The organism is Tepidisphaeraceae bacterium, assembly GCA_035998445.1.
Taxonomy (GTDB): Bacteria; Planctomycetota; Phycisphaerae; order Tepidisphaerales; family Tepidisphaeraceae; genus DASYHQ01.
Genome location: DASYHQ010000018.1, coordinates 228,386 through 282,649 on the forward strand (window position 1 = coordinate 228,386; position 54,264 = coordinate 282,649).

At 63.5% G+C, this 54,264-nt stretch carries 71 protein-coding genes and 1 pseudogene (1 of these 72 running past the window's edge); 41 read left to right on the forward strand and 31 right to left on the reverse strand.

Annotated features, from left to right (window positions below; all coding sequences use genetic code 11):
- The 4 genes from VGN72_07525 to VGN72_07540 form a co-directional block, all read left to right on the forward strand.
- Nucleotides 1-325, forward strand: the final stretch of a protein-coding gene (locus tag VGN72_07525; GenBank protein HEV7299198.1) for a site-specific integrase. It extends 995 nt beyond the left edge of the window; 325 of the gene's 1,320 nt are visible here — the last part of the coding sequence; the start codon falls outside the window, past its left edge; it ends in the stop codon at nt 323-325.
- Nucleotides 326-391: 66 nt separating this feature from the next.
- Nucleotides 392-589 (forward strand): hypothetical protein, encoded by a 198-nt coding sequence (locus tag VGN72_07530; protein HEV7299199.1) that lies wholly within the window; start codon nt 392-394, stop codon nt 587-589.
- 236 nt (nt 590-825) lie between these two features.
- The gene (locus VGN72_07535; protein HEV7299200.1) at nt 826-1,101 is read left to right on the forward strand and encodes a hypothetical protein; all 276 of its coding nucleotides are present in this window, start codon (nt 826-828) and stop codon (nt 1,099-1,101) included.
- Nucleotides 1,091-2,371, forward strand: a complete 1,281-nt coding sequence (locus VGN72_07540; protein HEV7299201.1) for a prepilin-type N-terminal cleavage/methylation domain-containing protein — start codon at nt 1,091-1,093, stop codon at nt 2,369-2,371. The genes VGN72_07535 and VGN72_07540 overlap by 11 nt, the downstream gene beginning before the upstream one ends.
- On the opposite strand, the gene VGN72_07545 is transcribed toward VGN72_07540, so the two are convergent.
- The 22 genes and pseudogenes from VGN72_07545 to VGN72_07650 form a co-directional block, all read right to left on the reverse strand.
- Nucleotides 2,358-2,648 (reverse strand): hypothetical protein, encoded by a 291-nt coding sequence (locus tag VGN72_07545; GenBank protein ID HEV7299202.1) that lies wholly within the window; start codon nt 2,646-2,648, stop codon nt 2,358-2,360. The two genes, VGN72_07540 and VGN72_07545, sit on opposite strands and share 14 nt — an antisense overlap.
- The gene (locus tag VGN72_07550) at nt 2,645-3,544 is read right to left on the reverse strand and encodes a hypothetical protein (protein ID HEV7299203.1); all 900 of its coding nucleotides are present in this window, start codon (nt 3,542-3,544) and stop codon (nt 2,645-2,647) included. The genes VGN72_07545 and VGN72_07550 overlap by 4 nt, the downstream gene beginning before the upstream one ends.
- A gap of 1 nt (nt 3,545) precedes the next feature.
- Nucleotides 3,546-4,175 (reverse strand): hypothetical protein, encoded by a 630-nt coding sequence (locus VGN72_07555; protein HEV7299204.1) that lies wholly within the window; start codon nt 4,173-4,175, stop codon nt 3,546-3,548.
- A 15-nt stretch (nt 4,176-4,190) separates the two neighbouring features.
- Entirely contained in the window at nt 4,191-5,093 is a 903-nt protein-coding gene (locus tag VGN72_07560) for a hypothetical protein (protein ID HEV7299205.1), read from the reverse strand.
- Between the two features lie 14 nt (nt 5,094-5,107).
- Nucleotides 5,108-7,873 (reverse strand): tape measure protein, encoded by a 2,766-nt coding sequence (locus VGN72_07565; GenBank protein HEV7299206.1) that lies wholly within the window; start codon nt 7,871-7,873, stop codon nt 5,108-5,110.
- Entirely contained in the window at nt 7,866-8,141 is a 276-nt protein-coding gene (locus tag VGN72_07570) for a hypothetical protein (GenBank protein HEV7299207.1), read from the reverse strand. The genes VGN72_07565 and VGN72_07570 overlap by 8 nt, the downstream gene beginning before the upstream one ends.
- A gap of 89 nt (nt 8,142-8,230) precedes the next feature.
- On the reverse strand, nt 8,231-8,617 hold the full coding sequence (locus tag VGN72_07575; GenBank protein ID HEV7299208.1) for a hypothetical protein: 387 nt from the start codon (nt 8,615-8,617) through the stop codon (nt 8,231-8,233).
- A gap of 94 nt (nt 8,618-8,711) precedes the next feature.
- Nucleotides 8,712-9,137: a phage tail tube protein gene (locus tag VGN72_07580; protein ID HEV7299209.1), complete on the reverse strand. Its 426-nt coding sequence runs from the start codon at nt 9,135-9,137 to the stop codon at nt 8,712-8,714.
- A gap of 31 nt (nt 9,138-9,168) precedes the next feature.
- Nucleotides 9,169-9,549, reverse strand: coding sequence for a DUF3168 domain-containing protein (locus VGN72_07585; GenBank protein HEV7299210.1), 381 nt, complete (start codon nt 9,547-9,549; stop codon nt 9,169-9,171).
- Between the two features lie 17 nt (nt 9,550-9,566).
- A complete protein-coding gene (locus VGN72_07590; protein HEV7299211.1) occupies nt 9,567-10,043 on the reverse strand; it encodes an HK97 gp10 family phage protein in 477 nt (158 codons plus the stop codon).
- The gene (locus VGN72_07595; GenBank protein ID HEV7299212.1) at nt 10,036-10,371 is read right to left on the reverse strand and encodes a phage head closure protein; all 336 of its coding nucleotides are present in this window, start codon (nt 10,369-10,371) and stop codon (nt 10,036-10,038) included. Before VGN72_07595 ends, VGN72_07590 begins: the two co-directional genes overlap by 8 nt.
- Nucleotides 10,368-10,922 carry a head-tail connector protein gene (locus tag VGN72_07600; protein ID HEV7299213.1) on the reverse strand — a complete coding sequence of 185 codons (555 nt, stop codon included), beginning with the start codon at nt 10,920-10,922 and terminating at the stop codon, nt 10,368-10,370. Before VGN72_07600 ends, VGN72_07595 begins: the two co-directional genes overlap by 4 nt.
- Nucleotides 10,923-11,010: 88 nt before the next feature.
- Nucleotides 11,011-11,430, reverse strand: a complete 420-nt coding sequence (locus tag VGN72_07605; GenBank protein HEV7299214.1) for a hypothetical protein — start codon at nt 11,428-11,430, stop codon at nt 11,011-11,013.
- An 81-nt stretch (nt 11,431-11,511) separates the two neighbouring features.
- Nucleotides 11,512-12,957, reverse strand: coding sequence for a phage major capsid protein (locus tag VGN72_07610; GenBank protein ID HEV7299215.1), 1,446 nt, complete (start codon nt 12,955-12,957; stop codon nt 11,512-11,514).
- A 67-nt stretch (nt 12,958-13,024) separates the two neighbouring features.
- A complete protein-coding gene (locus tag VGN72_07615; protein HEV7299216.1) occupies nt 13,025-13,609 on the reverse strand; it encodes an HK97 family phage prohead protease in 585 nt (194 codons plus the stop codon).
- On the reverse strand, nt 13,606-14,772 hold the full coding sequence (locus VGN72_07620; GenBank protein HEV7299217.1) for a phage portal protein: 1,167 nt from the start codon (nt 14,770-14,772) through the stop codon (nt 13,606-13,608). Before VGN72_07620 ends, VGN72_07615 begins: the two co-directional genes overlap by 4 nt.
- Nucleotides 14,769-16,370: a terminase TerL endonuclease subunit gene (locus VGN72_07625; GenBank protein ID HEV7299218.1), complete on the reverse strand. Its 1,602-nt coding sequence runs from the start codon at nt 16,368-16,370 to the stop codon at nt 14,769-14,771. Before VGN72_07625 ends, VGN72_07620 begins: the two co-directional genes overlap by 4 nt.
- Nucleotides 16,354-16,503 (reverse strand): annotated as a pseudogene (locus VGN72_07630) (HNH endonuclease). The gene VGN72_07625 and the pseudogene VGN72_07630 overlap by 17 nt, the downstream one beginning before the upstream one ends.
- Nucleotides 16,504-16,529: 26 nt before the next feature.
- On the reverse strand, nt 16,530-17,225 hold the full coding sequence (locus VGN72_07635) for an AP2 domain-containing protein (protein HEV7299219.1): 696 nt from the start codon (nt 17,223-17,225) through the stop codon (nt 16,530-16,532).
- Complete coding sequence (locus VGN72_07640; protein HEV7299220.1) at nt 17,225-17,590, reverse strand: phage terminase small subunit P27 family; 366 nt, start codon at nt 17,588-17,590, stop codon at nt 17,225-17,227. Before VGN72_07640 ends, VGN72_07635 begins: the two co-directional genes overlap by 1 nt.
- Nucleotides 17,547-18,308, reverse strand: coding sequence for a hypothetical protein (locus VGN72_07645; protein ID HEV7299221.1), 762 nt, complete (start codon nt 18,306-18,308; stop codon nt 17,547-17,549). The genes VGN72_07640 and VGN72_07645 overlap by 44 nt, the downstream gene beginning before the upstream one ends.
- Before the next feature lie 358 nt (nt 18,309-18,666).
- Nucleotides 18,667-19,425: a hypothetical protein gene (locus tag VGN72_07650; protein HEV7299222.1), complete on the reverse strand. Its 759-nt coding sequence runs from the start codon at nt 19,423-19,425 to the stop codon at nt 18,667-18,669.
- Nucleotides 19,426-19,551: 126 nt separating this feature from the next.
- Between VGN72_07650 and VGN72_07655 the strand changes: the two genes are divergently transcribed.
- Nucleotides 19,552-19,737, forward strand: a complete 186-nt coding sequence (locus VGN72_07655) for a hypothetical protein (GenBank protein HEV7299223.1) — start codon at nt 19,552-19,554, stop codon at nt 19,735-19,737.
- Here the strand turns inward: VGN72_07655 and VGN72_07660 are convergent.
- The 7 genes from VGN72_07660 to VGN72_07690 form a co-directional block, all read right to left on the reverse strand.
- Nucleotides 19,730-20,023 carry a hypothetical protein gene (locus VGN72_07660; GenBank protein HEV7299224.1) on the reverse strand — a complete coding sequence of 98 codons (294 nt, stop codon included), beginning with the start codon at nt 20,021-20,023 and terminating at the stop codon, nt 19,730-19,732. The two genes, VGN72_07655 and VGN72_07660, sit on opposite strands and share 8 nt — an antisense overlap.
- A 27-nt stretch (nt 20,024-20,050) precedes the next feature.
- On the reverse strand, nt 20,051-20,845 hold the full coding sequence (locus VGN72_07665; protein ID HEV7299225.1) for an ATP-binding protein: 795 nt from the start codon (nt 20,843-20,845) through the stop codon (nt 20,051-20,053).
- Nucleotides 20,823-21,749 (reverse strand): helix-turn-helix domain-containing protein, encoded by a 927-nt coding sequence (locus VGN72_07670; protein ID HEV7299226.1) that lies wholly within the window; start codon nt 21,747-21,749, stop codon nt 20,823-20,825. The genes VGN72_07665 and VGN72_07670 overlap by 23 nt, the downstream gene beginning before the upstream one ends.
- 55 nt (nt 21,750-21,804) lie before the next feature.
- Complete coding sequence (locus VGN72_07675; protein ID HEV7299227.1) at nt 21,805-22,122, reverse strand: DUF1580 domain-containing protein; 318 nt, start codon at nt 22,120-22,122, stop codon at nt 21,805-21,807.
- A 340-nt stretch (nt 22,123-22,462) separates the two neighbouring features.
- Nucleotides 22,463-23,350 carry a winged helix-turn-helix domain-containing protein gene (locus VGN72_07680; GenBank protein ID HEV7299228.1) on the reverse strand — a complete coding sequence of 296 codons (888 nt, stop codon included), beginning with the start codon at nt 23,348-23,350 and terminating at the stop codon, nt 22,463-22,465.
- Between the two features lie 229 nt (nt 23,351-23,579).
- Entirely contained in the window at nt 23,580-24,044 is a 465-nt protein-coding gene (locus VGN72_07685) for a hypothetical protein (GenBank protein HEV7299229.1), read from the reverse strand.
- Nucleotides 24,041-24,610, reverse strand: a complete 570-nt coding sequence (locus VGN72_07690) for a hypothetical protein (protein HEV7299230.1) — start codon at nt 24,608-24,610, stop codon at nt 24,041-24,043. The genes VGN72_07685 and VGN72_07690 overlap by 4 nt, the downstream gene beginning before the upstream one ends.
- A 170-nt stretch (nt 24,611-24,780) precedes the next feature.
- Here VGN72_07690 and VGN72_07695 point away from each other — a divergent pair, with 170 nt between their 5' ends.
- The 33 genes from VGN72_07695 (at nt 24,781) to VGN72_07855 (ending at nt 50,575) form a co-directional block, all read left to right on the forward strand.
- Nucleotides 24,781-24,981: a helix-turn-helix transcriptional regulator gene (locus VGN72_07695; protein ID HEV7299231.1), complete on the forward strand. Its 201-nt coding sequence runs from the start codon at nt 24,781-24,783 to the stop codon at nt 24,979-24,981.
- A gap of 328 nt (nt 24,982-25,309) precedes the next feature.
- Nucleotides 25,310-26,614 carry a hypothetical protein gene (locus VGN72_07700; GenBank protein ID HEV7299232.1) on the forward strand — a complete coding sequence of 435 codons (1,305 nt, stop codon included), beginning with the start codon at nt 25,310-25,312 and terminating at the stop codon, nt 26,612-26,614.
- Between the two features lie 111 nt (nt 26,615-26,725).
- Complete coding sequence (locus tag VGN72_07705; protein ID HEV7299233.1) at nt 26,726-27,586, forward strand: hypothetical protein; 861 nt, start codon at nt 26,726-26,728, stop codon at nt 27,584-27,586.
- An 89-nt stretch (nt 27,587-27,675) separates the two neighbouring features.
- Entirely contained in the window at nt 27,676-27,981 is a 306-nt protein-coding gene (locus tag VGN72_07710) for a DUF1580 domain-containing protein (GenBank protein HEV7299234.1), read from the forward strand.
- A 174-nt stretch (nt 27,982-28,155) separates the two neighbouring features.
- Nucleotides 28,156-29,535: a ParB/RepB/Spo0J family partition protein gene (locus tag VGN72_07715; GenBank protein HEV7299235.1), complete on the forward strand. Its 1,380-nt coding sequence runs from the start codon at nt 28,156-28,158 to the stop codon at nt 29,533-29,535.
- A 920-nt stretch (nt 29,536-30,455) separates the two neighbouring features.
- Nucleotides 30,456-31,772 carry a hypothetical protein gene (locus VGN72_07720; protein ID HEV7299236.1) on the forward strand — a complete coding sequence of 439 codons (1,317 nt, stop codon included), beginning with the start codon at nt 30,456-30,458 and terminating at the stop codon, nt 31,770-31,772.
- Nucleotides 31,773-32,038: 266 nt separating this feature from the next.
- Nucleotides 32,039-32,635, forward strand: coding sequence for an AP2 domain-containing protein (locus VGN72_07725; protein HEV7299237.1), 597 nt, complete (start codon nt 32,039-32,041; stop codon nt 32,633-32,635).
- A complete protein-coding gene (locus VGN72_07730) occupies nt 32,632-33,249 on the forward strand; it encodes a hypothetical protein (protein ID HEV7299238.1) in 618 nt (205 codons plus the stop codon). Before VGN72_07725 ends, VGN72_07730 begins: the two co-directional genes overlap by 4 nt.
- Nucleotides 33,207-33,545, forward strand: coding sequence for a hypothetical protein (locus tag VGN72_07735; protein HEV7299239.1), 339 nt, complete (start codon nt 33,207-33,209; stop codon nt 33,543-33,545). Before VGN72_07730 ends, VGN72_07735 begins: the two co-directional genes overlap by 43 nt.
- Nucleotides 33,546-33,738: 193 nt before the next feature.
- Entirely contained in the window at nt 33,739-34,191 is a 453-nt protein-coding gene (locus VGN72_07740) for a hypothetical protein (protein HEV7299240.1), read from the forward strand.
- Between the two features lie 98 nt (nt 34,192-34,289).
- Entirely contained in the window at nt 34,290-34,658 is a 369-nt protein-coding gene (locus tag VGN72_07745) for a hypothetical protein (protein HEV7299241.1), read from the forward strand.
- A 131-nt stretch (nt 34,659-34,789) separates the two neighbouring features.
- Nucleotides 34,790-35,512, forward strand: coding sequence for a hypothetical protein (locus VGN72_07750; protein ID HEV7299242.1), 723 nt, complete (start codon nt 34,790-34,792; stop codon nt 35,510-35,512).
- Nucleotides 35,505-35,870, forward strand: a complete 366-nt coding sequence (locus VGN72_07755) for a phage terminase small subunit P27 family (protein ID HEV7299243.1) — start codon at nt 35,505-35,507, stop codon at nt 35,868-35,870. Before VGN72_07750 ends, VGN72_07755 begins: the two co-directional genes overlap by 8 nt.
- Before the next feature lie 8 nt (nt 35,871-35,878).
- Nucleotides 35,879-36,253 (forward strand): hypothetical protein, encoded by a 375-nt coding sequence (locus VGN72_07760; protein ID HEV7299244.1) that lies wholly within the window; start codon nt 35,879-35,881, stop codon nt 36,251-36,253.
- Nucleotides 36,250-36,615 (forward strand): HNH endonuclease signature motif containing protein, encoded by a 366-nt coding sequence (locus VGN72_07765; GenBank protein HEV7299245.1) that lies wholly within the window; start codon nt 36,250-36,252, stop codon nt 36,613-36,615. The genes VGN72_07760 and VGN72_07765 overlap by 4 nt, the downstream gene beginning before the upstream one ends.
- Complete coding sequence (locus VGN72_07770) at nt 36,537-38,213, forward strand: terminase large subunit (GenBank protein HEV7299246.1); 1,677 nt, start codon at nt 36,537-36,539, stop codon at nt 38,211-38,213. The genes VGN72_07765 and VGN72_07770 overlap by 79 nt, the downstream gene beginning before the upstream one ends.
- Nucleotides 38,210-39,412, forward strand: a complete 1,203-nt coding sequence (locus VGN72_07775) for a phage portal protein (protein HEV7299247.1) — start codon at nt 38,210-38,212, stop codon at nt 39,410-39,412. Before VGN72_07770 ends, VGN72_07775 begins: the two co-directional genes overlap by 4 nt.
- 36 nt (nt 39,413-39,448) lie before the next feature.
- Nucleotides 39,449-40,042, forward strand: coding sequence for an HK97 family phage prohead protease (locus VGN72_07780; protein ID HEV7299248.1), 594 nt, complete (start codon nt 39,449-39,451; stop codon nt 40,040-40,042).
- A gap of 38 nt (nt 40,043-40,080) precedes the next feature.
- On the forward strand, nt 40,081-41,304 hold the full coding sequence (locus VGN72_07785) for a phage major capsid protein (protein HEV7299249.1): 1,224 nt from the start codon (nt 40,081-40,083) through the stop codon (nt 41,302-41,304).
- Between the two features lie 74 nt (nt 41,305-41,378).
- The gene (locus VGN72_07790) at nt 41,379-41,645 is read left to right on the forward strand and encodes a hypothetical protein (GenBank protein ID HEV7299250.1); all 267 of its coding nucleotides are present in this window, start codon (nt 41,379-41,381) and stop codon (nt 41,643-41,645) included.
- The gene (locus VGN72_07795) at nt 41,645-42,268 is read left to right on the forward strand and encodes a hypothetical protein (GenBank protein ID HEV7299251.1); all 624 of its coding nucleotides are present in this window, start codon (nt 41,645-41,647) and stop codon (nt 42,266-42,268) included. The genes VGN72_07790 and VGN72_07795 overlap by 1 nt, the downstream gene beginning before the upstream one ends.
- Nucleotides 42,268-42,867, forward strand: coding sequence for a head-tail connector protein (locus tag VGN72_07800; GenBank protein ID HEV7299252.1), 600 nt, complete (start codon nt 42,268-42,270; stop codon nt 42,865-42,867). Before VGN72_07795 ends, VGN72_07800 begins: the two co-directional genes overlap by 1 nt.
- Nucleotides 42,864-43,199: a phage head closure protein gene (locus VGN72_07805; protein HEV7299253.1), complete on the forward strand. Its 336-nt coding sequence runs from the start codon at nt 42,864-42,866 to the stop codon at nt 43,197-43,199. Before VGN72_07800 ends, VGN72_07805 begins: the two co-directional genes overlap by 4 nt.
- A complete protein-coding gene (locus tag VGN72_07810) occupies nt 43,192-43,629 on the forward strand; it encodes an HK97 gp10 family phage protein (protein ID HEV7299254.1) in 438 nt (145 codons plus the stop codon). The genes VGN72_07805 and VGN72_07810 overlap by 8 nt, the downstream gene beginning before the upstream one ends.
- The gene (locus VGN72_07815; protein HEV7299255.1) at nt 43,629-44,030 is read left to right on the forward strand and encodes a DUF3168 domain-containing protein; all 402 of its coding nucleotides are present in this window, start codon (nt 43,629-43,631) and stop codon (nt 44,028-44,030) included. The genes VGN72_07810 and VGN72_07815 overlap by 1 nt, the downstream gene beginning before the upstream one ends.
- 28 nt (nt 44,031-44,058) lie before the next feature.
- Entirely contained in the window at nt 44,059-44,478 is a 420-nt protein-coding gene (locus VGN72_07820) for a phage tail tube protein (protein ID HEV7299256.1), read from the forward strand.
- 91 nt (nt 44,479-44,569) lie between these two features.
- Entirely contained in the window at nt 44,570-44,785 is a 216-nt protein-coding gene (locus VGN72_07825) for a hypothetical protein (GenBank protein ID HEV7299257.1), read from the forward strand.
- Nucleotides 44,782-44,925 carry a hypothetical protein gene (locus tag VGN72_07830; protein ID HEV7299258.1) on the forward strand — a complete coding sequence of 48 codons (144 nt, stop codon included), beginning with the start codon at nt 44,782-44,784 and terminating at the stop codon, nt 44,923-44,925. Before VGN72_07825 ends, VGN72_07830 begins: the two co-directional genes overlap by 4 nt.
- A 26-nt stretch (nt 44,926-44,951) precedes the next feature.
- Nucleotides 44,952-45,257: a hypothetical protein gene (locus VGN72_07835; protein ID HEV7299259.1), complete on the forward strand. Its 306-nt coding sequence runs from the start codon at nt 44,952-44,954 to the stop codon at nt 45,255-45,257.
- Complete coding sequence (locus VGN72_07840; protein ID HEV7299260.1) at nt 45,258-47,513, forward strand: tape measure protein; 2,256 nt, start codon at nt 45,258-45,260, stop codon at nt 47,511-47,513. It begins immediately after the preceding gene.
- A 12-nt stretch (nt 47,514-47,525) separates the two neighbouring features.
- Nucleotides 47,526-48,425 (forward strand): hypothetical protein, encoded by a 900-nt coding sequence (locus VGN72_07845; GenBank protein HEV7299261.1) that lies wholly within the window; start codon nt 47,526-47,528, stop codon nt 48,423-48,425.
- A gap of 18 nt (nt 48,426-48,443) precedes the next feature.
- Nucleotides 48,444-49,040: a hypothetical protein gene (locus VGN72_07850; protein HEV7299262.1), complete on the forward strand. Its 597-nt coding sequence runs from the start codon at nt 48,444-48,446 to the stop codon at nt 49,038-49,040.
- Nucleotides 49,037-50,575, forward strand: coding sequence for a hypothetical protein (locus tag VGN72_07855; protein HEV7299263.1), 1,539 nt, complete (start codon nt 49,037-49,039; stop codon nt 50,573-50,575). Before VGN72_07850 ends, VGN72_07855 begins: the two co-directional genes overlap by 4 nt.
- Here the strand turns inward: VGN72_07855 and VGN72_07860 are convergent, their stop codons facing one another.
- Together VGN72_07860 and VGN72_07865 are read right to left on the reverse strand one after the other, a co-directional pair.
- Complete coding sequence (locus tag VGN72_07860; protein HEV7299264.1) at nt 50,576-51,469, reverse strand: type II secretion system protein; 894 nt, start codon at nt 51,467-51,469, stop codon at nt 50,576-50,578. It lies immediately after the preceding gene.
- 280 nt (nt 51,470-51,749) lie between these two features.
- Nucleotides 51,750-52,157, reverse strand: coding sequence for a helix-turn-helix transcriptional regulator (locus VGN72_07865; GenBank protein ID HEV7299265.1), 408 nt, complete (start codon nt 52,155-52,157; stop codon nt 51,750-51,752).
- A 126-nt stretch (nt 52,158-52,283) separates the two neighbouring features.
- On the opposite strand from VGN72_07865, the gene VGN72_07870 reads away from it, so the two are divergent.
- The 3 genes from VGN72_07870 (at nt 52,284) to VGN72_07880 (ending at nt 53,998) form a co-directional block, all read left to right on the forward strand.
- Nucleotides 52,284-52,484: a hypothetical protein gene (locus VGN72_07870; protein ID HEV7299266.1), complete on the forward strand. Its 201-nt coding sequence runs from the start codon at nt 52,284-52,286 to the stop codon at nt 52,482-52,484.
- 127 nt (nt 52,485-52,611) lie between these two features.
- Complete coding sequence (locus VGN72_07875; protein ID HEV7299267.1) at nt 52,612-52,920, forward strand: hypothetical protein; 309 nt, start codon at nt 52,612-52,614, stop codon at nt 52,918-52,920.
- Nucleotides 52,921-53,143: 223 nt separating this feature from the next.
- Entirely contained in the window at nt 53,144-53,998 is an 855-nt protein-coding gene (locus VGN72_07880) for a hypothetical protein (protein HEV7299268.1), read from the forward strand.
- Nucleotides 53,999-54,264: the final 266 nt, after the last annotated feature.

A 54,264-nucleotide genomic window follows, 5' to 3' on the forward strand; every position in this document is an offset into this window, starting at 1 on the left:
GGCCAGCTATCGCCGAGCGATCGACCGAGCCTGCATGCGGGCGTTCCGGATGCCGGCGGAGCTGAAGGAGCCGACGACGGCCGCGGCGATCGCAGCCGACACGCCAGCAGCGCAGATCGCCCGGCGCGAGGCTCGGGCGGCGTGGCGTGCGGAGCACGTCTGGACGCCGAACCAACTCCGCCACAACGCGGCCACGGCCGTTCGCCGGCAGTACGGTTTGGAGGCGGCCAGCGTCATCCTGGGCCACAGTTCAACGAAGACGACGGAGATCTACGCGGAGATCGACACCGCGAAGGCTGACTTGATCATGTTCGAGGTGGGATAACGCATACCCTCTCCCGGGGTACCGGGAGACGGACGATATCGGGAACTTCGGGATATACTGGCCTCTGTGCAGTCAAGTCATTCGCCACCGGTCGGGAAGGATCCGCCTATCAACACCGAGGCGCAGTGGGCGCACGTCAAGTGCGACCTGTCGCCGCTCGACTACGTGCGGCTGAAGCAGCTCAAGCGCATGCGCGGGTGTCGCTACCTCACGGACGCGATCCGCCTGGCGATCAACTCGGGGTTGAAAGCCGAGGGGTTATGAGGTTCACAAGCCAGCTGACGTCGGTCGGATCCTTTGAACCGGGGTCGACACCTAGGGGCGCTATCCCAAAGGTTGCCCCCGCCAGCCGAACTTGTGGTAGACTTCGCCTGGCGAATCACGTCGCAAAAGGGGAAACCCAGGTCGATTTACGCTTGAGGGCGGATTGTTGGCCGTTTTGCGTCCTGTGGCCCTAGCGGCGGCCTGTGGACATCGCGAATAGTGAAGGGTGGCGGGTTATGGAATGGGATGATGAGGATATGACTTTGCCCCGTGTGGTGAACGCGATTGTGGTTTTCGCTGCCACGATCCTTTTCGGGGTGATGATCGTCTGGTTTGGCAACGCCACCAACCAGCCAGATCAGCGGCGGTACCTAGGGGTTGCTGCCGTTTGTACCGTCGTGGCGATCGTCGGCGCCGGTGCGGACTACTACCTGAAGCACCGGAAAGCGGCGACCGAACGGCAGCGGGGATTCCCGATCGTCATCCCGATGGAGAAACACAATGAAACGTAGCGCCTTCACCCTTGTCGAGCTGCTGATCTCGGTCGCGATCGCGCTGATTCTGATCGTCGGCATTGCGACCGTGTTCAACCTGACCGGCCAGACGATCGGGGCCGGCATGGCGCTATCCGCCGTCACGCGCGACCAGCGAGCCGCGCAGACGGTTTTCAGCTCGGACTTTGAAGGGCTCGCCAGCACCAATCCCGGCCTCGTCATCTGGAGCGGCACGACGGCTGGGTATCTCGACGCAGCGGCGCGAGATCAGGATCCGACGCGAGATGCAGCCATGACAGGCCGGACGCTCTACCGCACGGATCGCCTGGGCATGTTCGTCACCGGCGAATTCCGCCGGCAGAGCGGCAACGATAACTACCTGACGGCTGACGTGACGGCCGAACAAGCGTATGTGTGGTACGGCCACCTGATGCTTCCGGACAACAGCGGTGCGTTCGTCTACAACAACGATCCGAACGACTGGATCACGATCGGCTCGATCAACCCGAACGCTGGCTCCACGTTCGCGACCAACCCAAACAATTACTTCGCGCGACAGTGGACGCTAGGTCGCGTTGCGCTGTTGATGAAGTCGAAGAATGCGAGCACCGGCGAGATTTTGGACAAGGCGAACACCCCTCAATACTTCATCGACGACGACAACAGCGGCAACGATATGCGACCGTTCATGTACAACTCCCCCGACAACAACACCGCTGCAGCGGCGGCGGCTCGGGCGCGTGTCCAGCAGTCGCGATATGACCTGGTGGGGTTGAACGGCGATCCGTTCGTCCGCGTGGCGTCTAAGCTGGTGGGCACATGGTGGGATGAACTCAACTACCCGTTCCAAGCCGATCCGTACCCGTCCCGCCCGCTAACGTCTGCTGGCGCAGCGAAGACGGCCCCGCTATTTCTCCCTGGGGTGACTGAGTTCCGGGTTGAGTTCGCGGGCGATTATGCGGCACCGGTCGGGATCGACAGGGTAGACGTGGATCCGGACGGCGGAGGCGGGCTGCCTGCCGTTTCGCAGATTCGTTGGTACGGGCTAGCTCGCGACGTTAACGAGGACGGCGACCTTCTCGATCCCGAAGACGTAACGTGGCCGTACGGTACAGGCACCACCAGTGCCGCGCAGAACGTCGTCGGCGGCACGCCCACCGTCTTCGCATGGGGGCCGACAACGACGACTCCCTGGCCGTCGCTGATCCGCATCACCTACACGATGCAGGACGCGCAGGGGCGGCTGAACAACCCGCAGCCGGTCGAGATGATCTTCAAGGTTCAGTAGACGGCCATCGCGGAATCGGCAGCGGGCATTGCTCCGATGCCAGCCTCGTCTTGGCGGCTAGGAAGCAGTTGCAGATGGTGCAGCGGCTCAAGTTGGTCAGTCCCTTCGTGGCGGCGTGCTTCGGATCGTGGTTTCGAGTGGCGAACTCGCACGCCCGGCACTGGTCGCGCCTGGCCTGCACCACATCGTCGCGAGCCTGATCGACGGCGACGCCCACAGCTTGCAGTCCGGCCTTGGCCAATCCGACGACGCCCTTCGTGCAATCGGAGCAGTTCATATCCCCACCTCCACGTAAGGCGTCACCGTGGCGGTGCCGCCGGTGGCGATCGTGGTCACGGCTTCGAACGGGTCGCCGGTCGGGCACACGTTACTGTTGACGCCCGAGTATGAACCAAGGCAGTCGAAGGACGCCGTTGCAATCATTGCATCAAAAAGTGACAGGCGCGAGTACCCGGGGACCGGAATGTTGTCGAGCCTCATCGCCAGGCTCCAGAAACCACTGGAAAGGTTGCGGTTCAGTATAACTGTGACAGGAACCTCAACCTCGGCATCGGTGCATCCTCCGGGGTCTGGCTGTCCGGCATAGACCGTCGTCTGGTGACCGCGCACCAGATCGGTATGGGGATTGGTCCAAGCGGAGGCATTGAATCGCCGCAGGCAGAACCGGTTGTTGGGATTACCGCTCCACCTCGCGTAGAAGTAATCGCCGAATGACCCGTTGCGCTTAACGCATCCGCAGTTGTTCACAATTCCCGAGAACTCCACCTCGATAAAGTCTGGGGAGGAACCACAGCCCGTTACGGCGGTGGTCCTCAATGACACCGTGATGGTGCCGGTGGCGGGGGTCGTAAGCGTGTTGCTGACAGAGTACGTAACGGTGGTTGCGCTCGCGACCGTCCCTGATCCGTTGGTGAAGTTGTACCCGCTGGGGGTCGCACCGCTTACGGTGAAATTCGGCGGGAATGAAGGGTTGAACAGGTGAGGTTCAGGAAACGTGATCGTGGCAACGGTGCCGGACCGCGTGATCGTCACGCCCGTCCATGACTTCGGCAGGTTGTTGCACGGTCCGCCACAGCAGCAATCGTCGCCGTTACCATCCGACAGAATCACGTTGCCGCTGTCGTCTAGGATGACGTTACCGCTTGCGTCGAGTAGTCGGTCACCATTTGCCATATCAGCATCCTCCCGATCCAGGCGTCTCGCCCGCGTCCCAGAGAACCAGCGCCCCCGTCTGATTGTAGAACGCCAGGCCGTAGCCCGTGCCGAACGCCATGGCGCCAAGTGGGCGAGGGCGGCCGACGGCGACAGCGGTTCCAATCTCAATGTCCCCGATCGTGCTGACCGTGTACGTCCAGGATGCCGCGGTTGTCTTTGAACCACCGGCACCACCCGTTTTCGTCACCTTCACCGGGAAGATCTGCCCGGTGCCGGCGAACAGATAGACCGGGTCGCCGCTGGCGTTGTAGCCATGCGTGCGTGCACGATAACGCTGCGGCAAGTTGGTGGCGGCGCTATACAGCCCGCTGCTCTGGTTCTGCTCGCGCGCGTTCGTCGTGCCCGTCACGGCCGGATCCACGTCGGCCCAGGCGTTGGTGACGGGGTTGAAGTAGACCAGCTTCCAGCTGTACCAGCCGGCCAGCGTACCCGTGCCCTCGGCGGTCAACTGAATCCAGAACTCATCTGACGGCACCGGCCTGCCTGGCGTCTGGCGGGTCGACCTGTAGTCGGGGTGGCGCTCGTAGTGTCGCGTGGCGGCGACGACGCGCGACGCCCCCGCTCGGTCAAGCCTCAGCTCTTCGGCCATCTGCGGATCCTCCTGTTATGCGAGCGGCAAGCTTGTGTGCGCTACCGAAGCGTAGGGCTTGAACGTCAGCTCTGCCGGCGTGTCCGAAATGTTGGTTTTCTTCGCGCCCGCTCCGTCCAACGGCCACGCGGTCTCGACCGGCGTCGGATCCTTGTCGCCCTTCACGATCGTCTTCAGCTTGCCGGTGGTGCCGTCCTTCTCATTGAAGCCGCGATCCTCGACGACGTGGTCCCAGCTTGAGCGGAACTGATAGAGGACCTTGGACTGTCGGTAGGTCACCGCCACGCCGTTCACCGTCTCGGTCTGCACGCCGCCGACGGTCCAGCTCTTCAGCTTGGCCTTGCCCGCGGGCACGGGCACGCCGTCGACCGTGATGCTGCCCGCGTTGACCGTGTCCTTCAGGTCCAGAGCCGCCACGACGCTGTACGACCCGGCACCGCTGGTCGGAATGTTCTTGGTGATCGTGGCGGTCAGACTGCCGGTCTCGCGTTCCAGGAACTGCTCGAATCGCTCCTTTGCACTGTTCACCACGGGCTTGGGCGTGCTGCTCTTGTCGATGAAATACGGCTCGGTTGAGTCGTCGAAATCCCACGTCACGTCGGCCGTCCGGTTGAGCGGGTTGGGCTCGACCGTCACGACGTTGATCTTGTCGCTGTACCCGACCTCGACCGTGAAGACCTTGCGCTTGCCGTCCTTCTCGGTCGACGCGCTGATGGAGGTGACCTTGCGCGTCGCGTCGTGCGGGTGGCCGGCCCCCCGGGCGGGGATCGACGCAGCGCCCACGGTAGCGGTCTCGGCCGCCACGGTCGTCGTCGGCGTGTCGGAGATCGCGACGAAAACCCGCTTGGCGGTCTTCTCGTCGTTCGTCTGCTCGCTCTCCGACAGGTGGCCCTGCTCGCTGACCTGTATCCATGCCATTGGGTTTCGGCTCCTTAAAACGTGATGAGCGACACCGTGTTCTTGTGCACCGCGTCGTCGATGCTCTTCAGGTGGGTAGTCTGCTTCGTCATCTCGACCAGCTGCTTCTGAATCAGCTCGCTGGCCGTCTCGCGCATCCCGCTACTGGTCGATACCGATAGCGGCGCCGGCTGCGACAGCCCCGCCAGCGTTCCAGACTGCGGGATCCGCGGACCGCCGCCGGCGATACTCGCCGCGTCCGGAACCATCGTCGACAGCACCGGGGTGATGAACCGCATCGCCTGGGCCTCTGCGCTGCCCGCCATGGTGAGGCTCGCTCGCTTCAGTTCGGGCGGCTGCAGTTTCGCGGCCGCAGCGGCCGTGGCCTTGTCGAAGACGGCCTGGGTGATCAGCCCCTGGTCGAGCATCGTCTGCAGGTTCGCCAGCTCGTCGTTGTACTTCTCCAGCGGCGACTTGACCGATTCGGTGATGCTCCGCGCGTCGGCGGCGAGCTTGTCGGTCATCGTCTTGCGCGACTCGTCGCGCACCGCGGCGAATTGCTCGGCCGTCAGCTTGCCGGTCGCCCAGAGTTGCTGCAGGGCCTCCATCTGGGCCGCGTACGTCTGGAGCGGGTTGCCGGCGTCGATGTCCTTCAACGACTGCAGCTGCGTCTTGAGGTTCAGCAGACCCGTCGCCTCCGCCAGGTCGCCCTGCTCGGCGCCCGCGGCCCGCAGCTCCGCCAGCTCCTTCTGGACGTCCGACAGCCCGAACGACGCGACGTCGGCCTTCAGCTTCTCCATCGCGTCGCGGACCTTCTGATTCGGCCCCTTCACCGCCTGCTCGACGGCCATCGCGGTCTGCTGGGTCTTCGTGCCGACGTCTGCGGCCGCGGCGGCGGCCGTCGCGGCGCTGGTTCGGACGCCGTCGAAGAACTGGCCGACCTTCGATGCGCTGTCGGCCGTCATGAACTGGTTGAACGACGCGCCCGCGTCGTCCTTCATTCGCCTGGCGTCGGCGATAAGGCCATCGGCGAGATCTCCGGTGAACGTGGTCCACTGCACGCTGACGCCGGGCATGAGGTTGAGCAGGCTCACCAGGCCAGCCCCCACCAGGTCGACCGCCTTGACGACCCCGAACACGGCGAACGTCGCGCCGGCCTGCAGCATCTTGAAGCCCGCAACGAGCAGGTTGCTGTAGTCGATCGCGTAGGCGAAGCCCTTGGCGATCATTTCCGCGCCGCTGAGCACCAGGTTGCCCGCGTTCTGGCCGACGCTGCCGCTGGCGGCGAGCCCGCCGATGAACGACTCGAGGATCGGCATCGCGGCGTCCGCCAGCACGCTCAACGAGCCGGTGACGCCGGCGATTGCCCCGCGCAGGTCCAGTTTCTCGGTGATCGTCTCGCCGATCTTTGTGAGGCTCATCGTCACCGTGTCCTGCAGGGTGCTGTAAAGCCCCGCCATGGTCAGGCTCTGCGCCCCCATCATGTTGTGGAACTTCCCGCCCTCGCCCGTCAGGCTGATCATCGCCTGCTGCAGCTGGGGAAAGCCGATCTTCCCCTGCTCGACCATCTTCCGGACCTCGCCGTCGGTAACGCCGAACTGCTTGGCAAATTCCTGAATGACGGGGATGCCGCGGCCGGTGAGCTGGTTGACGTCCTCCATGTACAGCCGGCCCTGCACGCGGGCCTTGCCGTAGATCTCCGACAGCTCGCCAAGCGGGATGTTCAGGCCGGCCGACACGTCGCCCAGCGCCCGCATCGTCGGGATGATCTGGTCTTGCGCCACGCCGAACGACAGCAGCGCCTTGGCGGCACCGACCAGCTCGGGCGTCTGGAACGGTGTGGCGGCGGCGAACGCATTGATCTCGCCCTGCAGCTGCCTCGCCTTGTCGGCCGAGCCCAGCATGGTCGTAAACGCGACGCGCGACGTCTCGGCTTCGGCCGCCAGCTTGATCGAGTAGGCGGCAAGCCCGCCGACGCCGGCGATCGCCGCACCGGCACCGACGGCCGCGACCCGGGCCATCCCACCACCGATCCGCCCCATCGTGCCCATGACCGACGAGGCGACGCCCTTGGCGTGGCTGGCCAGGCCGCTCAGGAGCGCACGGGCCTTCGTGACGGCGACGGCAACCCCGTAATGCGTTGCCCGCAGCGCTACGATGACGCCCTTGCCGGCCAGACGGCTCAGCGGCGCCAGCGCCTGCAACGCGCCGGCGGCGGGGAGTTTGGCGGCATTCACCGCTGCGATCACGATGCGCACGGCGCGGTACTGCTTCAGCGCGTCGATGCGAGCCCGAGCGGCGGCGACCTGGGCGCTCAGACGGTCGCCCGCCAGCCACACGCGGAACTGGATCGGCTCAGCCATGCGCATGAGCCGGGCCCGCTGCGTCCGCATGAACGCCTGCGCCTCAGCGGCCTTGCCGGCGACAATCGACGCAGCGACCTGCACGCGGCTTGCGGCGACGATCCCCTGCAGGATCGGACGTGCCCGCAGCCAGGCCTCCGCCAGCTTCTCGCGCCCGATCTCCATGCCGATCTGTACGTCGCGGTTTCGCGCGAACGTACGCATGGCGGACTGCGCGAACGCCATCGTGGTCTGCAGGGAGGCGATCGTGTCGGCGCCGGCCAGCTTCAGCTCACCAGCGCTCTTGCTCATCCTGGAGTAGGCGGCCGTGGAATTCGTCAGCCGGTTGAACGCGGCCGACGCGATCGACACCGACCCGGCCGCCGCGGCGAACGTCGCGGCCAGGCCGTTGGCGGTGCCGGTGATGCCCACCGACATGGTGCTGATGCGTTTAGCCATTGGGGAGCGCCTTCTGCTGTTGGGCGGCGTTGTTCATCCGCTGGGCGATGACCGCATAATGGGCCATCGCCTTTTCCTTGTACTTCTCCGGGCTCAGCGGTTCGGGCTCGATGAACTCGAACAGGAAATCGGACTCGCTGTGCCGGCGCTTCGAGTGCGGCATCAGGATCGTTCGGCAGAGGCGGGCCATGCGAAGGTCGGCCCGCTCGTCCCCCCACGGCGCGACCGCGAATGCCGTCATCCAGTCGTCGAAAGACGGAACGCTCATATCCTCGAGCATTTGGTCTGGGTGGACCCACCGCCCGTTGCCGAGCGTGCGGCAGAGGAAAAACGCGAACTGGCGCCGCCGGTCCTGCGCTAGCTCGCGGCGGGCTTTTTTGACGGGTCCTCGGAATCCTCGGCCCCGGCTGCGGCCGGCACTTGAATGCCGCTGAACGGCGTCGCCTCGTCGACGATCTTGTTCAGAACGGCGATCGACAGCCCGGTGCGCATCTTCGCGGCGTCGTCGTCGGTGAAGATCTGCTTGTCGTCCTCGTCGAGCATCACGCGGACGGCCACCCAAATGGCCACGTCGATGAACGGCGTCCCCTCCGGCGTGCCGGCGGTCTGGATCTTCTTCAGGTAATCGTCGACTTCGGCAGCGCTGAGCTGGCGGATCTTGACGTCGCCGCAGTCGTCGGGCAGGGTTACGGTCTTGCGCTTCAGGGCTGCGCGGGAAAAGAAGCGGGCTTTGGAATCGCTCACGGTGGTGTCCTTGGTAAGGTTAAATGCGGAACGGAAAGCACGCCGCGGCGGAGTAACCGCTGCAGCGTGTGAGTTGGATCTGCGGCCGCTGCGGTTAGGTGCCCGGGATGTAGGTCGGCGCCGTCGTTAGCTTGATCGTCAGCGACCCCTCGTACACGCCGTCGACCGTCTCGCCCTCGCCGCCGATGTTCTTCAGGTAGCCCTCGAAGCGGTACTTCGCGCCGTCCTTGAATTCCTCCTCCCAGAAGTAGTTCTCGCCGTCGCCGAACATCGTGTACAGCGCGGTCCAGCCCGCCTTGTTGTAGATCGTGGCAAACTCCAGCTCGCCGGGCTCGATCAGGCCGCCGCCGCCCAAGTACTCCTTGGCGTTGTTGGGCGAATCATCGTTGGTGATCTCGATCTCGCCGATCTCCGGCGACGGCATCGCCAGGTCCTTCGTCTGGGCGATCTTGGTGTACGTGCCGTCGACCGTGGTGCAGAACGACAGCTTCGAACCGAACGCTTTGGTTGCGGTGCTCATGGGGAACGCTCCTCAAATGGGGTGAAAGTGACTATTCCTGATAGTGGACGTTGAAGTCGAGCAGCACGCCCTTGATGCCCTCTTCTTGGCCGGCCGACTTCGATTCGGGTGCGGTGTTCTCGTCGTCGAGAAATATCGCGTCGATGACCAGCCCGTTGACCGTGCCGTTGAAGCCGTCGAGCGCGATCCGCACGGCCGCGGCGATCGCCAGTGCAACCTCTAACCGGTCAGCCCAGCAGCCAACCTGTACGGTGGTGCGCGGCGCCCGCGTGGGCCCGTCGTTGGTCCAATCCCGGCGCGTCGAAAGTCGCTGGTAAACGACGTTCGGCCGTGCAAGTCCGCGCGAACCGGCAGGCATGACGCGGCCACCGGCAATCGACGCAACGTCTGGGATCGCGCGTAACAGCGACACAAGGGCCTCTTCGATGGTCATCGCTTCATCGCCTCTCGCTCGATTTCCTTGGCGGCCTTGTCGGCGTAGATCTGCTCGGCCTTGGCGCTGGACGCGTCGAACCCGCGCCGCAGCGGCGCGACGGCGGGTACCGACTGGCCGTCCTTCGTCTGATAGCCCAGCTCGACCAGGTGGTCGATGTTGGACGGGACGTGCTGCGAACCCTTGCCGGATGCCGACCGGCCGGCCCGCGGTGCCGACGCGTTGGCGTCGATGCCGATGATCGCGGCGTATCCGCCCTTCGTCTGGATGACCTTCTTGGCGATGCTCTTCTTGCTGAGCCCCGTATCCTCCGGCCAGAGCTTGCGCACGGCCTTGACGACGGGCGTCGCCGACGCGTTGGTGGCCTTCTTCAGCACACGGCGCATGCGCTTCTTGTCGCCCAGGCGCTTCAGCTTGCGGATCAGGGCCTTGTCGCCCTTGATGACCGCCCGGATCCGGGAATGCTTAGCCATTGGTAGCAACCTCGGTGCGGCTGAACGCGTTCACGCGCATCTCACGCCGGCGGCCGTCGACGTCGGTGATGCCGTCGACGTAGAGCTCTTTCCCCTCCCACAGGAACCGCCGTTCCGGGGTGACTTCGTCGGTGTAACGCAGCTTCACAAGGAAGGCGGTCTCCATGTTCGTGATGCGGGCACGCACGTTTTCGTACGCGCGCACGGACTGCACCGACGCATGGACGGTCGTCACCGTTTGCCACGTTGGCACCGACTCGCCGAGTCCGTCGACGGTGACGATCGGCTTCTGGATCTCGACGCGGTGCCGAAGTTCGCCAGCCCTCACGCGATCCCGACCTTTCTGCTGTGCAAACGGTAGAACGCCTGCAGGCTGTGTGGGATCGCGGCCATGGCCTTTTCGCCGACGCTCTCGCGGTGCTCGTACAGGGTGGCCACGTGCGCGAGGATGGCCAGCTTGATCGACGGCGGGATCCGACCGGCCACGTATCCGGCCTCGTACATCACGCTCACCGGATAATCGACCGCGGCCGCCGGTACGACGCGCGTCGTGCGGCCCACGTTCTGCAGCGTGTAATTGCTGACCGCCGTCTGGCCGGCGTCGACGATCGACGCGATGCTGATGATCGGGCCGCGCGGCAACACGATCGGCTCCCGGCCGTAGAACGTCGCGCAGAGCGTGCGCGGCATGAGCGACGTTGCCATGGACTCCTCCGCGAAGTCCGTCGCGGCCTGCACCAGCAGATCGATGTACGTCTGCGGCTCGGTGCTCGGCTGTAGCCTCAGGTGCGTTTCCACCGCAAACGATGTCACCGGCAACGACGTCGGCGGCGTGACGACGCGCCACTTGGCCGTCTGAGCGTTGGGAGATACGGGCACAGGGTTGCCTCCGGACTGACGGGACGGATGCTCGGACGCGTACCGTGGCCGCTCCTGGACTGGAACGGCCACGGCGTCACCTTGAGATTCAGCCCCCGGCTGACTCGGACGCTGGGGATGCTTTGCCCTTCGGATTCGCCGCGACCTTCGGTTTGCGGATGACAGGTGAGGCTGGCCGGGCCCGGCGGGCCGGCTTAGCGGCCGCTGGCACCGACTGAGGGGCGCCCGCGAGCTGGTTTGCGACCAGGGCCGCGGCCAGCTCGAGCTTCGCAGGATCCGTCGTGGGCGGCGGGATGACCAACGGCCGCGCGTCGTCGGTCGGCGCTACCTGCTTGCGCGGGTGAAACGCTTCCGCCGGCACGGCCGGCACCGGTAGCTCCGGCGCGTCGACCGCAATCCCCTTCGCCAGGAACTCGCGATTCTCAGACGTATCGGGAACGTTGTAGAAGTGGCCGCGGCGGTAACAGCCGGCCGGGCCGGCGACGGTTTCCATGAACTTGATGCGCATGATGCTGGATCTCCTTTGAAGGCCCGCAGCGTGCGTTAGCTCGCCGCGGGCTCGAACGGCTCGTTACTACGCTGGCACCGATTAGGATGCCGGCGTGCGAAGCTTCGCGATCGCGGTGACCGCGTAGCCGTACGCGTGATAGCCGATCAGGTTGAAGCCCGTCTGATCGACCTTCGCGGTGTTCTGCGTGATGCGGTGCAGCTTCTGGTTGGCCGTGTCACGTAGGCGGAAGCCGCGGAGCGAGATCACGAGGCCGATTACCTTCGTGGCCCCGAAGCCCTCCAAGTTGTCGCATCGCAGCACGGGCGTGCCGTTGAATCGCAGCAGCTCCTGATTCTGGGGGTCGCGCGTCAGCACCGGGTGGCCGTCGTCGCCCAGCAGCTTCTCGGCGGTCGCGTAGGCGGTGCGCGACAGCAGGATCACCTTCTGACGGTCGAAGCGCTTGGGCAGCGACCGGTTCAGGTCCACCAGGTTCGCGTAGGTGAACGTGGCCGTCGTGCTGGTTGGCACGATCTGGGTGATCGTGGCGTCGGCGATGATGGCCGCGATCGCGGCCGCCTCCAGGCCCTGCTCCTTGGCGTCCAGCAGGTCCGTCTGGATGTACTGCACCAGGTCGAAGCTGTTGGCGTTCAGCACGAGGTTGCTGAAGTAGCCGGTGCCGGACTGGTACGTCGACACGTTCAGGACGATCGAGTCGGTCAGCGTCGGGGCGTTTTCCGTCTCGGCGTTGGCGTTTTCGGCGACGACGCCGCCCGCGGCTGCGCCGAGGATCGGGATCGTCATCGCCTCGGTGCCGGTCGTATAGACGGGCTTGATGGTGTAGAGGTCCATCGCCTCGCGCAGCACGTTGCCGACGGTCGGCACGTCCGGCAAGGCAATCGTCTTCGGCAGAAGCGCTCCGCTTTGGGTGGCGCTGGTGATGGTCGCGAACTTGCGATCCATGTCGCCCGTCTCGCTCCAGCGGACCAAGGCGCGATTGAACTGCACGCGGTCGACGTCGTCGGCCTTCGGCCCGGTCTGCTTGCCGCGGCCCTCGCTGGCGTCGAACTCGGCCCGGCCGTTTGCGTCCTGCGGCAGCTGGATCGAGCCGACGGCGTCGGCGCCGCCCGACAGCTTCAGCGCCGCGAACCGCGCCGCCTCGTCGAGCGTGTTCTTGATCGCGGTCATCCGGGTGAAGCGCGTCTCGTTGGCGGTCTTCTCCTCCGGCTTCATCTCACGGTTCTCGCGCGTGACCGTGTCGATCACGGTGTGCGCCTCGCCGTACAGCCGGCTGAACTCCTCGCGCAGGCCCTTGAACGGCTCGGGCTTGGGCGCGACGTCGAGCCCGCCCGGGTTGTCCTCGCTGGGCGTGTTGAAGTGGAAGGAACTGTGCAGGCCGCCGATGCCGTTGAAGGCCCGGCGGAACGACACCCCGCCGGTCGGTTCAGCCGCGACGAGCGCCGTGCGGGCGGCCGTCATCGCCACGGTGAAAGCGACGGCGTTGATCGCCAGGTTGTCGCTCATCGAGCTGATCATCTTCGAACTCATGTGCAGGTCCGTTTCTGCCCCGGCTTTGGGGGCGTTCTGGTGAAATTGGCGTTCGCGGAACACCCCGCTACAGCCGGTATTGGTCAAGCGTGAATCGTTGTAGTTGGAGCGCCTGAGCGGCGCGGGCGGCATATTTAGGCGACGCGTCGCCGGGCGGCTTTACCTCGACGCTCGATGCGGTGAACGCCGGCGTGGCCGTGATCGTCACCTCGTCGACGACGAACGCGCTCGCGTTGAGGATCGATTGCCCGTTCTCCTGCGTCGTCACGCCGTCCGGGCTCGTTACCATGCTGAAGCTCATGCCCGTCACGTAGCCTTTGCCGACCAGCTCGGCGACGTCGCGGCCGGTGGTGGTGTCGGGCAGGTCAATCTCGACCTTGACCCCGTAGTCGTCGGGCATGATGCGCAGCGTGCCGTTGGCCGTGTTGCCCAGGATCTGCGGCGTCCAGTGGTGATAGAGCGCCAGCGTCGGCTTGGCGAACGTCGCCGAGCCCGGCATGAGGCGCACGCGATAGCCACCGCGGTCGTCGCTCGACACGTTCCAGACAAGCGCGTAACCCGACAGGGTCACCGGCTTGCCGTCCGCCTTCGCGACGGCAAACTTGGCGTCGCGGGTGAAGAACTGGCGCTTGTCTTTGTCCGTGTTGCTCATTTCTGATCCTCGGGTTGGGGTGCGGTGTCGCCCAGGCGGCGGAGCTTGTTGGCTTCCGGATCGTCGATCGGCGGCAGACCCAGGAGGCCCCGGCCCTCGTTTTCCGTGTAGAGGCCGTTCCGCACGCCGAGCGAGATGATCTCCATCTGCTCTTTGCCGCTGCCGCGCAGCAGCGCGTCCGGGTTGATGTGCACCGAGTAGCCGGCGTCCTGGTCGGCCTCGGTCAGCAGCTTCGACGTCAGCTCGTCCTCGGCCATCTCGATCCACGGCCGGAACACGTAGCGGACGATGAACTGCCCGGCCTGCTCGACGATCGCGTTGTACTTCGCCTCGGTCAGCTCATAGAGGAATTCGGGCGGGACGCCCGTCGCCTGCGAGATCTGCTTCGTCGTCGCCGACACCTGGCCGACGATCTGGGAGGCTTCAGGCGAAATCGTGTGATTCGTGAACTTGGCGCCGTTGCCCAGCACGAGCACGTCGTCCTCGCCCTCGCCGCCGCGATACTTGCGGATCTCGGCCTTTACCTGGGCAATGCCGTCGTCGTCGATCTCGCCCTCGACCGTCACGGATCCGCGAATGACTGAGCCCCGCTGCAGGTAGGTCGTCTGGTAGTTTTCCAGCGTGGCGGCACGCTGGAACGTGCGCTCGTGCAACGCGATCGGGTCCGCCCCGGCTTGCCCATCGTAGCTCAGGCCCTGAAAGTGCAGGACGTCAGAGTCGTAGTGCATCTGCTTCGTCGGCACATGCCAGTAGAACTGCTGGGGGCCGGAACCGTCGCCGCGGTCGTAGCGGACCGGCCGGACGTCCTCCGGCAGCAGGATGTGGATCGCCCGCGGGCGGAACGTGCCCGGCTCCCGCTCGATCCGTGCGTACGCGTTACCCGTGTGCGTCACGTGAAAGTACAGCGTGCGCCAGAACGTCGTCGCGTTCTGATACGCGTTCGGCCGGCGGTTTAGCAGCCGGTCCAGCCGGTGCGTCCCGTCGATCTTCGTCCCTCCCTTGCGCACGCTACGGCCGAAGCTGGCCAGGTTGCTCGACAGGAACTCGATCGCCCGCCTGTACGCGGGGATCGTGAGCGCGGAGTAGCAGTTGATCAGCGTAGATCGGATCGATTGATTGCTGAAGCCGCCTTGGTCGTCTAGGACTTGGATTCCGTTGCTCATGTGGCGAAGACCTGCACCTTCTTCTTGGCAATCGGGAACGCGTGTTTGCGCGCTTCCGTCAGCGCGGTCACCAGCGCCGAGATGCCGTCGACCTTCTTCCCGCGCGTGCCGGCGTACTTTTCCTTGGCGTTGGGCTTGATCACGCGAATGGCGCCGTAGCTGTTGGTCTCGATCTGCGCGTTCTCGGCACAGAACCGCAGGACGTCGTTTGGCTCGACGACGATCGAGCGTTCCTTCAGCCGGCGGTCGAGCTCGAAGCAACCGGGGGACGTCGTGAACCCCTGGGGCACCGTGACGCAGGTGATGCGGGCCGCCTCCAACATGGCGACCGTCTCATCGGCGCGGTACGTGTCGTAGCACACGGCCTTGATCTTGTTCGACTTCCCGATCGTGATGATGTGCTGCGCGATCTCCTGACGCACGGCGGAACTGATCGTGTCCTCATCGAGCAGCACGATGTGGCCCGCCGTCGCCCACGCCGCGTATGGGACGGCGTTCTTCTCCTCGTACCGCTTGGCCGTCTTCCGCGGCATCCAAAACTTCGATTTCACGTAGAACCGTTCGGCCGTGACGCCCACGGTAACGACGCCGCATAAGTCGTCGCTCTGGGCCAGGTCCATGCCGATGTAGACCTCGCAGCCGTCGGGCGTCGGATCGGACGTCGCCGACTGCGACTCGTCCCAGATCAGCATGTCGAGCCACGGACCGTCCCCGCGCGTCAGCCATTGTGAGAGGAATAGCCGCCGGTACCGGGATTCGCCGTCGTCCGAGTCGCGCCCCTTGTCCAGTTCCTTCTTCAGGTCCTCAAACGTGATGATCGTGCCCAGTGAAGGGTTAGCGGCCTTGGCGGCCGCCTCGCTCGTCCAGTCCATCGCCTCGTCCGCGGCGTAGATCACCGGCAGCAGTGACTTGTCCTGGCTCTTTCCCTCCAAGACGGCCACGGCCCGCTTGTGCAGCTGCCACGCAAACGAGCAATGGTTGCTCCCGGCGTTGGTCGTGACGAGCGTGAGCGGCTGGCGGCGCTTGGTCATGTTGGCGGTCAACGTGTCGTAGAGCTTCCCGTTCGGCCACTCGTGCGCCTCGTCCATCAGCAGCACCGACGGCCGGAAGCCGTGGCGGCCCTCGGCGGTGCCACTCAGGACGGTCCATTTCGAGTTATTCGGGGCTCGGATCTCGAACTGCTTCGGGTCGCAGGCCTTCTTCAGCGCGGCGTGGGCGGCGACGAACTTCTTGCCCGCGTCCAGCGTGAGGTACGCTTGCTGGAAGTCGGTCGCGGAGCTGATCACGTGGGCGCCGGGCTCGTGATCGGCCAGCAGGCAGTACATGCCGCACAACGCTAGCAGCGGCGTCTTGCCCGCCCCCTTGGCGGTCAGCAGCCACAGCTCCTTGAACCGCCGACGGCCGTCGGCGCGCCGCTTCCAGCCGAACAGCGGGCGGATGACGTTTTCCTTCTGCCAATCCAACAGGTCGAACGGCAGGCCGGCCCACTGCCCCTCGTAGTGGCGCAGGAACTTCTGCGCGAAGCGGATCGGCCGGTCGGCCGCCTCCGCGTCAAAGTAGAATTCCGCGTCCTCCTTCAGTTCAAGGACGCCCGGCACGCGAGGCCTCCGCTTCGACGATGTTGTGACACGGTGGGCAGACGCTCATCAGGTTTTCCGGATCGGTGCGCTCGGGCGGCGTGCACTGCGCCAGCGGCTTCTTGTGGTGAACGTGCGACGCGAACACGCGCCGGCACCGTTCGCAGACCGGGTCGCGGGCTAGCTTTCGCCCACGCGCTCGTTTCCACTCCGCCGAGTCGTAGAACTGCTTGGCGGCGGGGTTTCGCTGGTGCTGGTCGTAGAACCGGTCGCGTTGCCGTCGGGCCTCGCGTCCCTGCTGTGTGTGTTCATCGCAGTAGTCGCCGCGCCGCACGACGTACGCGGTGCACGTGGGGTGGCGGCAAGGGGCGCTGGGCATCGTGGTGCCTCGATCACGTTCAGGCGGGCGAACTGGCCGTACGCAGCGATTGCGGCCTCGTTGTAGGCTTCGGCCGCTCGAAGCTCATCGCTGAACAAGCCCAGGTGTCGCGGCGCGCCATCGACGACGATCTGCGCACGCCAACGGCCTCGCTGGCGGTGCCATGACACGCCCTTGTAGGCCGACGTGCATCGCTTCAGCATCTTCTTGCACCGAGCCGCGCACTGCGCGCGGTCCTTGGGGCGGAGATTCGCCCTTCGGTTGTTCAGTGGATCGTCGTCAATGAAATCGATGTAGACGTCGCGATCGGTTAGGCCGAGGATGACGCGGCCCATCGTGAGCCGCTTTTGGTGCTTCTTGCCGGAGCCGGGCTTGTGCGTCAGGACGTGCAGCTTCCCCTGGTGTCGGGTGACGTGCCACTTGTATTGGGACACCAAGGCGGCGTCGGCCACGTCGACCAGCGCGGCGAGACCCTGGGTGAGTTGTACTGTGAACATCAGAATTCCCCGATCCCGCCGGCGTCCGGCGACCCGGCGCCCTTGCCGCGTGCCGCCGGCGTTAGTCCCATGTCGTTCAGCATCTTGTTCAGCATCACGGCCGTGGCCTTCTGCACCTTGAAGAACGGGTTCTCGCCGACGACGCCGTTCGAATGTTTGATGACCGGCCCGAACTGCTCAACGTGTCGCGACGCGACCTGATGTGTCGCCCAGGTCCTCACGTAGATGCTGATCATTGCCCGATCGGTCTTGTCGAGACGGCCGGCCGCTTCCATCTCCTCGATGACGCGCTCCCATTCCAGCAGCGCCTCGCCGTCCAAGTCATCCGGCGCAGCCGGGCGGTTTGTGGTTTCTGTGCTGCTCACCAGTTGGCCTGAATACTTCCTGCACCATCCAGCGGCGGTGGAACGCGTACAGCCGGGGACAGCGCGTCAGAACGAACTGTTCAATGTTCTGGCAACTCCGCAGGTTGGCCGACGACTCGCACACGTAACGGGCGCCGCCGGTCATGCGGACCACGATCAGCTTGCAGTGGGTCCGGATCGCCTTGACGCGCTGGCCTCGCTTCAGCAGCTCCGGCACGACGGCGTCGTAGATCCCGTTCGACGTCTTCTCGAAGTAGTAGGAAACCAACAGCGACACGCGGCGCACGTGACGTTCGTCCAGCATTCCACACAGGTCAGCGCCGTTCTGCTTGCTGAAGCCGAGCGTCGCCAGGTACAGGTCGGCGATCGCCTCGCCCTTGTGTCGTTCCAGCAGCGCCGGCACCAGGTCAAATAGCGCGTAGCGCCCGCTGATGATCCCGTGAAGGCTCTGGCCCTCCTTCGGCAGCCGCTTCAAGTGGCGATACGCGTCAGGATTTGATCGGTAATCCAAGAACAGCCGCCGCGACGGCGTGCGGATCATCGCCCGGTCCGCAGACAGCTTGGCGGCGACGTCGATCTCGGGATGCGATTCGGTGTCGAAGTCGGGCTCATCGCCCCACGGCTGCAGCAGGTCCTTGCCGATGTCGTCGACGCTGGCGATGTCCTGAAGGGCGGCCGCGTCGAGCGATCTCACCTGGGCGAACGGGTCGGCGGGCATGGGCTGAGTTTTCGTTGCGGGGGGATACCCCCCTCTGCGGACGGTTCACAAAAAATGCGACAGACCACCGTTCGGTCGGGACGGGGTGGGGTCATTTTTCCTAAAAAGCACCCCCCGGCACCCCGCCATTCTGGCAGCACGGTAAAAAATGCCCACGACGGCGGCACGTTACCCGCCGTCGTGGGGCTCCGGAGTGGGGCCCTCGGCCACGCTGGTAGGGCCGACGCCTACGCAACATGGATCGGACACGCGTGAATCAGGTGGTGGAACGGGTCGCGGCAAAAGCGCTCCCCTCTACCTATAAGCGTGAGATTTAAGGTTTCTGTAAACAGCGGCGAACGCGTAGCGCCAATGGCACTTATGATGGCCTACCACTGCGGCCAACCTTCCGCCTGCGAGCACGTCGACGCCGCCGCCTGCGTGGCTGCTGCTGACGCACGGCCGGCCCGTGCTGTCGCTCAATGGCGCCTTCACGTTCGCGACGGTGTCGCTCGACCGTGCGCGGGTTTGCGTTGCGCCACGCCGCGTAGATCGCGCTGACGATGTACGGGTTTCCCCTGCCGCCGAGCGTGTCCTGCTCTGGGTCGGCTTGGTAAGCGCGACGGATGTCGTCGAACACCCGATGGCGATCGTCGCGTGACTCCTGGGCGGCCAGGTAGAGCGCAAGCCGTCCCGGCCGTGGTCCGAGGATGATGTGCTCGGGCACGTCGTTACGCGCTCGCTGTGACCGAACCGGCTTCGGCTCAGGTAGGCGATTTGCCAGGAAGCTGTGTCGGATGTCGGCCAGCGCCATACTGATGGCCGGGATCGTCACGTTACGCAGGACCGCCAGCTCCTGCTGTGAGAACCCGCGCACGTAGTGATCGACCAGGAGCGAGCAGCGTCGGCGGGTGAAGGTGCTGGTGAGGCGCAGCACGGCGTCGCGGTCTATGGAGAACATCAACGCGAACGAACACCGGCCGTACGGCCATCGGTCCGACGGCATCTCGTAACTGCTGTCGCCCATGATGCCGCGCGAGTAGTCGATGCCCGGCTTGAACGAGACGCCAATCGCCCTGCGACCATCGGCCGGCCTGTTCGGTTGGTCTCGCGTTGCTCGTCGTTTGCTGCTTGCCATTCCTTCTGATTCCTTCGGCGTTGAGGCTACAATCGACGTCGCACCCCGTTGGACTCTGACGTTCCATCATCCGCTTCACCGCCGCGCGGCAAACGGTCTCTCCCGGCCGGGCGTCGGTGCACGCCCATGAACCTGTCACTTCCCCTCACACACCGGCTGAAGTTCGAAGCTCAGGCCGCCACGCTCGGCATCAAGCCCAGCGAGTTACTTCGCCGTTGGATCGATGAGCACGATCGCAGCGAGCGCCTCACGCGCTCCGGGACAGCCGGGCCGGAGTCGTTTCGGGGCAGCAACCCTCTCCCGTTCACTTGACGGGGTCCCTTGACTTGCACCGCGGGCTACGCGGACGCGGCGGGCGGGCCAGCTCACCGTAGATCTGCGGCGCGTCGATCGACGGACCGAGTTCGACACGCGCCCGGCGCGATAGACCCTCAGCAAGCGCCCGGACGGCTTCCTGTGCGGCCCGCGCTAACCGAGCGCATCGCGTTTGTCGACCATAACGCGTGGCGGCGGCGGTCTCGACGTCGAGCAGCGCCCTGGCGGCGGTCGTGATTGCGCGGGCGGTCGCGTCGTGAAACTTTCGGCGATCGTCTGTCATCCTGAGGTACTCCGAAGGATCTCTCCGTTATCTCGCGGCGTGCTGGGCGGCTTTTCGCGCCGCTAGAAACGGGACGATCATGGGCCACTCGCAAAGCTGATAACCGCCCTCCTCGCCCATGCGGCGCAGCAGCTTACCGCCCATGTCGGCGGCGAGGGCTTCAGAGCTGAGGTTTGTGATCATCAGCGTCGCCAGTTCATTGCCGTAGCGATGGTCCAGCAGATCGCCGAACACGGCATCCTCGCGCGGCGTTGCACTTCGATCTTGGACCTCGTCTATCACCAGCAGGTGAGCGCGCTCGAACTTCCGACGCACCGCCATCTTTCGATCCCAATCGGCGGTGGTGAGCTCGTCGATCATCCGCCGGGCCGTGGTGTAGAAAGCGTGGCGACCGCGAACCGTGTAAGCGCGGATCAACCCGCTGGCCAGGGCTGTTTTGCCGATACCCCGCGACCCGCCGATCGCGAGGAAGAACGGCGAACCGGCAATGTCCGACAGCTTGCGGGCGGCGGCGAGGTAGTCGGGCGGCAGATCCCGGTCGAGCTGTTCCAGGTCGATCGACAAGTATCGCTCGGGCACGCCCCGCGCCAGCATCGACGCGTTGATGGCCCTCCCTCTCTCCGCGGCGATCTTTTCGTCGTTCTCTGTGGGTGGCGCTGAGCCCAGCACGCTCCGAAGAAATGCTTCGTTCATCGTCGGGCGCAGCGGGCGGGGTGCGGTCCGCGCAGCCGGTTCATCGGCCGCCGCCGGCGGGGCATTGGCGAGCCAATCGATCTTGCTGCGCAGCGTGTCGAGCGTCTCACCCGGCTTGAGCTGCAGCAAGGTCCGCAGCGCGTCCGACCTCATCTCCGCCGAGCTTAGTGACGGGGAGGGCTGGGGTTTGGTCTTTGTGGAAGCCTCGGCGCGCCTCTTCCTCTTTGCGGGTTTCTTTGAACCGTCCATTGTTGCTCCCGTGATTTGTTCGCGGCTCGAAAATGCCTTGCCACGTATTCGCGATGCTGGTCTCGATGGCGTCGACCGCCCGTTGCGGCCCCCATCCGGCCAGCTTCTTTAGCTGCTTCTCGGCTGACATTGGCCCGAGCGGTTTTTTCATCTGCTGGCGGTACTCAATCCACTCGCCCCACGCTTGGCGAAACTCCGACGTGTCGAGCACGGCCGGAATCGGTGCGTTGTCGCATGATGGTTTTGGTCGCAGCGCGCGGCTGTTGTTGTTCTCTTTGTTGTTCTTTGAGTTGTTCTTAGTTGTTCGGGGGACGGTGCGCGGCCCGGTTGAGGGTCGCTGAGCGGCCCGGTTGCAGGGTCGCCCACCGTCCCGGTTGAGGGTCGCTGAGCGGCCCGGTTGGCCGCCCCCGTTTTGCTCGGCGTCCGGGACGTTCACCGTCCCGGTTGAACCGGGCCGCTCACCGTCCCGGTTGGGAACCGACAACCGGCGCAGTACGACGTTGCGACCGTGGCTATCCACCCGCCGCACGAGGATGCCTTTATCCTCCAGACGCTGCACGGCCTTTCGCGTCCGGTTTAGGTTCTTGCAGCCGACGTCGTCGGCGATCGACTCGATGCTTGGATAAGCGTCGCCAGTGAGGTAGTCGGATCGCGACACGAACACCAGCAGGACTTTGGATTCCAGCTCGGTCATTGCGTGCAGGTGCGTTCCGTCGATGATCGCCCGCAGACGGTCGAACGTGTTGACTTCGATAGTCCGAAACAGCGGCGGTACCTCGTTCACCTACCTCCGCCCTTCTCCCCCGCCGCAGTTAGATGGCCGTTGAGACAGTGCAGCTTCATAGACCCACCTTGGCCAGGTACGCAGCGGTGCCGTCGTCGGCGACGCCGTTCGGATTCCCGGCCTCACCGACAGGAATCCCAGCTTCGCTCATGCGTTCGACGAAGCGCCGCAGCGCGGCCTCGCTCGTCACGAGCGTGTCGCCCATGCGGATTGCTTCAAGACGAACGCCCCGGATGCCGCGCGCGTGAAAACGCCTGATGCTGCTGAAGCTGAACGGCGAGCCCGTCTTTGGGTTGACGAACCAATCGACCTTGCCGTGCGCGACGGCAGACAGCGGGTAGAGAGGCCTTTCGCTCGCGGGGTCAATGGGCATGCGATACCTCCACACGCTCCGCCGGCGCCGTTGCCCCGCACTGCGCTCGCTCTAGAATGGCGGCCTCGACGGCGACGACGTCGAACAGCAACTGTCGTCCAGCTTTTACGTGAGGCAGTCGGCCAGCTTCGGCTTCGCTACGCAGCCACCCGACCGGCACGCGAAGGCGCCGAGCGAGTTCGGAAACGTTCGCAAGTCTCGATTGCGATTCCATTCCCGCATTATGAACTGTGGGCAAAACGCTAGTGGGTAGTTAACGGGTAATCAGAAGGTAATCAGAGGGAAGATCGGGCGTTTTCTGGCACTTTTCAGATGGAACGGTCAACTGCGGTTGACTGTTTCAACCGTTATGGCTGTCCCCGAGCACGCCGCGCCCCTTGTCGGTCAGGTAGACGCCACCCCGGTCGGTGAGTCGCCGCAGGTAGCCCAGATCAATTAAGCGGCGCACGCGGACCCCGCACGTTTTCGGCGAGCGCCTCACCCTCGTGGCGAGGTCTACCACCGTCAATGCTGATGGGGATGAAGCGACCGCCTGCAGGATCAATAGATCTTCCTTGTCGATCGCAGGGGCGACGGGCGGTTGCACGGCGACGGCAGCTGGCGGGTTCTGCTCTTTCGGTAACGGCTCGGCAGCTGCCACCGGACGCGCGGCTTCTAAGTCGCCGTCGATTCGCTTTTCAAAAGCCTTCAACTCACGGACGAGCGCATTGCGAATTGCTTGGAAATGCTCTTCGAACGCGTCGCGATCGTCATCCGATAGGGAGAACTTGGCCGCCGCGGCTGCCAAGTAAGCCGACTTGTCTCGCGAGTGGTTGCGGAGCTCAATCTTCCACCCAAGCCAGATGGCTCCCGATATGATCCATGCCGCGTCGTGCGCGCTTTCATAGGAGTTGTTCACGTACTGCAACGGCTCGACGTTTACAGATCTGGCCGTGGCCATGAATGCCGCCTCGACGTCGGGATCAGCATCGTCAATGATGCTTCCGCACCTTTCCCTGAACCAGTCCGATGTAGACCCATCAGCTTCCAGCCAGGACACGAGCGACGATTCGAGCTCATCGTTGAAAGCAAACGTTCGATCTGGGCCGAGTGCTCTGTCCGTCATCGCGCCGCGAAGCTTGTTGTCAGCGCGGACGACTGCCGAGCTCGCATTAATAATGCTGATCTGGTCGTCGGCTGTCGCTGCCCTCGCCAGATCGTCGAGTGCCAGCACGAGCTTACGCGCCATTCCAGCCATCGTGGCGAGGCTGCCACTCAGCCACCTACCCCGATGGAAGTACTCATTAGCTTGCGCGAAGACGTCGGCTGGAACTTCTCTTGATCTGTCTGACATTGGCAACCTCGCTGGCAGACGGGCCCACGCTGGGCGGCGCGATCGAGGTCGGATCGTGCCGCCCAGGTGATTTAATCCCGCACGCTGGCCGGCGACGGGAACCCGAACAAGCATCTTACAAAGTTCAGCGTGGCAGGCGAATAGGAAGGCGCGATTTGATCTTCTGCACTTCGTCAGGATCCAGCGACGATTTCCAGAATGAAAGCCACTCATCGACAAGGTCTTGGGGAGCTCTGCCGGTTCGAACGCTCGCTTGCGCTAGGCTGAATAGCGTCTTCCCGTTCGGCCGCACTTGGACAACCTTCGCCGGGCGCCAGTAAGGCATCGGAGACGCCACATAGCCCACCTTGAAGAGCATATCTTCGATCCGGCCGGCTTTGGGAGGTGGCTCGGCTACATACTCAGCGAACTCTCTCATAAGTCGCGTGGGCGATCTGTTGGTCATGCTCGCCGCCGCCTCCAGTGTGACGATATCGTTCCCGTCTGGCTTCAGGCGGTCGTTCCGCCAGCCGACAGGCGTGACGGCGACTCGCAGATCGAAGATGCACATCGGCTCGAATTTCGACTTCGATTTAAGGGTGCGCTTCATCGCCCACCGCCGATCTCGACACGCGCCGCGTCGTTAACGTAGTCGGTTAGCAGTTCGGAAAACGTCGACCGGAACAGATCGCGTAGGCGATCGCCGCCGTCGGCGTCGCCCGTCCGTCGAAGCGCTTGCTCGACGGAAAGCACAGTCTTCCCGTTCGGCATCACCGGCCAGTCGTACTCGTCGAGCGGCCACAACGGAACGACTACGTTGCCCTCGCCGATCTCGAAAACGATCGGCAATGTCTTAGCATTGATCGCGATCACCCTGACGCCAGGCATACCGTGGTCGAGCATAGCGGCCACGTACCCCGGCGGGTCAAACTGCACGCGGATGGCCAGTTCGTAGGCCTCCCGCCGTGTGCGAACGCCAAGCCCGGCGTCGATTTCGACTTTGCCTGCCACGCGGTAGCCCGTGGCAGTCCGCTCGATCCCATCGAGCTTTTCAAAGACCGACCGGACGTTGGGGAATCGCAGCTGCAGCGGATACGACCGCTCACTGAGGTCCGGCGAGAACGTAACGGCGTTGCAGGGTTTGCGGCGCGCGGCCGCGGCGAGTACGGTGCTCATGTTGAGCCTCCACAGAAGGTTCGACCACGCCGTCGGGTGGTTGCACACCGCGACGGCATTTTCGTTTCAAGCCGCACACGTCATGCGACCGACATAGGTACTATAACGCGATTGCGTTACATATCAAGCGATCGCTTGATATTCGCTAAATCGATCTTAGGATGGTCTCTATGGGTGTCGACACGAACAAGATCCGCACGCTCCGAATAGCCAAAGGTTTGACGATGGCGGCGGTCGCGCAGCTCGCTGGCATGCGTACAGCTCAGCAATGGAACGGCGTGGAGTCCGGCGAGCGCAAGAATCCTTCGATCGACACCGTGCAGCGAATGGCGAAGGCGCTCGGGGTCAAGGTAGACGCTCTGCTTAAGTGACGCCCTGGACACCGGTCTTTGACCGTCGCCGGGCTGAGGGTTAGAACGGGGTTATTCTCCAATTGGAGAACAACCCGTGGAAGTAGGTGGTTCTGGCCGACACCGAAGCCCGCGAGAAAGCCTGAAAAAGCAGGCGTTTTCCGCTAGGTCGTGATTCCCCCGTGACGCATGACACGCTGGGGGTCACAGGTTCGAGCCCTGTACCGCCCATGACCATAACTCACGCCGAATGCTGAATTAGCATACCTGCCAATGGTTGGCAGTGCGGCCGAAAACCCCTGACTAAAAACGGAAGATTCCGTTTTTCGGGGCCATCGGAGCACTCGCCATGCCGAAGCTATCCCCCGGAAAAGTCCCGAAGTACCGACTGCATAAGCAATCGGGCCGCGGCATCGTCACGATCCACGGCAAAGACAAGCTCCTGCCCGGCAAGTACGGGTCACCGGAGAGCCGCAGGGAGTGGGCGCGCCTCACCACCGAATGGCTTGCCAGAGAGGGAATGCCGCCCGCCCCGGAAAACGGAAGAACGGAATCGGAACCCCTGACCGTCGCCCGCCTGGTGGTGCAATTCTGGCGACACGCCAAAACCTACTACCGCGGCACGAACGGCGGGATCAGCCACGAGGCATATCATTACCGCGACGCCCTGCGCCCGGTTGTGCGGTTGTACGGGGCTACGCCTGCCAACAATTTCCAAGGGCCAGCGCTGGAGGCTGTGCAACGCGAGATGATCCGGCTCGGTTGGTGCCGAAACTACGTCAACCGCCAAGTCAGCCGGGTGCGGCACGTCTTCACATGGGCGCTGGCCAAAGGGGTAGTAAACGCCGACGTAGTGGTCGCACTGCGGGCGGTCACCGGACTGAAGAAGGGCCGCAGCGGAGCGCGTGAGTCGGGTAAGGTGAAACCGGTGGCCGATGCCCATATCGCGGCCGTGCTGTCTCACCTGTCGCCAACGGTTCGCGCGATGGTGGAGTTGCAGTCCATCACCGGCATGAGGCCCGGCGAGCTGTGCGACTTGCGCGGGGTGGATCTGGACATGAGCCGCACGCCTTGGACCTACCGCCCCAGCACCCATAAGACCGCGTATATGGATAAAGACCGGAGCATCGACCTAGGCCCGCGTGCCCGGGCGATAATCGAGCCGTTCCTACGGGCTGACGTGAATGCCCACATCTTCAACCCTGCCGACGCTGCTGCGGAAGGCCGGCGACGCCGCGGTGAGACGCGCAAGACGCCAGCAAGCTGCGGGAACGCCCCCGGCACCAACCGCAAGCGCCGCCCAAAACGACGGCCCGGTCATCGGTTCGACGTCCATGCCTACCGCCGGGCCATCGCCCGCGCCTGTGAGACTGCTTTCCCCTTACCGTCGACCCTGGGGCCGCGCTCTGGTGAAAGTCGCCTAGCATGGCGAGAACGGCTAACGCCAGCTGAGCAGGCCGCGGTGAAGGCGTGGCGCAGGGAGCATCATTTCCACCCGCACCGGTTGCGACATTCGGCAGCGACCCGCTGGCGAGCCGATCATGGGCCGGATGCCGCGCTCGTGCTGCTGGGTGATTCAAGCACGAGGATGATTGACGTTTATGCAGAGAAAGATCGGCGGCTGTCGTCGTCGATCATGGAAAAGATCGGTTAGAATTTCTTAGGGACGGCCGGTTCGCTACCGGACGATCGGCTTGGCGCGGTGCATGGCTTGCACCTGTAACCACCACCGCCCAAGTCCTTCCCGCTACCTACAGGTGACAGTATGGAAACGCAGGACGACCAGGTTGAGTACGCAACGCACTTTCTTTCAAATGCCAGCGGAGCGTTTGACCAGATGCAGTCGTTTTACTCCAGGTTCACTCACAATGAAGATCGCAGCAACTTAATCGGCAGGGTTGCTGGGCTGTTTCAAAAAAGGGAGGACCCGCGGCACGCAACGTCCTTCGAATTCCGATATGGGGTCTACGAAGACGTGCGTCACATTATTGGTGACGAAGGCTACGACTACCTCTCCGAGAAACTTCAAGTGATAGCCGAGCGGCTCGAAAAGAAAGCGTTGACAATCGAAGATGAAGCGAAGCTGCACTTCACGAAGATGAGACATGCTGCGTTAGACCTCACTCGACTGGTTTTAGGGACCGACTACGAGCGATCCGAACACGGCGTAAAGATCCTGCGGATCATCGAGTTGATCGAGGCTTACTGGGACGCACAAGGCGAACCAGATTGGCGGAAACGTATGCTCGGCTACTTGAACGATTTAGTTGAGTTGCAGGATGCAATTCGCGGAATCGATATCCCTCGCCTCGTGCAATCGCGACGCTCGGAGTTCCCGCCCTTCCGCCGCTATGAGGAAGATACGCCAGTTCGATCGGATAGCCCGCCGGTGCTTCCTGCGGAGGATGAGTCGCCCGGGGATCTAATCTCCATGGATCAAGCGGCGGCGCTAGTGGGGCGAACTAAGCGCACCGTTCAAGGTTGGAACGAAATCGATCCAATGCCGCTGCCAGAAGTCGAGGGGGGTGGAGGCAAACGGCATGAATACAGCTACGCGAAGCTAAAGCCATGGCTGGAGCAGCACTCTGGACGCAAGCTCCCGGACCAATTGCCCGACCTGCGATAGTTTGCATGAAGTGCAAAGCGGCGAAATCCAACGAAAAGCAACGAACCGCCTTTTTACAGTGCTCGCGTCTTTAACGAGAGGCGAACACTATGACCGATTCATTCCTGAACGAGCCAGCCATCACTTTGGCAGAGGCAACGCGACTGCCCCAACTCGCACGCAACGGCCGCCGTCCAAACCCTTCCACGATATTTCGCTGGGCATCCTGCGGGGTCCGGGGCGTCAAGCTTGAGATTCGCCAGGTGGGCGGCAGTAAGTGCACGAGCCGCGAAGCCGTCACGCGATTCATCGCCCGCCTGAGCGGTGACGAGGGTGCCCCCGTCGCTCGCATCAATCCACCCGCAGGCACCGGTGGCGGCGCGGTCGAACTGGAGCTTCAGGCGGCTGGGTTCTAGCCGCTGATTTCCAGTTTGCCCGTCTATATGTGAGAGGGAAGTAAAAAAGGCCGCAGCACCGGGACTCTACTTCGGTGCTACGGCCTGGGACTCCAAATGCATTCTAGCAGTCGCACGCCATCACTGCCAACCACAAAACGCCGCAGCCGTCCCGCAAGGAACGCTGTAGCTAGCGTGCTCGTGTCGTCGCTCAAGCCGTCCGCAACCAACGACTCCCTATACCGCCCGATCGACACCGACGACGCCAACTTTAAGAAGCTGGTGCGCAGCGTCCTGAAGCGCGGACGTGTCATGCAGCCGCTACTGGCGACGCGCGACGGAATCCTAATCAGCGGTCACCGAAGGCTAGCCGCGGCAAAGGTCGCACAGCTTGTCGCGGTGCCGTGCCAGTTCACGGAAAGGGACCGCCAAGATTATAGCGATGCCGAATTTCTTGAGCTGATCCGTGAGCACAACCTGCAAAGGGAAAAGACGCTCGCGGAGCAGCACAACGAGGCGCTGGTAGACGTCGCCCGCGAAGGCACCGCCTACGCCGACCTGCTGGCCGATCGTCAGGAGAAACTAGACAAGTCTGGTTTCTCTTTAATGACGTTCGACATCGTTGGCGAAAAGGTCCGTTCCGAGATATCAAAGGCGCTTCACCCGTTCCTAATTGCGTGCATGCGTGTCATCGACCAGAACCGCGATTTCTGGCCCCTAAGCGTCCGCCAGATTCACTATCGCCTGCTGGGTGAGAACGCCCCGCTAAAGCACGCGAGCAAGCCCGGATCGACGTATGTGAACGATCGCAAGTCTTACCAGGCGCTCAGCGACCTGCTGACGCGCGGCCGCCTCGTTGGTCGAATCCCTTGGCACACCATCAGTGATGAGACACGCGACTTTGAGGGCTGGCCAGTCCATCAGGCAATCGGACCCTACATCACGTCTCAAATGGATCGGTTGTTCACCACCTACTGGCGTGACCGCCTGCAAAGTCAGCCGCATCACGTCGAAGTCATCGGTGAGAAAAATACGGTTAAGACGATCGTGAGTTCCGTTTGCCGTGAATACACCGTGCCCTACTCGATCGGCCGCGGCTACTGCAGCATCCCGCCACGCTACGAGATGGCCCAACGCTTCCGACGAAGCGGCAAAGACCGCCTAATCGTGCTGATCCTCAGCGACTTGGACCCGGACGGTTCGGAAATCGCGCAGAGCTTCGCCCGGTCGATGCGCGACGACTTCAACATCGCAAACATTGAACCGATAAAGGTGGCGCTGACGCCCGAGCAGATCGACCAGTACGACCTGCCGCCGAAGATGGTGGCCAAACCAACGTCTAGCAACTACGCCAAGTTCGTCGCGGCTCACGGGCAACACGTATTCGAGCTTGAGGCTCTGGAGGCGTCGCAGTTGCAGGACGTATTGCGCGATGCAATCAACCGGGTGCTCGATATTGATCTTTACAACCGCGAAGTCGAAGCCGAGGCCAGAGACGCGGATTACCTGAAGGCATGCCGGCTAACGCTCATCAAGGCCGCGCAGCAGATGGGAATACGCGGCCTGTCAGCATGAGCTTCCCGCCCCCGCTGGCGAATAGCTGGCGCGAGGCGGTTTAACAAGCACCTTCGGTCGCCCGCCTGACACGCGGCCGAGGGGATCACAAAAGTACCTGCGGGTACGAGGTTGATGGCTTAGCCTGTTCGCGAAAAGCCAGATGTGAGGCGTAGCCGGTCGAACCGGGCATGACGTTACAGACATCGGGAGCTAACCCCTACCCGGTGCCGGTGGCTGCTATGTGAATCCCCTCAATCGTCGGCTGTGCCCGTGGTGGCGTCGGACGGTCAGGGATTGGTTCACATGACCACCGCGCTCGACTCGACCGAAGCGGCCCGCCCTCGTCAGCGGCGAAATGGTGAAAGATCGAGGAACACACACGCGTACCGAGTTCCAGGCTCATACTGCACCGTCCCCTGTGTCAACGCACAGGGGTCACTCCGCAACCCGTTTCCTTCTCACCTGCTGTTTGGTGCTGACGGTGCTTAGTGCTGTCTTTCCTGTCTGAGCGTAGCGAGGTGGCCTGATGAGGGCACTGTACCCGGTGCCTGAAGATGGCCATGTATTGAGCGCTTTATTGTACGATCAGAGAACTAACAGCTAATCGAGCGCGTACTATTAGAGGGTGACCGTGCTGAACTGTGCTGATCTAGATCATGCGTCTGAAGCGATGATGCCAAGGGGGTGCGCACCTGCGCTACCTGCCAAAGTTATCCACAAAATCGGGCCGCCCGCGGCGCCGGAACCGCCACATTCACGCCCGCTTTCACCAAAAACCCCTGCTTTTCGGCCAAAAAGAGCCGGCGCCTGCCCTACCGACCGGTTCCGCAACCCATCTGCGGGCTGTCTGGTGCCGAGTGCATCGGGGAAGCAACCGGGAAGCGATGGGAAAGCACCTGAGAAGCAACCGAGAAGCACCCACCACACAGGAGCGACGAATGGGTAACAACGGTCCTAATGTCAGAGAGACGAATCGAAAGTGGCTCACGCTGCCCGCGCGCATCGGTGCCCGCGATGCGGAAGAGATCGGGGCGAACCTTGCCACCATGGCCGACCCCGAGTGCCGCACACTCTACTCCGAGAGCGACCTGCTGCGGATCGAGGACGAGCTGCCAGAGCTACAGGACCAGGTGCGATACGCCAGGATCATCCATCACGCGCGGGGCGTGAAGCCCGAGGCGCGACATTATCGCCGGGCCTGCACCTGCACCGATGCGATTCAGGCAGACTACGAGCCGTCGCACGGACCTTACCCGCTGATCATCCCGCCGATGGCGCACGTCGAATGCGACGCGCACGGCCAGCCCTACTCGATCAATGGGATGCACGTCACCCAGCGGATCCACACGCCGCCGGCGGCGCTGGCCGATTGGGACCGGCGATACAACGAACTGGCCAAGGCCCGGAAGTCGACGCCACCGCGAGACGAGTATGAGTTCGTGCCGATCGTGCTGACCGACTACATCGACGAGCTGCCGGTGCACAGCGACCCCGAACCGCGGCCGGCGCGTGGCGTGGAGTGGCGCACGCCGTACGCTGCCACGCTGCCCCCGTCGCTCCGCAACATCCACCTGCGGTACGAGCCGACGTTCGCCGGAATGACGGGCCAGCCGTTGCCGCAACCCGGCCGGCTGCGCATCTTCGACACCTACCGCGCCCAGTGGGAACGCGAGTGCGAACGCTTGGGAGTGGACGTCACGCCCTATTGGTTCATCAAGGGACGCTGGCTGTTCAGTCTCGATACGACGCCAAGCGCCGTCTTCAATCGTCGTGGTCTCCGTCGTCAGCGCCGCCCACGGGGGCAGGCGATCCCGGCGAGCTGGTCGAGTTGGGAACCACCGCGCAGAGATCGCCCCGAATACCCGCACGGGCGAATGGACCTCAACGGCCTCTGGCGAATCGACCGTAGGAAGGTCGCCTCCATTTTCCTACGCATCACGCGACCGCAGCACGAGTGCGCGACGCTCTACTTCCACGAGGGCTACACGATCGCCGAGGTGGCGCGTGCCAGGAACTGCGCGGTCAGCACCGTTCACGAACTGATCGAGCGAGTCCGAGAGGAATTCCGCAGGGAGGAACTGCCGGACCCGAAGCCCAACTCGCTGTCCCCCACCGAATCGGGCTGGGAATCCGGTTACGTGCTGGTGAGTGCTCGCACCGCCTACGAGGATGAGGTGCGCCGCGGGTTCAAGCCGCCCCGCAAAGGTGCTGACGTGAATCCGTTCGCGCCCCGCGACAAAAATAAAATTGCGTAAGTTGTCGCCCCCACATCATTTGCACGGGATCCGACCACTCCGAATCGGTAAATAACCGAATTTCCCGTCCGTACTTGTAAGGGGAAGCAAGTGAAAATTGAAAGCCGCCGGTTGTGCTGACCGACGGTTCATAGGGGGGGGGTACTTCCGGGGTGCCTTCCCCCCAGAATCCCGAAATCCCGAAATCTGAAACACCCACAACCCATCGCACGACGAAGCCCGACAGGGCTTTCTGTCGTTGCGCCACACACCCCGAAGGAGAACGAATGCGAAAGCTAAGGCGAAAGAACGTGCCACCGGAGCGGCAACCGTACTTTGATGAGGCGATGAACTGTTACCGCGTCCCATTGACCAATGGTCGCACAGCGACAATCGACGCTGAAGACGTCGAACGGGTGTCGCAGTTCCTATGGCGATGGAGGCCGCACAAGTCGCTGGCCAATGGGCAAGCGGAGCACCGCCTGTACGTGTCGCGCACCGAGTACACAAACGTGCGGCTGAGTCGATTCATCCTCGGTGTCAGTGACGACGTTCGGTTCATCAACCACATCAACGACGACTCGCTCGACTACCGAAAAGCGAACCTGCGGACATTCACGCGAGAGGAGTCGTCCCGACACTTCAAGAAGATGAAGAAGAACCGCTTTGGTGACACGCCAAGCAGCCGCTTCAAGGGCGTTTCGCGGTTCCAAGACACTGGTAAATGGATCGCCCAAATCCGAAAGGACGGGGTGAACTATTACCTTGGCCTATTCACAGACGAAGAGGCCGCGGCCCGAGCGTACGATGCCAGCGCGTTGGAGAAGTTCGGCCACGCGGCGCGCATCAACTTTGCCATCCCACTGACCCAGGAGGCCGCATGAATCTGAGCTTGAACCTTGGCTATTGGACCGCCGAGTTGGACGACGCCGACGCCGGGATCATCTCAGGCTACGCGTGGCGACGCACGCGATGCAACAAGAAGGGCCGGCCGCGCGTCGAAGCATTCCGATTAGATGGGACGCGCGTATACCTCGAACGCCTGTTGCTTGGATTGGTTGACGACGGCCAATTCTACGTGAAGTTCCTGAACGGAAACCGACTGGATTTCCGCCGGGCAAACCTACAGGTGATGCACGTCGTCGATCACCTCGTGAGCCAGCCTAAGCTGCGATACCACGACCCCAACCGCCAGCCCACCAGCGAGTACAAGGGCGTGCATTGGGCCTCCACCAAATGCGATGGCCGCTGGTGCGCCAAGATCCGCTACGAGGGCACGCAACGGCTAATTGGGTGGTTCAAGGACGAGGTTAAAGCCGCTAAAGCGTACGACCGCCGCGCCGCCGAACTTTACGGCGCTGAAGCCTACTTGAACTTCCCCCAGGAGGTGCCCACCGCCAGGCGTCTAACCCCTACACATCCTCGCAACGTGACCAAAGTTTCACCCAAGGAACCATGGAACGATATATCCGTCCGAAACGACGCGCCAAGCGTCTGAAGCCGTTGACCGATGCGCAGTCCGCGCGGCAACTCACCTGCTACCGCCCCGCCGGCTGTGAACACGTTCGCACCGACGTGCTGATCGTCACCGACCGCTACATCGCCCGAGCCGCGAAGGCCGAGAGCCCCACAGCCAACCGAGTGGCGCTGTTGAACGCGCTGGCCCGATGCTGCGGACCTTGTTCACCCACTGGCTGCAACCCGACGCAGCACCGCTTCGCCCTTGAACGCTTCGACGCCGCAACGGCTTGGAAGCGCACGCAGAAGACGCCCCGCCGCCGCATCGCCGCCTGATCATTTCCATTATCGCGGTATTGATAGAGGGGGGCCATATTCGCGGCCCGCCCGTTCGACCTTTTTCCCATTTCGCCCAATAGCCGCTGGCCCAGCCAGCAGGAGCACGCCCATTCCACGCGCATCAACCGTACGCAAGCAACGTCTTTCCAATAACCGCCTCTATGTAGAGGGACTGACCAAAGCACTGACCGTGAAGGAACGTGCCGCGCTCGCCGAAGTCCTGCAAGGCAACCAGAGCACGGAGGAGATCGGCCAGGCCATCGGACTGAGCGGACGAATGGTGCGATACCAGACGGCCGCCGCGATGAAGAAGCTGGCTGCGAAAGGGATCGACGCCACGAGCCCGCAGAGAGGAAGACCGAGAGTGCCATGGATGGTGTCGATCGACCCCACCGACATCTGCAACCTGTCGACGAGAACGAACAGCGAGGGACAGACGGTCGGACGATGGGAAGGTGACGACGAGCCGAAGGAAGCCGAGCCGTTAGACGACGGTGAACGTGCGACCGAACCAACGAACGCACCGCTGGTGACAGGATGCCAACGGTGCAAGACCGGCAAACGCCGGATCGGCGATCGCTACTGCAAGAAATGCACGAAGGCCGTGATGAAGGAAATGCGACAGAACGGTTACCTGACTTAGAGAGAGTTTCCTTGGGGCCGGGCGCGGTGGCTTTCGACCAACGAACCACCGCCCGGTTTTTTGAACTGCACCACACACACAGACAGAGAGACAGAACCATGACAACCGTAATACCTAAAGACCTCGCGCACGGGATCATCAACCGACTCATTGACCGGCCGAACGTCGAAGTCATCGGCTGCGAATCCGAGTTGTCGGAATGCGAGCTTACGCCGGACCTCACCACCAACACCCGTCGATACGCACCAGGCGACACGATCGCCGTCACCATCACGCTGCGCTACACGGATTGGGTGAAACCGGCAGACGCGATAGACGAGCCGACCGACCTGCGTCGTGTCTACCACCAGCTAAAGAAGGTCGCACACCCAGCACGTAAGGCCGCTGAAGCAATCGACAAACTTCTCACCGGTGGTGTGCTGGTGGAATCCGTGGAGATCACCAAGGACCGCGACAAAGCGTCATAGCTTTCAGTGGGGGCCGAAACCTGAGCCGGGGGCTTCGCTCACAAAAAAACAGACCCCCAGACCCGTACCGAATGCCGAAGTCTTGAACATTTTTTAGACCGTCTGACCAAGGGGGGCTATCCCCCGCACCAATGCCCGACCCCTTCGCCAACATCCCGACGCTCGACGCCGCCGACCTGACCGACATCTGCGAGATCGACGGCTTGGGCGAGCCGTTCGACGACGCGCCGGACTTCGACCCCGAGTTAAACCCGGAGGTCGACGCCACGGCCCGGCTGGACGACGCGCACCTGCACATGCAGACGCCGAGGCGCAGGCTGTTCATCGACTACCGCCCCGACCCCGACGCGCTGCTGCACCTGAAGACGTTGCCGACCGAGGGGCAGACGTTGCACGGCGTGATCTGCCAGAAGTACGCCGCATGGGATCTGGTGCCGGCGCTGATCGGTCGCACCGGTCGCAACATCGACGAGCTGTACATCGCCACGCTGAGCTACGGCGCGGGCAACGCCAAGGAACTGCTGGCGCTGCTGGACGAGGGCCGAATCAAGCGGTGCAGCCTGATCGTCAGCCACTATTTCAAAGCGCAGAACCGCCAACTTTATGACTCGCTCGTGCCGCCCCTGCTGGAACGTGGTCACCGTGTCATCGCGATGCGCAATCACAGCAAGCTGCTGTTGATGCAGACCGCGGGCGCTGGAAGTTTCGTGGTGGAAGGTTCGGCCAACCTTCGCAGTTGTAAGAACGTCGAGCAGTTCTGCCTGACCCGTTGCCGCCAGTTGTACCGCTTTCACCGCGGCTGGATCGAGCGGGAACTGTTCGCCCGTCGCGAGGAAGGGAAGACCAATGACTAAGACCAATCGCCCGCCCGCCCCGGAAGAGATCGACGGCGAAGCGCTGCTGGAGTGGGAGCGGGTTTGCAACGAACTGGAATCGTTGAACCAGCTTCAGGCCACCGACCGCGCCATCCTCGTGCTGTATGTCGAGACATGGCAGACCTGGCGACGGGCGACGGCCGGCGTGAACAAGCACGGTGCCGTTATCCGCTACCCGAACAAGACCGTGGGGCCGAGCCCCTTCTACAACGTGGCGAAGGACTGTGCCAAGCAACTGCGCGGCCTGCTGGCCGACCTGGGACTTAACCCCGCCGTGCGGCTGAGCAACGCTGGCACCAATCCCGCCGACGAGCCCGAGCCGGACTTCACCGCCTAACCGAGAGGATGCCCAGCCACCCCTGCAAATGGCCGACGTGTGACGAGTACGTTTCCCGTGCTGGCGAATACTGCCCCGACCACGCCGAGCAGGGCCGCGAGGTTCGGGCCGAACGGTCATCGTTCTACGACCAGCACCTGCGCGACCCCGACGCCAAGCGGTTCTACGCATCGGCCGCGTGGCAACATGCCAGAGCCCGCAAGCTGGCCACGAACCCCACATGCGAGTTTGAAGGGTGCGCGCGTTTCGCTCAGCACGTTCACCATCGCAAGCCGCTGAAGGATTGCACGACGTCCGAGCGAGTCTGGCAACCGAACCTCGAATCGCTCTGCCCACGCCACCACAACGAGCGAGAGGCCCAAGTCAAACGGAGATCCCAATGAACCCCACCACCACCGCGCGCAAGCCGCGCCTGCTGCGGAAGACCAACACCAATGGCTATCTGATGCTGCGCCGACCGTCGCACCCGATGGTCACGCGCAACGGCTACGCCTACGCCCACCGCGTCGTTCTCTTCGACCGGATCGGCCCCGGCCAGCACAAGTGCAACTGGTGCCCGCGCATCGTCACATGGGCGCACCGCTGGCCGCTGCAACCCGACAGCCTCACGGTCGATCACGTCGATTCCGCCAAGGCCAACAACGACGACGCCAACCTCGTGCCCTCGTGCCCGTCCTGCAACTCGCGACGGGCAGCGGCACGCCGGGCGGCGATCAAACGCTTGATGGGGAGGCTGGCGGCTTGAAGCGGCTTGAACTGAAGGAAGACGCCGAATTCTACTACGACGAAGCCGCGGCGATGGCCCCGGTTCGGTTCGCGGAGAAGTTCTTGCGCCACTACGAAGGGCAATGGGCGGGCCAGCCGTTCACGCTCATGGATTGGCAGCGCGACGAGGTGATCAAACCCCTCTTCGGCTGGAAGCGCCGGAAGGATGGCCGCCGCCGGTTCCGCGAACTGTGGTTGCTGACCGCCAAGGGAGCGGGCAAGACACCGCTGCTGGCGCTCGTGGGCATGTTCATGCTGCTGGCAGATGGGGAGGAAGCGCCGCACATCATCAGCAGCGCCACGGACGTGCCGCAGGCCCGGCTCACGTTCGACGCCGCCAAGAAGTACATCGCCGCCAACCGGACGCTGGAACGCGCCTGCCGTAGTCTGCAACACGAGATCAAGGGACCGAAGAACGCGAAGTGGGAGGCGGTGAGCGGATCGGCGGAAGGCCGACACGGTTACCGCCCCACCTGCCTGCTGATGGACGAGGCGCACGAGTGGCCGAATGGTGCGCTCTACAAGAACCTGACCGCCAATATGTTCAAGCGGCCCAACTCGCTGACGTTGGTGACGACCAACGCCGGTCCCAGCCGCACCTGCTTCGCGTGGTCCCTGCACGAGCGTGCCTTGGCGGTCCTGAACGGCACGAGCGACAACACGAAGCTACTGCCGGTGATCTACGAGACGCCGGAAGACATGGATTGGACGACCGAGGCCGCGGCGAAGGTCGCCAACCCTTCCATCGGCCACCTCGTTCAGTTTGAAGACCTCGCCACCGAACTGAGCGACGCGAAGCTGAGCGACGACGCCGAGGCCCGGTATCGTCGGCTGTACCTGTCGCAGTGGCAAAAGACGGGTGAGGGCCGCTGGCTGAGCATGGCATTGTGGGACGCGTGCGAGACGGTCGACGCGCTGACCATCCCGACCGACGCCGCGCTATTCGTGGGGCTCGACCTGAGCCTGGGCGACGACCTTTGCGCCGTCGCGTTCGTCTGGGCGACGCCCGAACGGTTCTACCTCGACTCCCATTTCTGGACGCCCAAGGCCACCGCTGAGGGGTACGAGGCATCGCACGGCGTGCCGTACCAGAAGTGGGCGAACGACGGGCATATCACGCTGGTGGACGAGCTGACCATCAGCGGCGCGGTGCACGACCGGATCGCCGCCTACATCGTGGAGCGTGCGAAGGGTCACAAGGTCCGGGCGATCTGCTTCGACCGCGCCCACGCCCTGCACACAGTCAAGGCGCTGGAGGCCGCGGGATTGCGGGCGGTGCCGATCGGCCAGGGCTACGAGGTGTCGCCCGGCTGCTTCGAGCTGGAACGCCGCATCAAGGAATCGACCGTCACCATCCGCGCCAACGGCGTGCTGCGGTTCTGCGCGACGAACGCCGAAATCTACGAGGACCAGCGCGGCAACATCTACCCGATCAAGCCGGGGGCCAAGGGCAAGTTCAAGGGCACCAAGCACCTGAAGATCGACGGCATATCCGCCGCGGCCAACGCCTTCAAAGAAGCAAAGCGTCACACGTTCCCCAAAGTCCGAACCATCTTCAAAGGACCCAGAGTCATATGAACCTCGCACCCGAAGCATTGGAAGTGATCAACATGGGCGGCAGCTACGAGGGCGGGATCATCCCCCCGGCGCTGATCAACGCTTACTCCGCGATGGCCATCACCCCCTACTGGCGGGCGATGAACTTTCTGGCCACGAACCTTGCGGCGTTCCCGCGGTCGGTGCGCCAGAACGGCAACCGGATGGACGACGCCGAGCCGCACCCGCTGGCGAAGCTGCTGCGCCGCAAGCCCAACGGCTACCAGACGCCGCAAGTGATGTGGCGGACGTTCTACTACCACGCCGCCAACAAGGGCAACGGCTATCTGTGGATCGAACGGGACGCCGCGACGTTCAAGCCGATCGGCCTGCACAACCTGTTGCCCGAGGACGTCCACCCAATCCGGTACATCCACGAGGGCGAGAAGACGCCAACGCAATACTACCTCGTGCGATCGACCAAGACCGTGCTGAGCGGGGCCGACGTCATCCACATTCAGGCGCTGGGGCACGACGGGCATTGCGGCACGAACCCCGTGGAGCAGCACGAGGCGACGTTTCAGCAGGCCATGGCGCTCGACCGGTTCCAAACCCGTTTCCTGCAAAAGGGCACGATGATCCGGGCGGCCATCGAGTTGCCCGAGGCGGTCGGGGCCGACGATGACCTCGTGGACGAGATCCAAGAGACGATGCGCCGCTACTTCCGCGGTGCCGATGCCGAGCGCGATATCGTCGTGCTGCCCAACGGCGCGAAGCTGAACAACGCCACGCTATCGCCGGCCGACAGCCAGCTTGCCGAGCAGGGGGCGGTACTGACGAAGAAGATCGCCCAGATTACAGGCGTCCCGCCCCACTTCCTCTACGAGTTCAAGGATGCCAAATACAACAACCTGACCGAGCAGATGGGCCAGGACGTAGTGCGCTACACGTTCCTGCCGTGGATTCAGCAGACCGAGGAAGAGCTGACCGCCAAGCTGCTGACCGACGACGAGCTTGACGAGGGCTACGCGATCCACCTGAACCCCGACGCCCTGCTGCGCGGATCGTCCAAGGAGCAGATGGAAGTCGTCACCCTTGGCGTCAAGTCGGGCATCTACACCGAGAACGAGGGCCGCGGGCTGATCGGGATGCCCGCCGTGGCCGACGCCAGCGCCAACCAACTCAAGCGGCTGGGCGACACCGCGCCCCCGCCGGCCGCTGGCGACGCGGAAGCCGAGTGACCATTTCCATTATCCCTGTCTCATTAGGGGACCACTATGAAAAACGAAGCGCTGAAGTTCTACACCATCGACACGCAGTTCGCCGTCGCATCGACCGAGGGCAAGCCGACGACCCTCACGGGCTATGCGATCGTCTACAACGCGCTATCGGACGACCGCGGCGGCTACCGCGTGCGGATCAAGCCCGGTTCGGTGTCGTTCGCCAAGGAGGTGCAGGCGCTGTACTACCACGCCCACCCCGAAGTTCTGGGCACGACCGCCAACGGGTCGCTGCGCCTCACGTCCGACACGTTCGGCGTGAAGGTGGAGATCGACCTGCCCGACACCCAGCGCGCCCGCGACGTGGCCGAGCTGGTGGGCAAGCGGTACGTCACCGGGATGAGCTTCGCCATGGTGAGCACGCCCAAGGGCACGTTCACCACCGAGGGCGGGCAACGCATCCTCAACGCCGAGGCGTTCACCATCGACGAGGTGACCGTGACCGGCATTCCCGCGTTCGTTCAATCCAACATCACGGTGAAGACGGACGACGACGCCCGATTCGCCAGCCGCCGGGCCGACGCCCTGCGCCTCGATCAATTCAAACTCGACCTGTACCGGCTACCGGGCGCGTTGCCTGCCGCCGTCTAACCCTAGCGCCCCATAGTCGGGCCAGAAAGAGATTGTCCATGGACACGAAGTCACTGCGCGAAGAGTTCAGCCGCCTCACCACCGAGGGGCAGACCCTTCTCGACACCCTCGCCACCGAGAACCGCGACAAGTCGGAGGCCGAAGAGACGGCCAGCGCCGCCCGCTTCTCGCGATTGGAGAAGATCAAGAGCCTGCTGGACGAGCAGGCCAAGTTCGCCTCGCTCAAGCTGGCCGACGACGCTGGCGACGGCGACGCCAACGTGGTGCTGCCGAAGGAAGACCCCGGCCGCGACGCGTTCAACGCGTCCGAGGGCAAGGGCGCGAATGGCACCGCGGCAGAACCGAAGGTCGACCGCCAGCAGTTCAACCGTGCGTTGAACCACTGGGCATTGACCGGCGATATGGCCCGCCAATTCGCTACTATCACCACCGCCACCCAGTCGGGCGCGTTGCTGCCCAAGATGGTGGCGCAGCCCGTCGTCGTCACCTACCCGACGGCGTTCCGCCAGGCCATGGCGCTGTATGGCGTTCAGCCGGTCAGCGGGTCGAGCACGGCCGAGATGAACCTGCCCGTGGTGATCGCCGCCGTTGGCAGCGACCTGTCGGAGACGGCCACCAGCGGCACGCAGAACGAGCCGTCGCTGACCGAGACGATCAACCTCAAGCCGGCACCCATCCAGTCGGGCCAGGCGTGGGTATCGAATCTGGAACTGGCCGCGCTCGATTACGACCTGCTGGGGTCGCTCGTGCCGTCGCTGATCGACGCGAAGGAAATGCGCCTCGAACAGAAGGCCATGGCCGCGATCATCGCCGACACTGGCATTACCCAGAGCGAGGCAACGGCCACGATCTCGGGCCTGACCTACGACAACCTCGTGGACCTGAACAACAAGCTGGCCACCCGCTGGGACCGCCAGAAGGTCATCATCCTTTCGCCCGCCGCCTACACCGCGGCCTGCAAGCTGACGGGCGACGACGGCCACCCGGTGCTGCTGAAAGACCCGCAGAACCAGACGCTGGTGCGCCTGAACGGCACGCCGGTGCTGAAGTCCGATTACCTCGAAGCGTTCGGCGCCAACAAGGTCGTCGGCATCCTCGTGAGCCTCGTGGGCTTCCGCCTGCGCGACGCAGGCACCCAGAAGATCGTGCGCCACCTCGACGACAAGGACAAGGTCGACCAGACCGGCCTGAACGTCATCGGCTACCACGCGTGGGGGTACGCCCCGAGCGCGATGGTCAAGCTGAAGTGCCCCGCCTCGTAGTCTCCTGTTTGGGGTTGTGTGGGACCGTGGGCGGGTTAACGCCCGTCCACGGCATTTCAACAGGAGAACCGGAAATGAAGATCACGTTTCAGCAGACATTTTCGACCGAACGCCAGCTATTCCGTGGCGGCAAAGAGTACGACGTGACCGACGCCCAGGGCGCGGAGTTCGTCGCCAGCGGCATCGCCAATCGCACGGATGGCAGCACGCCACCGCCCGCGGAACCGGAGCCGATCGCCGCGGGCGCTGACCTGACCCGGAACGATGGCGACACGGCCACGGCCGTCACCGAGCCCCCGAAGCCGAAGCGCAAGGGCCGCGCCCGGAAGGGCGACGCCTAATGGTCACCTACGGCCCCAGCTTCGCGCAAGAGTTCCTGTGTCGTGCGCCCGACGTCACCACGGGGCTCTACCTCATCGTTCACCGCAACGACGGGCTGGCGTTCGACGTGACGCAGCACACTTGGATGGATTGCACCCCGGAGAATTGGGGGCAGTTCACCGAAGGTTTTGTTGCCAAGGGTAGCGGGATCTACCGATGCGTGATTCAGCACGACACGCTGACGGCCGGCGAGCACTACATCTTCTCGGTTTACGAGATGCTGGGTGAGCAGCCCGCCAGCACCGACCGCCTGCGCGAGACGTTGCACAAGGCCAACTGGGGCGTGATCGCGCCCGACGCCATGGTGGGCGACCCGATCGACCACAACACGGGCAGCACCGATGCGCTGCGCGTCGTCGACACCGGCGGCAACGGCATCGACGGCGTGGTGATCCGCGCCTACCTCGCGACCGACTACACCGACAACGCCAGCGCCGCCAGGGTGCAGGGGCTTTCCGTCACGCTGGCCGATGGCCGGTGGGAACGTCCGATCTACCGCGACCCGTCGCTGGCCTACACGCTCACGATGCACGCCGCGGGCAAGCTGGTGGGCCTGCATGACCTACCTGCGGAGGGAACCTAATGCCGATCGTGCTCGACCCCATCCAGAGCGGCGACGTGCCGGAGGGCGCGAATGGTCGCCATACGAAGTGGAGCGTGACCACCCCGCCCACGACCACGCCCGTATCCGCGGGTGATGCTGGCTACTACCTGAACCTGAACGAGGGCGGCGTAGATGAGACGTTCCCGCTTGAGTTGATGGTCGCCGCGGCCGTCGAGCACGCCGAGGACGTCATGGGAACGTCGCTCATGCCGCGCACGATGCTGGCGACGTTCTACAACGGCGCACCGCTGCTGCTGCCCCGCGGCCCGCTGCTGGAAATGATCGGCGTCGCGGACGGCAACGAGAACGCCGTGACCGATTACAAGGTCGAGCACGTCGGCCGGCGGCGCACCTACATCGTGCCCGCCGCCGGACTCACCTACCCGGTCAGCATCACGTATCGGGCGGGCTACGCAAACGCCGCAGCGGTGCCTGCCGACATCAAGCTGGCCATCCTCGCGCACGTCGGCACGCTCTACGAGAACCGCGAGAGCGTCAGCGACAAGCCCAAGACGCCCGTCCCGCACAGCCTGGAAGCGTTCTACCGCCGCAAGGGTAGGAATGTGGGGATCGGATGAACGCGGGGTCGCTGCGCCACACGCTCACGCTTCAGCGCCCGGTATCGGTCACCGACGCTTACGGCGAAACCACGGCGACGTCGTGGGTGGACGTCATGCCCATCCGTGCCGCCCTCAAGCCCACGCGTTCGGCCGAGAACCTGCGCGCGAGGCTGAAGGGACTCGAAACCAGCTTTGAACTGACGATGCGGTACAGCGCCGAGGTCACGTCGGAGCGCCGATTCCTTTGGGAAGGGAAGGAGCTCTACATCGACGGCATCATCGACGTGGACGGCCGACACCGCGAGATGCGCGTCACCACCTTTAGCCGCGTCGAGGTGCCCGGTGGCTAAGAGTCCGCAGATCAAAATGAAGGGCGACAAGGCGCTGATCAAGAAGCTGAAGCGCCTGGGCGACAAGCGGAAGATGCGCAGGGTGCTGCGGGCCGCGACCAATGCATCGGCGCAGGAGATCGTGAAGGCCGTGCGCAAGCTATGGCCAACCGATTCGGGCCTGAGCAAGAAGAGCGTCATCAAGAAGATCCTGAAGACCAAGAGCGGCTACACCGCCATCATCGGCATCGACAAGGACGCGGGCGTGCCCGGGCACATTCCGAGCAACATCGACCACCTGATCGAGCTTGGCTGGCAGACGAAGGACGGCGTGTCGGTGCCCGCCATCGCGCCGCTACGCCGCGGCTACGACAGCGCCAAGGCCGCGGCTGAAGCGAAGTTTGCGAGCAAGGCCAAAGAGGCAATCGAGCGAGAGGCACGGAAACCCTGATGGACGTGGAAACCGCAATCGTCGCCCACCTTCGCGCCGTGCCGCTGATCGAATCGCTTTCGGGCGGTCGCGTGGTCCCCGCGGGCAGCAGCAGCGTGCTGCGTCCCAACATCGTCTACCAGCGATTGACGACCAAGCGCGAGTACAGCAACGACGGCCCGACGCACGCGCCGTGGGCAACGGTGCAGATCGGTTGCTGGGCCGACACGCTGAGCGTCGCGCGCCAACTGTCGGACGCAGTAATAGCCGCACTGGACGGATTCACGGGCGAGGTCAACGGCTTTCAGATCGACGCCGTTTTCATCACTGACGAAAACAGCGCCCCCGAGTCCGCAGCGCCGGGCAAGGAAGAGGGCATCAAGGGAATTCTGGTGGACTGTGTAGTTCACTATCAGGAATAGCAGGCAGCACTTTTAGGAGCTTCACAGCATGAGCACAGCAACGAAGGCATACGGGTCCAAGATCGCCGTCAGCGCCACTGACGCCAGTTACGTGGACATCGCGCAGACGGTCGACCTGGCCGGGCCGTCGCCGGAGGTGGGCGAGATCTCGATCACCAACAACGACAGCCCCGACAACTGCAAGGAATACTTGCCGGGCATGATCGAGCCGGGCGAACTGGAATTTGAGATCGTCTACGAGAAGGAGCAGTGCGCCGACCTCTACGCGATGTTCGGCGACGACATCGTTTACTTCTGGCGCGAGACGTACCCCGACGGTTCGACGTGGAAGTTCAAGGGCTTCCTGAAGTCCTTCGGCACCGAGGGCGAGACGGAAGACGGCGCACTGACCAACACGATCTCCATCAAGCTGACCAGCAAGCCGGTCTACACCGCGACGCCGGTCTAACGAGCACCCAAACCGAGGGGGGAGCGTCGCCCAACGTGAAATGGCGCTCTCCCCCTCTTTTGTTCCACCACCCCACACAGAGGCACCGACCATGAAGTTTGAACGAAACGCGTTCCTGCAATCGTTGACCGTCAAGCGCAAGACCTTCAAAGCGCCGAACGGGATGGAGTTCACCATCCGCCAGTTGAAGGCGGGCGAGGTGCAGCAGTTCATCACGTTCCAGAAGGACGCGAGCAAAGACCCGCTGTACCTGATGGCATGGTGTTCGTCCGCGCCGTGGTCGACCAGGACGGCAACCAGCCGATGAACGACGACGACATTCCCGCCATCGTCGAGGCCGCGTTCGACAATTGCGAGACGGTGTTGCAGCCGGTGACCGACGAGGCCGCGCGCTTCACGGGCATCGTGAAGACGGAGGCCCAAAAAAAGCGCGGCTCCGCGAACTGAGCGCCCCGCGGCAGAAGTTCGCGTTCATGCTGTGTCGCACGCTCGGATTCGCGCACCCCGACCACCTGCTTGCGACCCTCACGCACGAGCAGTTCGAGGATTGGATAGCCATCTACCCGCACGACCCGTGGGGCGAGGATCGCGACGACCTGCGGATGGCCCGCATGGTGTGGGCCACGTTCGCCGCGATGGGCGGGAAGAAGACGAAGAAGCTGAAGGAGTCCGATTTCCTGTTCAGCTTCAAGACCGCGATGGACAAGCCGCAGACCCCTGAGCAGTACGCCGCCAAGGCGCGACGCCTGTACCTCGCGCAAGGCGGAAGGATCAAGTAAATGGCCAAGAACATCAGCAGCTTATGGGTGGGGTTGACCGGCAACGTGTCGGGCCTGTCCAAGTCGTTCGGCGGTGCCATCGGCACCATCAAGGGGCTCGCGGGCAGCGTCGCGGGCGCTGGCGGCAAGCTGCTGGCGCTGACCGGGATCGGCGCGGGCGTGGCCGGCGCGTTCGCGGCCGTCAAGGGCGCTGCGTCGGGCATCTCGCTGGCTGCGGATCTAGAGCAGACCGGGGTCGCGTTTGAGACGATGCTTGGCAGCGCCGACGCCGCGGGCGCGATGATGGAGCAGCTAAAGAGCTTCGCTGCCTCAACGCCATTCGAGTTCCCCGAGATCGCCAACGCCACCAAGTCACTGCTGAACGCCGGCGTGGGCGCGGGGGAGATGACCGATAAGCTGCGCATGCTGGGCGACATCTCCGCAGGCTCGGGCAAGCCGCTTAATGAGTTGGTCGCGATATTCGCAAAGATCAAGAATACGGGCCGATTGCAAGGCGACACGCTCGCGCAGCTGGCCGAGGGTGGCGTGCCGGTCTACAAGGCGCTCTCTAAGCAGATGGGCGTTTCAACCGAGTCGATCGGTCAGATGGTCAGCGAAGGCAAGGTGAGCTTCGCCGAACTGGAAACCGCGTTAGGCAGCCTCACGGCGGCCGGCGGCATTTACGAGGGGATGACGCTAAAGCAGAGCCGGACGCTGGGCGGGCTCTGGTCGACGCTCACCGACACCATCGGCATGAGCATGGCCGATCTGGTGATGATCGTCGTGGACGCGTTCTCGCTTCGGGCAGGTATGACGGCGCTCACGGATGGGCTCGCGTGGGCAGGGGCCGCCGTGGGCGGATGGGTGAAGGGCATCGCGCCGATCGTCAAGGCGTTCGCCGTCAGCGCCTACCAATCGTTCGTGGGGTTCTACCAAGCCGCGGTGCCGATCCTGGGCCGCGTTTACTCGTTCGTTTCCAGCATCTTCGGCCAGCTCGTGCCCGTGGTGACGGGCGTGGCGACGACGCTGTGGACCGTGGCAAGCACGACGTTCACGGCCATCTACAACACCGTTGCCCCGATCGTCCAGACCCTTTACACCACGGTGGCATCGCGGTGGCAGGGTCTGCTTACGTCGACCATCACCTACGGGCTCGCCATCTGGGGCGCGGTGCAGTCGGCGTTCGGCCTCGTGCTCGACGTCGCCAACGTGATGTGGAACGGCGTGGTGAGCGTGTGGAACTGGGGCGCGTCGTGGATCACCGGTTCCAGCACGAGCGCCGCGTCAACGGTCAGCGGTGTGTTCGCAGGCGTGGCCGACGTCTTCGGCTGGGTGCAGGAGAAGGTGACCGCCGCGTTGAATATCGCGTCGTTCGCGGTCGACAACTGGCGCGACGTGTTCGCGCTGGCGGGCACCAACGTGCTGTGGACCGTCGTCAGCCTGGGCAACCAGATCGCCCACGTCTTCACCGAGGTCATCCCGTCGATCCTGACGTGGTTCGGCGACAACTGGAAGACGATCCTGCTGGACAACTTCAACTACGCCAAGGCGTTCTTCACGAACATCGCCAGCAATGCGGTGGCCATCCTGACGAACATCCCCGGCCTCATCAGCGGGCAAATGTCGTTCGCGGACCTGTGGACGCCGCTGGGGGAGGGGTTCAAGTCCCAGCTTTCCGAGATGCCGAAGATCGCCGAACGCGAGATCGGCGGGCTTGAGGCCACGCTTGCCGCTTCCAGCGCGTCGTTGGCCAACTCCCTCGTGACGGGCTACGACGCGAAGATCGCCGAGCAGAAGGCCGCTGCGGACGCCGCGAGCAAGGCGATTACCGATGGGGTCACCAACGCGTTCAAGCCGCCGGAGAAGATCGACCCGCCCGCCGTTGGCGAGGTGAAACCGCCGGAGCTGCCCACGATCGGGCTCGACGCGAAGGTGAACCAAGACAACCTCACCGTGGGCATCACGCCGGAACTGAAGCTATCCAAGATGGTGATGGCGGGCAGCGCCGAGTCGCAGGCCATGCGGTTCCTGTCCCCGGACATCGCCGCGGCACTGAAGGGACCGGCCACGCCAGTCGCGGGCGCGGCCGGCAGCACCACCGCCCCCATTGCGATGGACGGTCCGAAGCAGCCGACCGTCGAGCAGTCGGCGGGCATGAAGCAGACCACCGACGATTTCGCGCGGCTGCAACTGGCCGAGCTGACCAAGCAGTCGTCGCTGCTGAAGTCGATCGACGACAGCCTGGCGAGCACTGACAACCTCACAATTGATTTCTAAGGAGCGCCGCCGATGGCATGGATCAAGGTGAAAGAGCAGGGCCAATTGGCCGAGAGCCAACAGACCACCGACGAGAAGACCGCCAAGCGCGTGTTTGTCGCGGTGTCGGACGTAAACACGACCAGCGTCGCCGCGGAAACGGCCAGCTTCGGGGGCGTGACGGTTCCGGTCTTGGGGGCGGGCCATCCCGACGACGGCAACCGCAAGGTGAAGTCCGTCAGCGCGTCCCCCGACGCCGAGAGCCGCAAGGTGTTTACCGTCGAGGTCGAGTATAGCGACAAGCTGTCACTCGTCGCGCTTGACCCGAACCCGTTGGACCGGCCCGCCGAAGTGTCGTGGGACTTCGACGACGCGACCGTGCCCTACTTCACTGACCGCAGCGAGACGCCCAAGCCCGTGGTGAACAGCGCCAAGGAACGGTTTGAATCCTACCTTGAACGCGAGACGGGCAGCATCACGGCGACGGTCACGAAGAATATCCCCGCCGCCGGCGCAGGCTCGTACAGCGCCGCCACGGCGCTGAGCCTCAAGGACACACTCAACGGCGGCACGATCACGGTCGACGGCGTGAGCATCAGCGCGGGGCAGGCCAAACTGAAGTGCTGGACCGTGGGGCCGGTGCAGAGCGAGACGGTCAATGGCGTGGTGGTGAACTACCGCCAATCGAAGATCCTCTACCAGTTTCGCGAGACGTGGGACCACGTTGTGGAGGACCGCGGCTACAACGAGAAGGATGGCACGACGGGCAAGGTAAAGCCGATCCTGAAAGGCGACAAGCCGCCGACGCCGGTTGACACGCCGTGGCCACTGGACGGCGCAGGGGCGAAGAAGGCCAACATCAGCGACGAGCCGGAGCCGCTGACGTTCAAGCCCTACGCGTCGGCCGCACACGGCACCCTGCCACTAGCCTAGAAGCAAGCGAGGACCGACATGGCCGAGAGACTTTCATTTTCACGGGATGGCGCGTCGCGCGTCGTCAGCGCCACCCAGCACTACGAGCGCCACCCGGACTATCAGGCGACCCGGCAACAGCCGCCCCGTCGCAACACCAGCAACGACGAGTTCTGGATTCAGTTGACCGCCGAGGGCACGAGTGCGCTGGTCGGGTGGTACAGCTGGAAGCTCGTTTACTTCAACCCGGTCACCAACGCATGGGCCGACGTGTCGCCAGCCGTCACTGGCACGACGAACGCGCGCGAGCAGAACTTGACGACGGGGCTATACAGCGCCAGCGCCCCGAAGCGATACCGCGCGCGGATGAACGGGTACAACGGCAGCGGTGCGCCGGTCTATGTGTTCTTCGGGGGAGGTGCTAGTACCCCCTTGGCCGCCCACAATCAGGGCGTCGTCGTCGCGGCGGCACCGACGTTCATCAACGCGATCAATGGCATCACATTCGCCGTAAATGGTACGGGCGTCGATCTGGACAACGGCATTCCTGCGGGCACTGGTCTGGGGAAGGTGCTTACGCTGATAACCGAAGACGGTAGCGTGAAGGATTGGGAGTATCCGCGGAGCATCCCATGAGCAATCTCTATTCGATCGCAGTCATGGGGCCGATTTGGGAGCGGGTGCGGCAAAGGGAGCGAGAGGGGTTCGGCTCCTTCAATCAGGGCACGATCACCGTTCCGGAACTTGGTGCGTGTTTGGCTTACGGGAGATCCCATGAGCCGAGGTTTTCGACTGACTGCTTTTCGATTCGGGCATTGCAAGATTGGCTAGAGGGCGCTTGCATAGCCTTTGCGCCCGCAGACATTGACCCTCCGACGAACGACTTTGAAAATTACACACTCGCGTCATGGCGGGCCGCAGCAGGGATTCATCCTGGCGGGTTCCGGAGGAAAGCACCGCGTAGCTTCGGGGTCATCGCAGGCGATTTCACCACGACCACAGACGCCTATGGTAACTCTGTTAGCGAGGGAGCAATTGGTTATGGGCTACGCGAAATCACGTCCTTCTCTAGCCCCGGAACCGCTGGCGACCATGCATTTTTCGGAACGCCTGGCAACGTGCTTCGATGCGTAACGAGCGGATCGTGGACGACGGCCACTACCGGCTACTCCGAAGTGCAGACCATCCGCATTCTGGGTGGCGTTCCTAGCAGCGGCACGTTCACCCTAACCTTCGCCGGCTCGACCACCACCGCGTTGAATTACAACGCAACTGCGTCCCAAGTGGGATCTGCCTTGGCGACAGTACTTACCCCGCTGGGCCTATCGGCTTCCGTCACGGGGTCGGCGTTGCCTTCGGGCACCATCACGGTAACCTTTTCCGCATCGCGACCCCTACCCAAGATGACGGTCGCCAGTTCGAGCATTAACGCCGGCACGGTCACGGTTGCCCGTACCGTCCATGGACACGGCCGCATGGCCGACTGCGGCGGCAAGTACCGATACGAAAGCGGCGTCTGGGTTCCGCATCGGGCGACCTCCACAACGCCCGCCGGAATTGACGTGCTCGACTCAGCCGAAGGCACGCTGCCGTACGGTGTTCATCAACCGATGGACTATCTCTTTGATGGGCTTCGGGACGAGATTGAAGCGGGCTTGGCGAAGTTGACTCGGACGATTAGAAGAAACTCAGGCTTTGCGACCGTTGTCGGGCCGAGATGGAACACAAAGAACAATCTCGGCCTTGAAGGATCCCTGTCGTCCCAAGAAGCAGCCGATGCAAGCTGGTCATTCAGCCGGAATCAGACACTTCTCCAAGCTATTTCTAATAACGTCTCCAGAGGGTCGAGTGCCGACAATTTGCTCTTTAGCGCCAGCCGCTGGCAACCTTTGGCCTACAGAATCCCCGCATCTGTGGCCACGACCCGAACCGTGAACTTCTATTTCAACGTAGAAGCTGATGTATTTGAGCCGATGGGGGATAATGTTGTATTGGGGCTGAACGTCTTGACGGGCGGCGGAACCACGGCGGCTTTAGATTTGGCAACAACCTACGGCGACATCAGTTCAACGCCGACCTGGCCACCGACCCCCACCACGAATCACACAAATCGCATCGCAGGCTACAGTCTCTTTGATATAAACGTCGTCACCGATTGGGATTTCACATGATTAAGGCGCGACCGCCCCGAAGTTCGTGATATCGTCATCGGTGCCGTACTTCCGATCCTTGCCGGCGGCGATCAGGATGTAGGTATCTTTGCTGCGCGGGGTGCCGATGGCATTGCTCCCGCCGCTCAGGGTCGCATTCTTGAAGTACGGCAGGATATCCACGTCGCCTTTCATCGGCTTATCGCCAATCAGCCCCCAATCCTGCAAGCCGCCCGTCGTCGCTGCGTTGAAGTAGGGCGCGAGGTAGGCGACCTCGTACTGATAGTTTCGCGCCGCGCCGTTCTCATCCTGACCAGCACGGGTAACGATTCCCGATGCGCCGCTACGAGCACGCAGGTAGAGCACGGGCAACGGCTCGCCACCGAAGCCATCTAAAAATTCGGGAATGATGGTGTCAGCCGCGCCGAACGCGACGTAGGGCTTGGCACCCAGCCGGGCGTCGCTCGCTTCGATGTACGCCGGGAACTGCTTCGGCGCGGTACCAGGATTAAGCGATGCCGGACCGCGGCCCACGTAAGCCGGTTCGTAGGTGAAGGTGTCGGGGGTCGTGTCGCGGTTCAGGTTCAGTCCGCCCGTCAACGAAAGAACAAGGCTTTCAGACATCGTGATAAGCTGGCCCTGCGTCGGGAGGCCCGCCAGCGGAACGTTCGTTGCCGGCGGGGTAAGGTAGTGCTGGGTGCCAATACTGTCGTTGGGGAACACACCCGGGTAGGCGCGGAAGTCGGCGTGGTAACGCTCGATCCCGCTCACCAGCGTCGAAATGTTCTGCTGGCTGTTGGCGACGTTGGCCGACGTGCGGATCTTAGACACCGTCGGCACGAGTATGCCGATCAGGACGGCAATGATGCCGATGACCACGAGCAACTCGACCAAGCTAAAGGCGCTACGCTTCATTTCGACCTCGAAAGTAAATGGCCACCAATCCGCCGATCAGCAAGCACAGCGACACCCCACCAATAGCATACAACCGGTAGCCTGTTTGTAGCCACCTCAACAACGGATCGACGGCCGAAAGCGAACGGGGCCACGCGCTCAGGATGACAGCGATCGTGAGTCCGGCCAGTACGCAGGCCATTACCCTTGTTGACACTTTGGCTGCTTCCATTCTTCGCGATGTCCACAGCCCGCCGCTAGGGCCACAGGACGCAAAACGGCGAACGATTCGCCCCACCGCCTACACCGAGGCCGGTTTGCCCTTCACACCCAATGCGGCCCGCTGCACGTCGTCCGGCTGGGCCAGCAACCACGCCGCGACCGCCTCAACGGCTTCAGCACGCTCTACGCCCCACCGCTGGCAGAGTTGGTAGACGCTCGTAACCCTTGGCTTTCGGAAGACGGGCACCGCTACGGGCGTGCTCGACCACGCTGCGTCCAATTCATCGGGCGTCATATCGAGCGCCTTGGCGAGCCTCGAATAAGAACCGGTCTGAACCGTGTCGGCAGTGGGCAACCGTTCAATGCGGATGATGAACCGATCGGAAACGCGGGCACGTTCCGCCAGTTCCTTCCGCGACCAGCCCCGCGTTCGCCGGGCCGCGAAGATGTAGTGGCCGAAGTGGATTTGCTTTTTCGCTGCTATCACAGGGGAGAATCTACCTCACCCGCCCCGCCAATGCGGTGACATTCACCTACATTCTTCCAATGTCACTTGCATTCGGTAAATGTCACTGTAGTATTGTGACATCAACTACCGATAGGAGCATCAGACATGCGAAAGAAGAAGCCCTTCAGCATCTACCCACGCCAGACTGACCACGCCGCGGCCACGCAGCTTGCGGACGAGATGGACCTGCACATCAGCCAGATCTATCTGCTGGGCTTTCGGGCGTTCGTGAAGCGTCGCAACCGCAAGCTGAGCGCGGCCATGAGCGTGGCGGGCAAGCGTGGCGAACGGTCGTTGCGCGCGTAGCCTGAGAAACCAGACTAGTCCCGTTTTCGGGCCGCCGGTTGCCCCTGAAAAACCAAGGGATTTTCGATTTTCTCACGAAGTTCAGGCCCGCCGTAACCGTTTTCCACCACCAACCCCCGAGGACCACATGAACACCAAGCGAAAGAACCGCAAAGCTGTGTCGATGCCCATGACGGTAAACGCCGCCGTCGCGCGAGCGTTTGAACGGGCGCTCGTGACCAAGACCCACAAGCTGCGCCGAAGCCTCGTGCTGCAACGCCTGATGGTTTGCTTCGTCCTGTCGACGCCCCAGGAGCGCGAGCGGGCCGTTGCGGCCGGGCACTACGACAGCCGGTTCAGCAAGGCCGATCGGATCGAATACTACGGCTGGCTGAACGACAGCCTAGATGGAGGGAAGGACTACCGCGGACTGACGAAGCGCCGCCGGACGGTCTGACTTGCCCGCCCCGCGAGCCGAAGGGTTTGCCGGGCGATTCGCGGGCGGCAGGTTGCCGCTGCGGTTCACATCAACGGGCAGGGACCGGCGCTCACTTCTCAAGGGCTCGCGCCGGCCCCGCCCAAAGGAGTGCTGATGTTACCCGAACGATGGAATGTAGCGGTAGCGCCCGACGACGAGCCGGGCGATCGGTGGGACGGATTGAGCCGATCGGGGGTGGCCAATGGCTAAACGCGCCACCAACCGTAGGCCCGCAGGCCCACCGCCTGCACCGCAGATGATCTTCGAACTGATAGACGGCGAGTTGATACCGCGCAGGCCGTGGGATTCTACCGGTTACGTCCGCGAGGCGGACGGCACGAAGTTTCTATCTATCGAGCAAGCCGCCGCCTCGGTCAAAAGGGATGGTCGATTCTGGAACCTTGCCCGCTTTTGGATGGACGCTTGGCAGGATCGCTTATCGCGAGAGGAACGCCGCATGATCATCGACGCGCTCCCCGAGCAGCACCGCATTGGCATTGACGAGGTTGCGATGCACCCCGGCGAGTACGAATGCCACGTCATTGCAAAGGACGGGAAGTCGGCCAGCGGGTCGCCGGTGTCGCTCTATCACAAGTTCGGTTCGATCCAAGACGCTGCACAGGAAGCGGCAATCGACATTTGCGGGGGCGACGGGGAATGCGAATTTGAGATGCGGGACCACGCCGCGCACGCCGAGCGATTCAAGATGGCCGTTCGGCTGACTATGACCGCAACGCCCATCGAGACGGTGCTGCCAGAGCCGGGACCATCCGCCGCGATCGCCGCAGACGTTGACGCCGCCGACTTGTCGTTCCTTCCACCTGATGCGCGCGAGCCGTTCCGCCTGCTATGCAAGTTCCGGGCGTTCTGCCGCGAGATTGAACTACTCGCGGAGTCGACGACCAACGAACGCGTGAAGGACGATCTTAAGTCCGCGTGGGATCATATCGCTCAGGGTGATGGCGCGTGCGACCTTAGCAACGCGTTCAGCACCGCGATAGATGCGTGGGGCGCAGCATCGAAGCCAGCGGAAGAGAAGGTGCAGGATGCCGCGTAGGACAAGCCGCCAAAGCGTAGCTCTGCGCCGCGTTGTAGCCGAGGTGGCCAAACTGCGGATGACCGAGAATGAGTTTCAGCGATTCCTAATCGACACGCGCCGGCACCTCTGGGGGAACGCCGCCGTGAGGGCCGCAGTCGATCAGGCGGTGCCGCGCGATTGGAAGCAGGAAGTATCCACCAACACAACTTGACCCCGCGAGGGGCGACGCAGCCCGCCAGCCGAGGCGAAAGTTTCGGCTGGCGTTTTCAAAACGGAAGATTCCG

Coding starts and splice junctions, on each gene's coding strand:
- VGN72_07535 (HEV7299200.1), top strand. CDS start 826: ATGGAATGGGATGATGAGGATATGACTTTGCCCCGTGTGGTGAACGCG.
- VGN72_07540 (HEV7299201.1), top strand. CDS start 1,091: ATGAAACGTAGCGCCTTCACCCTTGTCGAGCTGCTGATCTCGGTCGCG.
- VGN72_07545 (HEV7299202.1), bottom strand. CDS start 2,648: ATGAACTGCTCCGATTGCACGAAGGGCGTCGTCGGATTGGCCAAGGCC.
- VGN72_07550 (HEV7299203.1), bottom strand. CDS start 3,544: ATGGCAAATGGTGACCGACTACTCGACGCAAGCGGTAACGTCATCCTA.
- VGN72_07555 (HEV7299204.1), bottom strand. CDS start 4,175: ATGGCCGAAGAGCTGAGGCTTGACCGAGCGGGGGCGTCGCGCGTCGTC.
- VGN72_07560 (HEV7299205.1), bottom strand. CDS start 5,093: ATGGCATGGATACAGGTCAGCGAGCAGGGCCACCTGTCGGAGAGCGAG.
- VGN72_07565 (HEV7299206.1), bottom strand. CDS start 7,873: ATGGCTAAACGCATCAGCACCATGTCGGTGGGCATCACCGGCACCGCC.
- VGN72_07570 (HEV7299207.1), bottom strand. CDS start 8,141: ATGAGCGTTCCGTCTTTCGACGACTGGATGACGGCATTCGCGGTCGCG.
- VGN72_07580 (HEV7299209.1), bottom strand. CDS start 9,137: ATGAGCACCGCAACCAAAGCGTTCGGTTCGAAGCTGTCGTTCTGCACC.
- VGN72_07590 (HEV7299211.1), bottom strand. CDS start 10,043: ATGGCTAAGCATTCCCGGATCCGGGCGGTCATCAAGGGCGACAAGGCC.
- VGN72_07605 (HEV7299214.1), bottom strand. CDS start 11,430: ATGCGCATCAAGTTCATGGAAACCGTCGCCGGCCCGGCCGGCTGTTAC.
- VGN72_07610 (HEV7299215.1), bottom strand. CDS start 12,957: ATGAGTTCGAAGATGATCAGCTCGATGAGCGACAACCTGGCGATCAAC.
- VGN72_07615 (HEV7299216.1), bottom strand. CDS start 13,609: ATGAGCAACACGGACAAAGACAAGCGCCAGTTCTTCACCCGCGACGCC.
- VGN72_07620 (HEV7299217.1), bottom strand. CDS start 14,772: ATGAGCAACGGAATCCAAGTCCTAGACGACCAAGGCGGCTTCAGCAAT.
- VGN72_07635 (HEV7299219.1), bottom strand. CDS start 17,225: ATGTTCACAGTACAACTCACCCAGGGTCTCGCCGCGCTGGTCGACGTG.
- VGN72_07645 (HEV7299221.1), bottom strand. CDS start 18,308: ATGCCCGCCGACCCGTTCGCCCAGGTGAGATCGCTCGACGCGGCCGCC.
- VGN72_07650 (HEV7299222.1), bottom strand. CDS start 19,425: ATGGCAAGCAGCAAACGACGAGCAACGCGAGACCAACCGAACAGGCCG.
- VGN72_07655 (HEV7299223.1), top strand. CDS start 19,552: ATGAACCTGTCACTTCCCCTCACACACCGGCTGAAGTTCGAAGCTCAG.
- VGN72_07660 (HEV7299224.1), bottom strand. CDS start 20,023: ATGACAGACGATCGCCGAAAGTTTCACGACGCGACCGCCCGCGCAATC.
- VGN72_07675 (HEV7299227.1), bottom strand. CDS start 22,122: ATGCCCATTGACCCCGCGAGCGAAAGGCCTCTCTACCCGCTGTCTGCC.
- VGN72_07680 (HEV7299228.1), bottom strand. CDS start 23,350: ATGGCGCGTAAGCTCGTGCTGGCACTCGACGATCTGGCGAGGGCAGCG.
- VGN72_07685 (HEV7299229.1), bottom strand. CDS start 24,044: ATGAAGCGCACCCTTAAATCGAAGTCGAAATTCGAGCCGATGTGCATC.
- VGN72_07690 (HEV7299230.1), bottom strand. CDS start 24,610: ATGAGCACCGTACTCGCCGCGGCCGCGCGCCGCAAACCCTGCAACGCC.
- VGN72_07695 (HEV7299231.1), top strand. CDS start 24,781: ATGGGTGTCGACACGAACAAGATCCGCACGCTCCGAATAGCCAAAGGT.
- VGN72_07700 (HEV7299232.1), top strand. CDS start 25,310: ATGCCGAAGCTATCCCCCGGAAAAGTCCCGAAGTACCGACTGCATAAG.
- VGN72_07705 (HEV7299233.1), top strand. CDS start 26,726: ATGGAAACGCAGGACGACCAGGTTGAGTACGCAACGCACTTTCTTTCA.
- VGN72_07710 (HEV7299234.1), top strand. CDS start 27,676: ATGACCGATTCATTCCTGAACGAGCCAGCCATCACTTTGGCAGAGGCA.
- VGN72_07720 (HEV7299236.1), top strand. CDS start 30,456: ATGGGTAACAACGGTCCTAATGTCAGAGAGACGAATCGAAAGTGGCTC.
- VGN72_07725 (HEV7299237.1), top strand. CDS start 32,039: ATGCGAAAGCTAAGGCGAAAGAACGTGCCACCGGAGCGGCAACCGTAC.
- VGN72_07730 (HEV7299238.1), top strand. CDS start 32,632: ATGAATCTGAGCTTGAACCTTGGCTATTGGACCGCCGAGTTGGACGAC.
- VGN72_07735 (HEV7299239.1), top strand. CDS start 33,207: ATGGAACGATATATCCGTCCGAAACGACGCGCCAAGCGTCTGAAGCCG.
- VGN72_07745 (HEV7299241.1), top strand. CDS start 34,290: ATGACAACCGTAATACCTAAAGACCTCGCGCACGGGATCATCAACCGA.
- VGN72_07750 (HEV7299242.1), top strand. CDS start 34,790: ATGCCCGACCCCTTCGCCAACATCCCGACGCTCGACGCCGCCGACCTG.
- VGN72_07755 (HEV7299243.1), top strand. CDS start 35,505: ATGACTAAGACCAATCGCCCGCCCGCCCCGGAAGAGATCGACGGCGAA.
- VGN72_07760 (HEV7299244.1), top strand. CDS start 35,879: ATGCCCAGCCACCCCTGCAAATGGCCGACGTGTGACGAGTACGTTTCC.
- VGN72_07765 (HEV7299245.1), top strand. CDS start 36,250: ATGAACCCCACCACCACCGCGCGCAAGCCGCGCCTGCTGCGGAAGACC.
- VGN72_07775 (HEV7299247.1), top strand. CDS start 38,210: ATGAACCTCGCACCCGAAGCATTGGAAGTGATCAACATGGGCGGCAGC.
- VGN72_07780 (HEV7299248.1), top strand. CDS start 39,449: ATGAAAAACGAAGCGCTGAAGTTCTACACCATCGACACGCAGTTCGCC.
- VGN72_07785 (HEV7299249.1), top strand. CDS start 40,081: ATGGACACGAAGTCACTGCGCGAAGAGTTCAGCCGCCTCACCACCGAG.
- VGN72_07790 (HEV7299250.1), top strand. CDS start 41,379: ATGAAGATCACGTTTCAGCAGACATTTTCGACCGAACGCCAGCTATTC.
- VGN72_07795 (HEV7299251.1), top strand. CDS start 41,645: ATGGTCACCTACGGCCCCAGCTTCGCGCAAGAGTTCCTGTGTCGTGCG.
- VGN72_07800 (HEV7299252.1), top strand. CDS start 42,268: ATGCCGATCGTGCTCGACCCCATCCAGAGCGGCGACGTGCCGGAGGGC.
- VGN72_07805 (HEV7299253.1), top strand. CDS start 42,864: ATGAACGCGGGGTCGCTGCGCCACACGCTCACGCTTCAGCGCCCGGTA.
- VGN72_07815 (HEV7299255.1), top strand. CDS start 43,629: ATGGACGTGGAAACCGCAATCGTCGCCCACCTTCGCGCCGTGCCGCTG.
- VGN72_07820 (HEV7299256.1), top strand. CDS start 44,059: ATGAGCACAGCAACGAAGGCATACGGGTCCAAGATCGCCGTCAGCGCC.
- VGN72_07825 (HEV7299257.1), top strand. CDS start 44,570: ATGAAGTTTGAACGAAACGCGTTCCTGCAATCGTTGACCGTCAAGCGC.
- VGN72_07830 (HEV7299258.1), top strand. CDS start 44,782: ATGAACGACGACGACATTCCCGCCATCGTCGAGGCCGCGTTCGACAAT.
- VGN72_07835 (HEV7299259.1), top strand. CDS start 44,952: ATGCTGTGTCGCACGCTCGGATTCGCGCACCCCGACCACCTGCTTGCG.
- VGN72_07840 (HEV7299260.1), top strand. CDS start 45,258: ATGGCCAAGAACATCAGCAGCTTATGGGTGGGGTTGACCGGCAACGTG.
- VGN72_07845 (HEV7299261.1), top strand. CDS start 47,526: ATGGCATGGATCAAGGTGAAAGAGCAGGGCCAATTGGCCGAGAGCCAA.
- VGN72_07850 (HEV7299262.1), top strand. CDS start 48,444: ATGGCCGAGAGACTTTCATTTTCACGGGATGGCGCGTCGCGCGTCGTC.
- VGN72_07855 (HEV7299263.1), top strand. CDS start 49,037: ATGAGCAATCTCTATTCGATCGCAGTCATGGGGCCGATTTGGGAGCGG.
- VGN72_07860 (HEV7299264.1), bottom strand. CDS start 51,469: ATGAAGCGTAGCGCCTTTAGCTTGGTCGAGTTGCTCGTGGTCATCGGC.
- VGN72_07870 (HEV7299266.1), top strand. CDS start 52,284: ATGCGAAAGAAGAAGCCCTTCAGCATCTACCCACGCCAGACTGACCAC.
- VGN72_07875 (HEV7299267.1), top strand. CDS start 52,612: ATGAACACCAAGCGAAAGAACCGCAAAGCTGTGTCGATGCCCATGACG.
- VGN72_07880 (HEV7299268.1), top strand. CDS start 53,144: ATGGCTAAACGCGCCACCAACCGTAGGCCCGCAGGCCCACCGCCTGCA.